General features: G+C 63.7%; 53 protein-coding genes and 3 tRNA genes. 32 read left to right on the plus strand and 24 right to left on the minus strand.

Annotated elements, in window-relative coordinates; translation table 11 throughout:
* Positions 1-88: 88 nt before the first annotated feature.
* The 4 genes from xseA to RMO89_RS17030 all read left to right on the plus strand — a co-directional run bounded on the left by xseA (position 89) and on the right by RMO89_RS17030 (position 5995).
* The gene (gene xseA, locus RMO89_RS17015) at positions 89-1531 is read left to right on the plus strand and encodes an exodeoxyribonuclease VII large subunit (protein ID WP_310534626.1); all 1443 of its coding nucleotides are present in this window, start codon (positions 89-91) and stop codon (positions 1529-1531) included.
* 32 nt (positions 1532-1563) lie between these two features.
* The gene (locus tag RMO89_RS17020) at positions 1564-1761 is read left to right on the plus strand and encodes a DUF2093 domain-containing protein (RefSeq protein ID WP_409035575.1); all 198 of its coding nucleotides are present in this window, start codon (positions 1564-1566) and stop codon (positions 1759-1761) included.
* 1 nt (position 1762) lies between these two features.
* Positions 1763-2665 (plus strand): M23 family metallopeptidase, encoded by a 903-nt coding sequence (locus RMO89_RS17025; protein ID WP_310534628.1) that lies wholly within the window; start codon positions 1763-1765, stop codon positions 2663-2665.
* 384 nt (positions 2666-3049) lie between these two features.
* A complete protein-coding gene (locus tag RMO89_RS17030) occupies positions 3050-5995 on the plus strand; it encodes a TonB-dependent receptor domain-containing protein (protein ID WP_310534629.1) in 2946 nt (981 codons plus the stop codon).
* An 80-nt stretch (positions 5996-6075) separates the two neighbouring features.
* Here the strand turns inward: RMO89_RS17030 and RMO89_RS17035 are convergent, their stop codons facing one another.
* The gene (locus RMO89_RS17035; protein WP_310534630.1) at positions 6076-7494 is read right to left on the minus strand and encodes a sulfotransferase; all 1419 of its coding nucleotides are present in this window, start codon (positions 7492-7494) and stop codon (positions 6076-6078) included.
* A 22-nt stretch (positions 7495-7516) separates the two neighbouring features.
* A complete protein-coding gene (locus RMO89_RS17040) occupies positions 7517-8530 on the minus strand; it encodes a hypothetical protein (protein WP_310534631.1) in 1014 nt (337 codons plus the stop codon).
* Between the two features lie 89 nt (positions 8531-8619).
* Between RMO89_RS17040 and RMO89_RS17045 the strand changes: the two genes are divergently transcribed.
* Entirely contained in the window at positions 8620-9801 is a 1182-nt protein-coding gene (locus tag RMO89_RS17045) for an aspartyl/asparaginyl beta-hydroxylase domain-containing protein (RefSeq protein WP_310534632.1), read from the plus strand.
* A 58-nt stretch (positions 9802-9859) separates the two neighbouring features.
* On the plus strand, positions 9860-10237 hold the full coding sequence (locus RMO89_RS17050; protein ID WP_310534633.1) for a hypothetical protein: 378 nt from the start codon (positions 9860-9862) through the stop codon (positions 10235-10237).
* A 56-nt stretch (positions 10238-10293) separates the two neighbouring features.
* On the opposite strand, the gene RMO89_RS17055 is transcribed toward RMO89_RS17050, so the two are convergent.
* Both RMO89_RS17055 and rpmB read right to left on the minus strand, forming a co-directional pair.
* Positions 10294-10830, minus strand: coding sequence for a hypothetical protein (locus RMO89_RS17055; protein ID WP_310534634.1), 537 nt, complete (start codon positions 10828-10830; stop codon positions 10294-10296).
* Positions 10831-11001: 171 nt separating this feature from the next.
* On the minus strand, positions 11002-11286 hold the full coding sequence (rpmB, locus tag RMO89_RS17060; RefSeq protein WP_310534635.1) for a 50S ribosomal protein L28: 285 nt from the start codon (positions 11284-11286) through the stop codon (positions 11002-11004).
* Between the two features lie 99 nt (positions 11287-11385).
* On the opposite strand from rpmB, the gene RMO89_RS17065 reads away from it, so the two are divergent.
* Positions 11386-11841 carry a nucleoside deaminase gene (locus tag RMO89_RS17065; protein WP_310534636.1) on the plus strand — a complete coding sequence of 152 codons (456 nt, stop codon included), beginning with the start codon at positions 11386-11388 and terminating at the stop codon, positions 11839-11841.
* Here RMO89_RS17065 and RMO89_RS17070 read toward each other — a convergent pair.
* The 6 genes from RMO89_RS17070 to RMO89_RS17095 form a co-directional block, all read right to left on the minus strand.
* Complete coding sequence (locus RMO89_RS17070; protein ID WP_310534637.1) at positions 11838-12551, minus strand: ribonuclease T2 family protein; 714 nt, start codon at positions 12549-12551, stop codon at positions 11838-11840. The genes RMO89_RS17065 and RMO89_RS17070 overlap by 4 nt on opposite strands.
* The gene (locus RMO89_RS17075) at positions 12538-12969 is read right to left on the minus strand and encodes a hypothetical protein (protein ID WP_310534638.1); all 432 of its coding nucleotides are present in this window, start codon (positions 12967-12969) and stop codon (positions 12538-12540) included. The genes RMO89_RS17070 and RMO89_RS17075 overlap by 14 nt, the downstream gene beginning before the upstream one ends.
* A 41-nt stretch (positions 12970-13010) precedes the next feature.
* Positions 13011-13874 carry a carboxylating nicotinate-nucleotide diphosphorylase gene (nadC, locus tag RMO89_RS17080; protein WP_310534639.1) on the minus strand — a complete coding sequence of 288 codons (864 nt, stop codon included), beginning with the start codon at positions 13872-13874 and terminating at the stop codon, positions 13011-13013.
* A gap of 7 nt (positions 13875-13881) precedes the next feature.
* A complete protein-coding gene (locus tag RMO89_RS17085) occupies positions 13882-14691 on the minus strand; it encodes a LytTR family transcriptional regulator DNA-binding domain-containing protein (protein WP_310534640.1) in 810 nt (269 codons plus the stop codon).
* Positions 14692-14741: 50 nt separating this feature from the next.
* The gene (locus RMO89_RS17090) at positions 14742-15932 is read right to left on the minus strand and encodes a histidine kinase (protein WP_310534641.1); all 1191 of its coding nucleotides are present in this window, start codon (positions 15930-15932) and stop codon (positions 14742-14744) included.
* Between the two features lie 181 nt (positions 15933-16113).
* The gene (locus RMO89_RS17095; RefSeq protein WP_310534643.1) at positions 16114-16875 is read right to left on the minus strand and encodes a class II aldolase/adducin family protein; all 762 of its coding nucleotides are present in this window, start codon (positions 16873-16875) and stop codon (positions 16114-16116) included.
* Between the two features lie 111 nt (positions 16876-16986).
* Here RMO89_RS17095 and RMO89_RS17100 point away from each other — a divergent pair.
* From RMO89_RS17100 to RMO89_RS17115, 4 genes are all read left to right on the plus strand, one after another.
* Positions 16987-17060 (plus strand) — tRNA-Gly (locus RMO89_RS17100).
* Positions 17061-17248: 188 nt separating this feature from the next.
* A complete protein-coding gene (locus RMO89_RS17105) occupies positions 17249-18487 on the plus strand; it encodes an integrase arm-type DNA-binding domain-containing protein (protein WP_310534644.1) in 1239 nt (412 codons plus the stop codon).
* Positions 18484-18816 (plus strand): hypothetical protein, encoded by a 333-nt coding sequence (locus RMO89_RS17110; RefSeq protein WP_310534645.1) that lies wholly within the window; start codon positions 18484-18486, stop codon positions 18814-18816. Before RMO89_RS17105 ends, RMO89_RS17110 begins: the two co-directional genes overlap by 4 nt.
* A gap of 891 nt (positions 18817-19707) precedes the next feature.
* Positions 19708-20088, plus strand: coding sequence for a hypothetical protein (locus RMO89_RS17115; RefSeq protein WP_310534646.1), 381 nt, complete (start codon positions 19708-19710; stop codon positions 20086-20088).
* Between the two features lie 347 nt (positions 20089-20435).
* Here the strand turns inward: RMO89_RS17115 and RMO89_RS17120 are convergent, their stop codons facing one another.
* From RMO89_RS17120 to RMO89_RS17135, 4 genes are all read right to left on the minus strand, one after another.
* On the minus strand, positions 20436-21101 hold the full coding sequence (locus RMO89_RS17120) for a glutathione S-transferase (protein ID WP_310534648.1): 666 nt from the start codon (positions 21099-21101) through the stop codon (positions 20436-20438).
* Positions 21091-22068: a rhodanese-related sulfurtransferase gene (locus tag RMO89_RS17125; RefSeq protein WP_409035576.1), complete on the minus strand. Its 978-nt coding sequence runs from the start codon at positions 22066-22068 to the stop codon at positions 21091-21093. The genes RMO89_RS17120 and RMO89_RS17125 overlap by 11 nt, the downstream gene beginning before the upstream one ends.
* Positions 22069-22112: 44 nt before the next feature.
* Positions 22113-22186 (minus strand) — tRNA-Cys (locus RMO89_RS17130).
* A gap of 67 nt (positions 22187-22253) precedes the next feature.
* Positions 22254-23639, minus strand: coding sequence for an RNB domain-containing ribonuclease (locus RMO89_RS17135; RefSeq protein WP_310534649.1), 1386 nt, complete (start codon positions 23637-23639; stop codon positions 22254-22256).
* A gap of 70 nt (positions 23640-23709) precedes the next feature.
* Here RMO89_RS17135 and RMO89_RS17140 point away from each other — a divergent pair, with 70 nt between their 5' ends.
* The 3 genes from RMO89_RS17140 (at position 23710) to RMO89_RS17150 (ending at position 26478) form a co-directional block, all read left to right on the plus strand.
* Complete coding sequence (locus RMO89_RS17140; RefSeq protein ID WP_310534651.1) at positions 23710-24822, plus strand: S-(hydroxymethyl)glutathione dehydrogenase/class III alcohol dehydrogenase; 1113 nt, start codon at positions 23710-23712, stop codon at positions 24820-24822.
* A 12-nt stretch (positions 24823-24834) separates the two neighbouring features.
* Entirely contained in the window at positions 24835-25212 is a 378-nt protein-coding gene (locus tag RMO89_RS17145) for a VOC family protein (RefSeq protein ID WP_310534653.1), read from the plus strand.
* A 75-nt stretch (positions 25213-25287) separates the two neighbouring features.
* Positions 25288-26478, plus strand: a complete 1191-nt coding sequence (locus RMO89_RS17150; RefSeq protein WP_310534654.1) for an aromatic ring-hydroxylating dioxygenase subunit alpha — start codon at positions 25288-25290, stop codon at positions 26476-26478.
* 153 nt (positions 26479-26631) lie between these two features.
* On the opposite strand, the gene RMO89_RS17155 is transcribed toward RMO89_RS17150, so the two are convergent.
* From RMO89_RS17155 to RMO89_RS17165, 3 genes are all read right to left on the minus strand, one after another.
* Entirely contained in the window at positions 26632-27456 is an 825-nt protein-coding gene (locus RMO89_RS17155) for a crotonase/enoyl-CoA hydratase family protein (protein WP_310534655.1), read from the minus strand.
* Complete coding sequence (locus tag RMO89_RS17160; RefSeq protein WP_310534656.1) at positions 27446-28153, minus strand: winged helix-turn-helix domain-containing protein; 708 nt, start codon at positions 28151-28153, stop codon at positions 27446-27448. The genes RMO89_RS17155 and RMO89_RS17160 overlap by 11 nt, the downstream gene beginning before the upstream one ends.
* 155 nt (positions 28154-28308) lie before the next feature.
* Complete coding sequence (locus tag RMO89_RS17165; protein WP_310534657.1) at positions 28309-29508, minus strand: LL-diaminopimelate aminotransferase; 1200 nt, start codon at positions 29506-29508, stop codon at positions 28309-28311.
* 140 nt (positions 29509-29648) lie between these two features.
* Between RMO89_RS17165 and RMO89_RS17170 the strand changes: the two genes are divergently transcribed.
* The 5 genes from RMO89_RS17170 to lptG all read left to right on the plus strand — a co-directional run bounded on the left by RMO89_RS17170 (position 29649) and on the right by lptG (position 35463).
* Positions 29649-31544, plus strand: coding sequence for a class I poly(R)-hydroxyalkanoic acid synthase (locus RMO89_RS17170; RefSeq protein WP_310534658.1), 1896 nt, complete (start codon positions 29649-29651; stop codon positions 31542-31544).
* Between the two features lie 127 nt (positions 31545-31671).
* The gene (locus RMO89_RS17175) at positions 31672-32463 is read left to right on the plus strand and encodes a phasin family protein (protein ID WP_310534660.1); all 792 of its coding nucleotides are present in this window, start codon (positions 31672-31674) and stop codon (positions 32461-32463) included.
* A gap of 160 nt (positions 32464-32623) precedes the next feature.
* Positions 32624-33004 carry an ATP-dependent Clp protease adapter ClpS gene (clpS, locus tag RMO89_RS17180; protein ID WP_310534662.1) on the plus strand — a complete coding sequence of 127 codons (381 nt, stop codon included), beginning with the start codon at positions 32624-32626 and terminating at the stop codon, positions 33002-33004.
* Between the two features lie 130 nt (positions 33005-33134).
* Complete coding sequence (gene lptF / locus RMO89_RS17185; protein WP_310534663.1) at positions 33135-34376, plus strand: LPS export ABC transporter permease LptF; 1242 nt, start codon at positions 33135-33137, stop codon at positions 34374-34376.
* Complete coding sequence (gene lptG, locus RMO89_RS17190) at positions 34366-35463, plus strand: LPS export ABC transporter permease LptG (RefSeq protein WP_310534664.1); 1098 nt, start codon at positions 34366-34368, stop codon at positions 35461-35463. The genes lptF and lptG overlap by 11 nt, the downstream gene beginning before the upstream one ends.
* 6 nt (positions 35464-35469) lie before the next feature.
* Here the strand turns inward: lptG and RMO89_RS17195 are convergent, their stop codons facing one another.
* Complete coding sequence (locus tag RMO89_RS17195) at positions 35470-36522, minus strand: fatty acid desaturase (RefSeq protein ID WP_310534665.1); 1053 nt, start codon at positions 36520-36522, stop codon at positions 35470-35472.
* Between the two features lie 159 nt (positions 36523-36681).
* Between RMO89_RS17195 and RMO89_RS17200 the strand changes: the two genes are divergently transcribed.
* A complete protein-coding gene (locus RMO89_RS17200) occupies positions 36682-37830 on the plus strand; it encodes a GNAT family N-acetyltransferase (protein WP_310534666.1) in 1149 nt (382 codons plus the stop codon).
* Between the two features lie 357 nt (positions 37831-38187).
* On the opposite strand, the gene RMO89_RS17205 is transcribed toward RMO89_RS17200, so the two are convergent.
* Positions 38188-39435: a dicarboxylate/amino acid:cation symporter gene (locus RMO89_RS17205; RefSeq protein WP_310534667.1), complete on the minus strand. Its 1248-nt coding sequence runs from the start codon at positions 39433-39435 to the stop codon at positions 38188-38190.
* 106 nt (positions 39436-39541) lie between these two features.
* Between RMO89_RS17205 and glmM the strand changes: the two genes are divergently transcribed.
* Genes glmM through thiD form a run of 3 tightly spaced genes read left to right on the plus strand, consistent with a single transcriptional unit; the run spans position 39542 to position 41937 of the window.
* A complete protein-coding gene (gene glmM / locus RMO89_RS17210; RefSeq protein ID WP_310534668.1) occupies positions 39542-40882 on the plus strand; it encodes a phosphoglucosamine mutase in 1341 nt (446 codons plus the stop codon).
* Complete coding sequence (locus RMO89_RS17215; RefSeq protein ID WP_310534669.1) at positions 40882-41121, plus strand: DUF1272 domain-containing protein; 240 nt, start codon at positions 40882-40884, stop codon at positions 41119-41121. The genes glmM and RMO89_RS17215 overlap by 1 nt, the downstream gene beginning before the upstream one ends.
* Positions 41122-41136: 15 nt before the next feature.
* A complete protein-coding gene (thiD, locus tag RMO89_RS17220) occupies positions 41137-41937 on the plus strand; it encodes a bifunctional hydroxymethylpyrimidine kinase/phosphomethylpyrimidine kinase (protein ID WP_409035577.1) in 801 nt (266 codons plus the stop codon).
* Here the strand turns inward: thiD and RMO89_RS17225 are convergent.
* The 3 genes from RMO89_RS17225 to RMO89_RS17235 all read right to left on the minus strand — a co-directional run bounded on the left by RMO89_RS17225 (position 41922) and on the right by RMO89_RS17235 (position 44439).
* A complete protein-coding gene (locus RMO89_RS17225) occupies positions 41922-43307 on the minus strand; it encodes a methyltransferase domain-containing protein (RefSeq protein ID WP_310534673.1) in 1386 nt (461 codons plus the stop codon). The two genes, thiD and RMO89_RS17225, sit on opposite strands and share 16 nt — an antisense overlap.
* Positions 43308-43324: 17 nt before the next feature.
* Positions 43325-44194, minus strand: a complete 870-nt coding sequence (locus RMO89_RS17230) for a TIGR00730 family Rossman fold protein (protein ID WP_310534674.1) — start codon at positions 44192-44194, stop codon at positions 43325-43327.
* Positions 44195-44283: 89 nt separating this feature from the next.
* On the minus strand, positions 44284-44439 hold the full coding sequence (locus RMO89_RS17235; protein WP_310534675.1) for a hypothetical protein: 156 nt from the start codon (positions 44437-44439) through the stop codon (positions 44284-44286).
* Between the two features lie 279 nt (positions 44440-44718).
* On the opposite strand from RMO89_RS17235, the gene RMO89_RS17240 reads away from it, so the two are divergent.
* From RMO89_RS17240 to RMO89_RS17260, 5 genes are read left to right on the plus strand one after another with little or no spacing between them, the layout of a single operon-like run.
* Positions 44719-45252, plus strand: coding sequence for a DUF4402 domain-containing protein (locus tag RMO89_RS17240; protein ID WP_310534676.1), 534 nt, complete (start codon positions 44719-44721; stop codon positions 45250-45252).
* A 32-nt stretch (positions 45253-45284) separates the two neighbouring features.
* Positions 45285-45653 carry a hypothetical protein gene (locus RMO89_RS17245; RefSeq protein ID WP_310534677.1) on the plus strand — a complete coding sequence of 123 codons (369 nt, stop codon included), beginning with the start codon at positions 45285-45287 and terminating at the stop codon, positions 45651-45653.
* Positions 45654-45707: 54 nt separating this feature from the next.
* Positions 45708-46622 carry a hypothetical protein gene (locus RMO89_RS17250; protein ID WP_310534678.1) on the plus strand — a complete coding sequence of 305 codons (915 nt, stop codon included), beginning with the start codon at positions 45708-45710 and terminating at the stop codon, positions 46620-46622.
* 6 nt (positions 46623-46628) lie between these two features.
* Complete coding sequence (locus tag RMO89_RS17255) at positions 46629-49316, plus strand: hypothetical protein (RefSeq protein WP_310534680.1); 2688 nt, start codon at positions 46629-46631, stop codon at positions 49314-49316.
* On the plus strand, positions 49313-50311 hold the full coding sequence (locus RMO89_RS17260) for a DUF4402 domain-containing protein (RefSeq protein WP_310534681.1): 999 nt from the start codon (positions 49313-49315) through the stop codon (positions 50309-50311). Before RMO89_RS17255 ends, RMO89_RS17260 begins: the two co-directional genes overlap by 4 nt.
* A gap of 56 nt (positions 50312-50367) precedes the next feature.
* Here RMO89_RS17260 and RMO89_RS17265 read toward each other — a convergent pair.
* Positions 50368-50441: transfer RNA gene (locus RMO89_RS17265), tRNA-Gln, on the minus strand.
* Between the two features lie 141 nt (positions 50442-50582).
* On the opposite strand from RMO89_RS17265, the gene RMO89_RS17270 reads away from it, so the two are divergent.
* Entirely contained in the window at positions 50583-51803 is a 1221-nt protein-coding gene (locus RMO89_RS17270; RefSeq protein ID WP_310534682.1) for a Ppx/GppA phosphatase family protein, read from the plus strand.
* Positions 51803-52465 carry an RlmE family RNA methyltransferase gene (locus tag RMO89_RS17275; protein WP_310534684.1) on the plus strand — a complete coding sequence of 221 codons (663 nt, stop codon included), beginning with the start codon at positions 51803-51805 and terminating at the stop codon, positions 52463-52465. Before RMO89_RS17270 ends, RMO89_RS17275 begins: the two co-directional genes overlap by 1 nt.
* A gap of 29 nt (positions 52466-52494) precedes the next feature.
* Here the strand turns inward: RMO89_RS17275 and RMO89_RS17280 are convergent, their stop codons facing one another.
* A complete protein-coding gene (locus RMO89_RS17280; RefSeq protein WP_310534686.1) occupies positions 52495-53082 on the minus strand; it encodes a cytochrome c family protein in 588 nt (195 codons plus the stop codon).
* 128 nt (positions 53083-53210) lie between these two features.
* Between RMO89_RS17280 and RMO89_RS17285 the strand changes: the two genes are divergently transcribed.
* Positions 53211-55142, plus strand: a complete 1932-nt coding sequence (locus RMO89_RS17285) for an acetyl/propionyl/methylcrotonyl-CoA carboxylase subunit alpha (RefSeq protein WP_310534687.1) — start codon at positions 53211-53213, stop codon at positions 55140-55142.
* Positions 55143-55264: 122 nt separating this feature from the next.
* Positions 55265-56117 (plus strand): carboxyl transferase domain-containing protein (locus RMO89_RS17290; RefSeq protein ID WP_310534688.1); only part of this gene is annotated, 853 nt, incomplete at its 3' end.

A 56117-nucleotide genomic window follows, 5' to 3' on the forward strand; every position in this document is an offset into this window, starting at 1 on the left:
CAGTCGCCACGCCAGCGCATGTTCGCGGCCGCCACTTCCGATCAGCAGGATATTCATGTCGCCGCCCTCGTCTTTCGATACAGATTCCATGGATTCCGGCGGGCTGGTAGCGAAGGAAGGCCGGTCCAGCAACGCCGAGCCTTTGTCGGTCACCGAGATTTCCTCGGCGCTGAAGCGCACGGTGGAGGAACGCTTCGCCTATGTGCGGGTGCGCGGCGAGCTTTCGGGCGTGAAACTGGCGGCTTCGGGGCACCTCTATCTGGCGCTCAAGGATGAAGGCGCCCGGCTCGACGGGGTGATGTGGCGCGGCACCGTGCAGCGGCTCGCCTTCCGGCCCGAGGACGGGATCGAGGTGATCGCCACCGGCAAGCTGACCACCTATCCGGGGCGCTCTAACTACCAGATCGTCATCGAACGTATGGAGATCGCCGGCGAAGGCGCGCTACTCGCGCTGCTGGCGAAGAACAAGGCGCGGTTCGAGGCGGAGGGCCTGTTCGCGCCCGAACGCAAGCGGCGGATCCCATTTTTGCCCGGCGTCATCGGCGTCGTCACCTCGCCCACCGGCGCAGTGATCCGCGACATCCTCCACCGCCTCGCCGACCGGATGCCGAGCCGGGTGATCGTCTGGCCGGTGCTGGTCCAGGGACAGGGCGCGGCGGAACAGGTGGCGGCGGCGGTGCGGGGGTTCGGCGCACTGGGTCCGGACTCCACCGTGCCGCGACCCGACGTGATCATCGTCGCGCGCGGCGGTGGGTCGATCGAGGATCTGTGGTGCTTCAACGAAGAGGTCGTGGTCCGCGCGATTGCCGAATCGCCGATCCCGGTGATCTCGGCTGTCGGGCATGAAACCGATACCACGCTGGCCGATTTTGCTGCCGACTTGCGCGCGCCAACGCCGACGGCAGCGGCCGAACTGGCCGTGCCGGTGCGTGCGGACCTTGCGGGTAGCCTCGCAGAACTGGCGCTGCGGGCTCGCAAGGCCGTTGCAAGGCCGTTGCAGTTGGGCCGGGAACGGCTCGAGGCAAGGGCCCAGCGCCTGCCGCAACCGACCGCATTGTTGGCCCTTCCAGCGCAGCAGCTTGACGAAGCGGGGGAGAAATTGCGCCGCGGATTGGGCGACCGGATCGTCCTCGCGCGGCACAAACTCGCTGAATCTGCAGGCAAATTATCCGCCCCGCTGCTCCTGTCCCGCCGCGACCGCGCCGCCGAACGCCTCGCCGCGCTGCGCCTGTACCCGGCACTGGTCGAACGCGGCATCGCAGCGGCCCGCGATCGGCTGGCCGGGACCGTCCGGGTCATGGCCTCGCTCAATCCTGACAACGTGCTAAAGCGCGGATATGCGCGGGTTACGGGGGCTTCGGGGCGCACGCTGACCACGGCTGAGGCGGCGCGTGGAGAGGTGGCGCTGGGCCTGCATTTTGCCGATGGAGTGGTATCCGTCGCACCGGTTTCCGACAGCGCCCCGCCGCCCCGTCCTGCACCCAAGCCGGCGCAGGCGAGAGCGAATCCCGACCAGCCGAAATTGCTTTGACCGGCTGAAGGCGCTAACGGGAACCCATGCTGATGTCCTCCTCCGAACGCCTCGCCGTGCTGCGCTACGAACCCAATGGCTTCCGCGTCATCGCGCCCGGAACCCACGTGAAATGCGCGGTTTCCGGCGAACTGATCCAGCTAGAGGTGCTCCGCTACTGGAGCGCCGAGCACCAGGAAGCCTATGCCAGTTGTGCCCTTGCCACAAAGCGGCTTGCGGAAAACGGCTGACATGGCGCGGGCGACGGGGCTCGGCTCGCTGGCCGGCCTGACCATGCTCGCAATGGGGAGCTGCAACCTCAACATGGCGCCGGCCGTGGCACAGGTTTCCGCCGTTTCCGAGGCAAAAGCGATGCCTTTGCCGGTACGCCAAACCAGCGACTTTTCCCTCACTGGCCAGCAAGTCCAGGGCGGCTGGCTGCGCGGCTTCGCCCCAGCCGGAACCCTCTCGCTGGCGCTGTCGGGAAGTCCCGTCGAGGTCGAACCCGATGGCAGTTTCTTTGTCGCGTTCGATCGTGATTCCGGGCCTTTGAGCGAGCTTGTCGCCCGCCGGGGGGACTTGCCGACCGTCCGCAAAGCGCTCGCCATCGCGCCGCGCGGCTGGCAGATCGAATACGTCAACGCGCCCTATCGGCCCGGCGGCATGGCCGATGCCGAATTCGCCCGCCGGCGCGCCACAGAGCTCGCGCAGATCGGCGGTGCCCGCGCGCAATCGACAGACGCAGCGGGCTGGCGGCAGCCATTTGCCTGCCCCCTGCGCGGTGCCATCCGCGGGCGCTTTGGTTCGCAACGCATTTATCAGGGCAAGCCGGGATCATACCACGGCGGCCTCGACATTGCCGGGGCCGAGGGCACACCCTTCATGGCGCCCGCCGATGGCGTGGTGGTGCTGGCGGCAGCCACGCCCTTCACGCTTGAGGGGAACTTGCTGATCGTCGACCACGGCTCCGACTTGTCGAGCGCCTTCCTGCACGCCTCACGGCTCGGCGTTCGGTCGGGCGACCATGTACGGCAGGGGCAAGTCATCGGCTGGGTCGGGCGCACCGGACGCGCCACCGGGCCGCATCTCCACTGGGCAATCAAGTGGCGCGACGCGAAACTGGATCCGTTGCTTTTCGTGTCGTCGCAACCCTGAGGTGCACGCGCGCATCGCCTGGACCATAACAAGTTTCAGAAACGAACTGAAAAGTTTAACGTATCGCCTGAACATAAATGCCGCAATTCAGGGTAAAGACGCAAGAAAATTACAATTGCCGCCAATTGCACCGCCAAGGCCCTCGCCTTTCCAGTCACGGTCTTGTTGTAGAATGGCCACAGGTCGGCGGAATCTGCTTTCGCCCGCAACCAAAATCTTTGCTGATACCGCGGGTTTCCGCCAATAAACCCCATCTTTCCCGGTTGGGATAGCTGCGCGTAGCCATTTGGCGACAGGGGGCAGCTTCCCTATCCACTCACCGGGATTGCACCGGAAGCCTGTCGGATGAGCCGCCAGGTGACCGTGAAACAAAGGGACTGGACTGTGAAAAAAACCACTCTTTCTGCTCTGAAGGCGGGCTCGGCACCTGTCGTGCTCGGCCTCGCGCTTCTCAGCACCCAAGCCTTCGCGCAGGATGCTGCCGAAGCTGTACCCGAAGATAGCAACGTAATCGTTGTTACCGGCTCGCTCATTCAGAATCCCAACGTCGTCTCGACGTCGCCGGTTTCGGTGATTGGCGAGGAAGAAATCAGCCTTCGTCAGGTGACGCTCGCAGAAGACGTTCTGCGCCAGATCCCTGGCGCGGTTCCGAACGTCGGCCAGAACGTCAACAACGGCAACGGCGGCGCTTCCTATGTCGACCTTCGTGGTCTGGGCTCGTTCCGCAACATTGTTCTGCTGGACGGCGCGCGCATCGTTCCTTCGGGCACTGCTGGCCGAGTCGATCTCAACAACATCCCGCTCGCGCTGATCCAGCGTGTCGATGCCCTGACGGGCGGCGCTTCGACCACCTATGGTGCTGACGCGGTTTCGGGCGTTGTCAACTTCATCACCCGCAAGAACTTTGCTGGTGCAGAGCTCTCCATGGGCACCCAGATCACCGAAAAGGGTGATGGCTTCGGCTGGCACGCCGATCTCACGCTGGGCGCCAATTTTGAAGACGGCCGCGGCAACGCAGTCCTGTCGGTAGGCTATCAGTCCAGCGACGCGCTTTATCAGGGCGACCGTGACATCTCGATCTTTGGTGTTTCGTCGACCAGCGGTGTCGCTTCGGGTTCTTCGCCGACTTCGACCCCTACGACGTTTGGCTTTGCTGACGAAAACCTTCAGGTTTCCGGCTCGGGTGCCAACCTGGTTGCGCCTTATGCGCCCTTCAACTTCAACCCGTACAACGTCTTCGTGACGCCGTTCAAGCGCTACAACATCTACAGCGCCGCGCGTTATGAGATTTCGGATGCGGTCGAAGTCTACACGCGTGGCATGTTCTCGCGTAACACCGTCGCTTCGATCGTTGCTCCTTCGGGCATCTTCGGCGAAGAACTGACGATCCAGGCAAACAATCCGTTCCTGAACTCAACCATCCGCGACCAGCTTTGCGGCAAGGCCGGCATTCCGCTGGGTGCAACCTGCAACACCAGCACGGCCATCCCGCTGGGTGCCGTCTATCGGCGCTCGGTCGAAGTCGGTCCGCGCATCGACGAATATGTCACCGACATGTTCGACTACCGCGCTGGTGTCCGTGGCAACATCACCGAAAAGGTCCAGTATGACCTTTGGGGATCATATGGCCAGAGCACCAACACCCAGGCTCGCAAGAACTACGTTTCGACTTCGCGCGTTGTTAACGCCCTGAACCTCGCAACGCCGACGACTTGCGTCGCTGGTGGCACTTGCGTTCCGCTGAACCTGTTCGGCCCTCCGGGCAGCATCACGCCGGCAATGGCTTCTTACATCGGCGGCATCACCAGCACGATCGCTCGTGACGCGAGCCTCGGCCAGGTGCACGGCACGGTTTCGTCCGAGTTTGGCAACTTCTTCTCAGACAAGCCCATCAACGTTGCAATCGGCGGCGAATATCGCAAGTACACGTCGGAAACCAAGCCGGATGCCCTGGCACAGGTTCCGGGTGAACTCGGCGGTGCCGGTGGCGCAATCCCGCCGGTCAAGGGTGGCTACGACGTCAAGGAACTGTTTGGCGAAGTTAACATGCCGATCATTTCCGACGCGCCGTTCTTCCATGAGTTGACGCTTGAAGCCGGTATCCGCCAGTCGTGGTATCATATTGATGCTGCTGGTGACCCGAAGTTCTCGGCAACCACCTGGAAGGCCGGTCTGACCTGGTCACCGATCCCCGACATCAAGTTCCGCGGCAACTATTCGCACTCGGTGCGCGCACCGAACATCGCTGAATTGTTCGCACCGGTTTCTACGGGCCTTACGAACCTCGGTGCTGATCCGTGCGCGGGCGCTGCCCCGAACTCGAATCCCAACCTCAAGGCAGTCTGCCTTGCGCAGGGTGCACCGGCTGCGTCGATTGGCGTGATCCAGGACCCGGCTGCAGGCCAGGCCAACTCGTATGGCGGCGGCAACCCGGCCCTTAAGCCGGAAACTGCGAAGAGCTATACCTTCGGTGTCGTTCTTGCGCCGTCGATGTTGTCGAACCTCACCCTCACGGTTGACTACTACAACATCAAGATCACGGGTGCGGTCAGTGCGCCGACGCCGAATGACGTGATTGCCGCTTGCTTCGGCACGCTCACTGCCTCGTCAGCGACGTCTGCCGCATGTACCGGCATTCGCCGCAACCCGACCACCGGCCGTCTCAGCGGTTCTTCCGCGACGACGCCGGGCCTGCCTACCCCGCTGTCCAACCTTGGCCGTCTGGCAACCGACGGCGTCGATTTCACGGCGAACTATCGCACGGATCTCGGCTTCGGCAAGTTGAGCCTGAGCCTGGGCGGCAACTGGACCAACCATTCGACGTTCCAGGCTACGCCAACCAGCTTCGATCGGGAATGCGTGGGTTACTACAGCGCCAACTGCGCCTCGATCCAGCCCAAGTGGCAGTGGTTCCAGCGCACCACGCTGACTGTTGGGGCCATCGATCTGTCGCTCGCATGGCGTCACACGTCGGCTGCTCAGTATGAAGGACAGGCATCGGACTTTGCGGCCCGTGGCTTCACTGCTACTAACCGCAACCTGTTCAAGGGCACCATCAAGAACGCAAATGCATCGATCAGCTCGCCTCTCGCGGGCCGGAGCGTGGACTTCAACCACATCGGGGCTTACGATTACTTCGACCTCGCGACGAAGTACTCGATCGGCGACAACTTCGAACTGACGCTCGCTGTGACGAACCTGTTCAACAAGCAGCCCCCGGTCGTGGGTTCGGCTGCCGGTTCGACCTCGTTCAACAGTGGCAACACCTACCCGTCGAGCTACGACGCGGTTGGCCGTCGCTTTGCGGCAGGCGCCAAGCTCAAGTTCTGATCTGGACTGAAGCAGAAATAAGGAAGGGGCGGCTTAGGCCGCCCCTTTTTTTGTCCACGCAGTAAAATCTATAAAAGCAATTACTCGCTGGGCAGGAACTCCCGGAAAGCCGCCGCCCGGCCAATAGAACCCTTGTGAACCGCGTCTCGCACCTGCCATTGGCTCAGTGTTCGCACCCCTGCCGGACCGTAATCAGCGGAGCATAAGGTGTCGGACCATTCCAGACGACAGAACGCGAGAACCCGGCGCATGACACCCTCGACGTCGGTGACCAGCTCCTCATAAGGAACATCGGCAATTGCGCTGCCGAATGCCTGCCGCCAATGATCCATGATGCGACCATGCATACCTTGCCAGTGGCGGATATCTCTCCAACGGGACGCATAAGAAACGGCGGGCCCGAACAGGTTGCCGAACACTGAAAGCGCGACATCGTCTTGGTTGCGTTCCGTGTGCAGGATGGGGGAGTCGGGAAACAGGCGGCGAATCAAGCCAAGATGCAGGAAGTTGTCGGGACGCTTGTCAATGATGATTTCAGCTCCTGGCACGACCGAGTCGACCTCTGCCCAATAGGCCGCCCGCATGGCATTCAATTGAACTTCGCCTAACGTGGCCACGGCCTCCGGGTAGCCATTCAGGCGAGCAACGAGCGCGGGCAAGCTCTCAAGCTCTCCGGCCGCTGCAACGCGGGGATGACGGGCAAGGACTGATTCGAGAAGGGTCGAACCCGACCGGAACATGCCGCAGATGAATATCGGACTGCGTCGTGAAGGGGCCGATGGAGCTGAGATGGACGGAATTTCTGCATCCAGAATCCGTTGCACGAAGCCCTCCGCAGCACTTTCGACATATCGCAGGCTAGGCGGCAAGGAGCTTCTCGCGGCCTCATTGGCCCTAACAAAGCACTCGAAAGCCTCGCGGTGATTCCCGGCAGCTTCATGAGCCTGACCTAGTGCCATCGCGACTTCGGCAAAATCGTCGCTCTCAGGCGCAAGATTGGGGATTGCCGCTTGCAGCGCCTCGATCGAGCCTTGCGCATTGCCTCCCATGCGCGACAAACTGGCGAGCCGCGCCAATGCCCGGCCACAGCCGGGAGAGACGTCGAGCGCATGCTGGTAAGCTGCCGCCGCCTGCTGCGCCCGCCCGGAATCTTCATGTAGTTGTCCCAGACTCAGCAAGGCTCCAAGCGACGCCGGATCCTTGGCGAGTGCGGCCTCAAGCTCGGTCTGCCCTTGCTCAGGACGCTGAAGATGCTCGATCAGGATATGCGCCCGGTTGATATGCGCGTCCTCGGGGCGGTCCAGGCCATAGGCAATTGCCTGACCGTAGGCTTCCAGCGCCTGCTCGAACAGGCGCACCATACGCATGCTGTAGCCCAGGTTGAACCAGACCACAGGCTGGGTCGGATCTGCAAAAACGAGCCGCTCTCCGATTTGGGCCGCAGCGCCATAGTCTTGCGCCCGAAGCGCTAGGCCAAAGCTCCGGCGCAGTTCGGACACATCAGGTGCGCTCTGCACGGCTTTAGCCGTTCAACAGGGGGTTGGGCGCGGCGAGATTAATGCCTGCCCTTTCCGCCACGACCCGCGCCCATGCTGACGCCATAGTGATCTCCTCGTCATGGGCTGCCCTCACCCGTTCATAATCGGCTCGGCGTGTCTCGGAAGAATAAGCCAAGCCCGATTTTGAATGGCGGGTAAATGCCGGGCCAGCCAAGGCTGCCGCGATATCGAGATCGAGTCCGTAATAAGTCGATACAGCGTCGAGCGCTTGCGCAGGATCGGCCATCATCAAATCCGCATCCAGACTTGCGAGGCGTGTACCGACTTCTCCCCCAAGTTGGGCAAACAGGCGTTGCTGCGCCAACCAGCCTACTGCGGCAATTTGCAAATCACTTTGGCGGAAGAAGTCGTCAGGCATGAATCCCATGCCTTCCAGCACACCCTCGCGCAGATAGCCCAACAGCAGTTCTCGAACCCAGATGCGGCAATGCATCCCCTTGTTTGCCACCGAAACAAGAAAGGTTTCGAGCGGGGCGTGCAGAAAGAGCGCCTTGGAATCCTTTCGCAAACCGAGGAGTAGTCGTGCCATTGGATTGATAATGTTCGAGGGCTTGACGATTACCACCTCGCCGATCGCGAACGGGCGACCCAGCAGGCGGGTGGCAGCGTCGGTCGCGCGGGCAACTGCAAGCAGCTCCGCACCGCGCCGACGAAAACCTACCACGTCGTTCAATACCTGTGGTTCGCTCAACCCCATAGCGATCCCGCTCTGCGACAGAGCCCGGATCAGCATCGTCGATCCGCAGAATGCTGAATGGAACAAGAAATGCACCGGCGCGGCATCGTCCTGTGTCAAACACTCAGCCGCCGGGATTTCGGGGCTCGTTTCGCGGCTGCCAAGGCATTCGTCTGTCAGGAACGCCAATTTCGCGTGATCTTCTCGCGGAACTCGCAGGAAGCGGAACGCATCATCGCTTTCAACGAAGCGGTGCGCCAGCCATTCAGGATCGTCGAGGAAAAAGGAGAAATCGGCCACGCCTCAACCTTAAGCCCACGCGACTGTCGCCGCAACTCACTTGCTCTGGCAACACCACTGCAATAATCAGGTCAAAAGAGGATCAAACCATGAGCAATCCGGCGCTTGCGCAGGAATCGAACGCCGCTGGCATGGCCGCGCTGCGAGCGGGAGATGCCACCAAAGCCGTGGAGGCGTTTAAGCACGCTGCGCAGGCCGACCCCGAAGCCTTGCCTCTGTGGATCAACCTTGCTCATGCGTGCAGGCTTGCTGGTGACGCCAAGGCTGAGCAAGCCGCGCTTGAGCGAGCGCTGGCGGTCGACCGGACGGATTTCACCGCCAACTTGCGAATGGCACAACTCCTGCAGAGGCTAGGCGAAGAGTCGAGGGCGCTCGCGGCCTGGAGTGGCGTTCAGCAACTCGCCGCGCAGATGCCGAATCTGGTGCCGCATGTGGCCAGCGAACTAGATGCTGGCCTAGTTTATAGCGCAGCCTTGCAGGCGCGGCTCTACGAACGAGTCGATCAGGCGTTGGGCAAGTCATCGGCGTCTTGGGATGAAACCGAGAACCGCCGCCTGCGCGCATTCGTCGACACGGCGATGGGCAAACGTCAGGTCTATCACAACAAGTGTGCGGGAACTTTCTATCCCTTCCTGCCCCAGGACGAGTATTTCGACCGCCGCCATTTCCCGTGGCTTGACGAGCTGGAAGCACATCACGGCGCGATCAAGGCGGAACTGGAGGCGCTGCTGGAAGCACCGGACGGGACAATCCGGCCTTATGTGCAAATGGACCCGGGAACACCCGAGAGTACCTGGACCGGGCTTGATGGTTCGCTCGATTGGGCGGCCTGTTTCTTGTGGGAATACGGCAGAAAGAACCTGGCAGTTACGGACCGCTGTCCCCAGACGGCAGCGCTTCTCGAATCGCTTCCGTTGGCGCGTATTCCCGGCAGGGCGCCCAACGCATTCTTTTCGATGCTCGAACCACACAGCCATATCCCGCCGCACACCGGCGTTACCAATACCCGGACGATCATTCACCTCGCACTTGATATTCCGCCGGGTTGCTGGTTCCGTGTCGGCAACGAGACGCGGGAATGGGTGGAAGGAAAGGCGTTCGCATTTGATGATACCATCGATCATGAAGCTCTGAACCCCAGTGATCGCCGCCGCGCAGTGCTGATCATCGATGCCTGGAACCCCCACCTCAGCGAAGGCGAAAGGAAGGCCCTGCTGGATTATTTTGCCGCAGCTGACGCAGCACTCCAGGGGACCTCTCTGCTGGCTTGAACAGCTTGCGGACCAGCCTCTTCACGCATAATCTGCGCCCACAAGCTCCAAGAGGTGCATGACCATGCATATTATCATGAATTTCGTCGTCTTGGGGTTACCCGCGCTGGCATTGTCCGCCGCAGCAGTCGCTGCGCCCGAGGTAGTTAAGCCGCTTGAGGTCGTACCTGGGCCGATCAAGATGAAATCCAATGAGATTCGGTCCCACAATGCGGGCCTGAAACCTACCGATCCCACTTACATCGTGTGCTTGAAAACCGAGTCAACCGGATCGATCGTTTTACGCACCACATGCCGGATGCGCGGCGAGTGGGCGCGGCTGGCCCGCCCCAGCAGCAACGATGCAGTGGGTGCGTTCAACGATGCGCGGACGCGGCAATTCGGCGCTTCAGATCACCCCTCCGCCACGGGGCCGATCGGTGGAAAGGACTTCTGAAGATGTCGGGAACCGCCGCGATCAAGCCTTTAGGTGACTTAAGCGGTGACCGGATGTCAGTCAGCGAGACGCATCACCCTTACCGCAGGCTGATCGTTGACATTGGCCAAAAATCCGCCGAGCGCACCGCGTTTGACCACGATCTTTTGCCCGGGCTTGGGGTAGGTGTAGCGCCCCTCGGTCTGCTTCCAGCGTGAACCATCCGCCAGCAGGAAGACCGTCAAGCCATCGCTGCTTGAGCGGGCCGAGGTCAGGGTCGATTCGATCTGGTTGACCTCGACATCGTCGTTGCCACCGAAGATCTTGATACTTGGCAGGCTGATGCCGAACAGGCCGCGCTTGGTTTCGCGGATCGTCGCGCGGTCGATGACTACAAGGTCCTTCTTTGCGGTCGCATCGGCCATAACGGCAACTGACTTGTCGAAGCAGGCGAGGCGCGCTGCTGCATCGGCAACGCTGCGGCAATCGAGCACGCCCTGGAAAATCGCTGGCGGCGCGGTGGCCAGATCTTTGTCCTTGTCCTTCGCTCCGACGGGAGCGCTCAGCGACGCGAAAACAAGCGAATAAAACGCGACACGGGCGGTTTTGGCCACGGTATTTCCCCCAGCAACAGATGATATGCACGAATGGCTGGCAGAAGCGCGACGCAGCGTCAATCCGCCTGCGCTGGGCCCGCCTGCGCTGGGTTGCTGATAATAGGCCGCGCCCATGCAAAAAGGCGCCCGGAAAACCGGACGCCCGATGCGTTCACAAACCGTGAAGGATCAGGCCGCGGCCTTCTTCTTCAGTTCGCGCTTCACCTTGACCGCGGTGGTCGAAAGCTTTTCGTCCGAGGTCTTCAGCAGCCAGTTGTCAAGGCCGCCAACGTGTTCGACCGAACGCAGGCCCTGCGTCGAAACGCGGAACTTGAAGCTGCGGTCAAGGCCTTCGGACATCAGCGTGACGTTCTGCAGGTTGGGCAGGAACAGGCGCTTGGTCTTGTTGTTGGCGTGGCTGACGTTGTGGCCAGTCATGCGGCCCTTGCCGGTCAGTTCGCAAATGCGGGACATGTGAGTTTCTCGCTTGAATCGTTGTGCCGTTTCCGGATGAAGGCGCGCCCTTACCGATTCACCCTTGTATGGTCAAGTTATCCCGGCCAATTCGGGCAAATGAACCGCTGGCCGCTTCCCGAACCGATGGCGCTTGCGCTGGCAGAGGCCGGGAAAGCCGTGGTTGCGGGCGAAGTGCCGATCGGCGCGGTGATCGTCAAGGACGGATCGGTGATTGCCGCCGCCCACAACGCCCCGCGCGGCCTTTGCGACCCCACCGCCCATGCCGAAATGCTGGTGATTCGCGCCGCGGCGCAGGCGCTGGGGAACGAACGGCTCGATGGCTGCGAGCTGTGGGTCACGCTTGAACCCTGCGCCATGTGTGCCGGTGCCATCGCTCACGCGCGAATCGCCCGGATTTATTACGCCGCGCCGGATGCCAAAGGCGGAGCGGTCGAGCACGGAGCGCGGGTTTTCGATCAGAAGCAGTGCCTGCACCGGCCTGAGGTCTATTCGGGAATGGGCGAGGCGCAGGCGAGTGACCTGCTGCGCGATTTCTTTCGCAACCGGCGCTAATTCCCGCGCCAGATCTTCATGGCCTGCCTGTCCGGCGCACCGGGGCGGGTGCAAGCGGCAGGCTTGCGCCGCGCGTCAAAGCACAGGTGCACTTCGCGCAGCCAGCCTGACTGCGACAGCCGCAATGCAATCGCGTTGCGGGGCCAGCCGGGGTTCGCGGCCCTGAAGGCCTCCTGGAAGCTCCCCACGGTCAATCCTCGCTGTCGGGACATCTGATTGCCGTCTGGCCAGGCGATGCGGCTCCACGCCTCGCGGGCTTGCGAGAAATAGGCGTCGGGGGCCGGTGCCATGCAGCTGCCGTGCTTGGCCCATTCGTGCTCGAGCAATTGCGGCGAGGGGGTCATGCAGAGGTTGCGGCGGATTTCGCCGAGCGATGGCCGCGCGCCCGTGCCGCACCACTGCGGCGGCGCCCCGCTGCGCGACTGTGGCCAAAGGCCGTGCAGGATGAAGCCGAATCGCCCGGCCTTGCCCGAACACTGCATCGAACCCGAAGCGCCGCGAGAGGCGTTGCAGTATTCGGGCGACCAACTTGCCGCGAGGATGAAGCCGCCGATGGGGGTGGTCCGGCTGGGTCCGTCAGGCCGAGCGGGTTCGGGCTGGCTGATCGAATCGGGTACCCGGCACTGATAGGCCTGCGCCATGGCGCTGCCGGGCAGCCCCAGCGCCGCCGCATAGGCCAAGGCGCGCATCACGCCGTCAGGCGTCGGCATCGGTGCCTAGGTCGCTCCCGGCGAACCAGGCCTTGGCGTCCGCGCGGAACAGGAACGTCAGCGCGACGATTCGCAGCGCCTCTACCGCTACGCTGACCAGCACGCCCAGCCCGCCTGAACCCAGCTGGCGCAGCGCGCTCGGCAAGTTGAGGATGGCGAGCGCGGTGAAGGCGACGAGGATCCATTTGGCCAGCGCGCTGCGCTTGTAGGCCACAGCAAACCACAACAGCAGGGAGATCGCTGCGCCCGCCGCGATCGAGGCGTAAATGACCCCGGAACCCAAGCCGATGGCCCGAAATTGCGGCATGGCCTCGATCCGCGCCTGCAGGCGTTCGATCGACATGAACGAATTGACCAGCCCCAAGCCGGTGGCGACCAGGTACAGCCGGTCGAATGTGACAATGGATGCCGGACGCATTGCTAAACCCCTGAATTGCGTTCGATGACGCAATGTTTGCCCTAAAGCGGTGTGAAATCCAAGCCGATGTCGGCGGCCGGGGCGCTCTGGGTGAGTCGGCCGACCGATACGTAATCGATTCCGGTGGCGGCAATCGCGCCGATGGTGTCGAGCCGCACCCCGCCTGATGCCTCGCACGGCACGCGGCCGGCCACGAGTTCGACACAGGCGCTCAGTTCTGGCGGAGTCATATTGTCGAGCAGCAGGTGATTCGCCCCGGCCTCGAGCGCGGGCGTGACCTGTTCGATCGAATCGACCTCGCAAATGATGCGGGCAACTCCAGCTTCCCGGGCGCGGCGTACAGCCTCGCCAACGCCGCCCGCAACAAGCACATGGTTGTCCTTGATCATCGCTGCATCCCACAGGCCCAGCCGGTGATTCTGCGCTCCGCCGGTGCGGGTGGCGTATTTCTCAAGATGGCGCAGGCCCGGAATGGTCTTGCGCGTATCGAGCAGCACGGCGCGCGTTTCACCCATGGCTCGGACATAGTCCCGCGTCATCGTGGCCACACCCGACAAGTGCTGCACGGTGTTGAGTGCGGAGCGCTCTGCGGTGAGCATCGCGCGCGCATTGCCCGACAGGCGCAAGAGATCGGTCCCGGCGGGCACCTCCGCGCCTTCCTCGTGCAGAATCTCGATCACCATGGCGGGATCGAGCGCGCGGAAGAACGCTGCAGCAATGGGAAGCCCGCAGACGACAATGGCATCGCGGCTGTCCATGACGCCCGAAAAGCGCGCATCCGCGGGAATCACGCTTTCGCTGGTGACATCGTGCCCGCCGCCCGGCCAGCCCTCGCCAAGATCCTCGGCAAGGGTGCCGCACACGAAGGCCTCGAGGTCGAACCCCTCTACGGTGAATGCCCCCATCCCTGCCTCAGTGCACAAAGCGCGCGACAACGTCGCGGTAGGAGCGGCTGACCTTCACCTGCGCGCCTGATTCGAGCACGAGGAAGCATTCGCCGTTAGTGTGCGGCTTGACCTGACGGACCTGGTTGAGATTGACGATGGTCGAGCGGTGGACGCGCTGGAAAACGCGCGGATCGAGCCGGCGTTCAAGGTCCTTCATCGTTTCGCGCAGGATCAGGCTGTTGTCGGCCGTGCGGATGCACATGTAATCGCCCGCCGCCTCGATATGTTCGATCGAATCGACATCGACGCGGAAAATCTGCCCGCGATCCTTGATGTTGATGAGCTTTTCAAAGCGGGCCGCGCCGTGGCCGGCATTAGGGTCCTCTTCCTCGGGCATGGCGTCCATCGCGTCGGGCGCGACTTCGGCCAGCACGGATTTGAGCTTCTCCGCCTCTTCGGACGAACGCTTTTCGGCAAGGCGCGTGCGCACGCGGTCAAGCGTGTCGGCCAGCTTGTCTTCGTCCACCGGCTTCATCAGGTAATTGACGGCATTCGCCTCGAACGCGCGCACGGCATATTCGTTGTAGGCGGTGACGAAGACGAACAATGGCGGTTCGATGTCCATCACGCCCTTGACTACTGAGAACCCGTCAAACCCGGGCATCTGGATGTCGAGAAACACCAGATCGGGCTTTTCGGTCTTGATCTTGCGGATCGCTTCACGCCCGTTCGAGCAGGTTTCGATCACTTCGACATCGGCAAACTTTTCGAGCCGGAGCATGAGCCCCTGGATCGCCAGTTTTTCGTCATCGACCAGAATGGTGCGGATGGTCATTGCAGTCCTTTTTCCAAACGCCCCCGAATTTTTAGATGTCCCATGTGGGGTCAACCGGCCGGAACGGCAAGGCGTGGCGTTCCCGCGCTTGGCCCTGAGCCCGCCCCTACACTCGCAAACGGCGCTGGCGCCTCGCGCTCCTCATAAGGTATTTCGATCAGCACGCTGAAGCCGCCCTCGGGCGGATCAACGATCTCGAACCGGTGCGTCGAACCATAGGCCTGGGCCAGCCGGTCGCGCGTGTTGGTGAGGCCAACCCCTGTCGATACCTGTTCGCCGCCGTCGAATGTCACGCCGGCGAGCCTGTTGTCGATACCGCCGCTTTGCAATCCCGGACCGGTATCGGAGACGGTGATGCGAAGCGCTGATCCGACGAGTTGCGCGGTGACGGTAATTTCTGCCCCGGCCTCCTGCGGGCTGACCGCGTACTTGATGGCGTTTTCCACCAGCGGCTGGAGTAGCAGCGAGGGCAACAAGCCCGGTTTTGCCGCGTCCTCGATCTCGAACCGGGTGCGCAGCCGTTCTTCAAAACGCATCCGTTCGATATCGAGGTAGAGCTTCAGCGTCTCCACTTCCTGCGCCACGGTCACGCGCCCAGCCGGCTCGTTGGCCAGCGTATAGCGCAGGAACGAAGATAGCCGCGTGAGCATGGCATTGGCCGGCTCGGTCTGCTTGAGCAGGACCAGAGTGGAGATCGAATTGAGCGTGTTGAACAGGAAATGCGGGTTGAGCTGGTAGCGCAGCATGGCCAGCTGGGCGCTGGTCGCCTGATTTTCCAGCTGGATCATCTGGTCGTTCTGCTCTTCGATCTGCACGTAGAAGTTGATCATGTAATACAGCGCCGACCATGCGCCGAGCAACGTGGCGTTGAGGTAGAAGACGCCGATCAGCAGGCGGGCGAAATTGGTGTTGCCGTCGGTCTGACCAAGGCTGAACACCCAGGCATCGATGAAGGCGTAAAGCATCACTGCCAGCGGTAGTACCAGCGCGGACACGCCCCAGGTCACCAGCGGCCTGCGGTTGATCAGCTGGTGATAGATCACCGAGAGGATCAGCGAGATCGAAAAGCCGGTTACCGCCTCGATCGCGACGAAGACGAGGAACGACCACTCCTGCCCGCCGGCAATCGACGACATGGCGCGCAGCAGCATCGCCCCGCCCCAGCCGATAGCCTGCAGCCGCCAGAAGGCCTGGTTCTTGTTGGCGAAGAACGGCGCAGGGGTGATCGGCAGGACGGCCATGAAATCGGGTCTAGGGAATCCGGAAGCGAAGGGGAAGAGTCAGCATGGACTGGACACACTGGACACAGTCCAGGGGTAACGTGTCACCTTGCCAGAAGTTGCTGAAAAGGAGTGCGGATATGGGCATTTTTCGGTCATCCATTGCGGATGACATGTCGAGCCGATGTAGGACAGGTTCACCCTAGTCCCGCCAGCTCCGGTCCACGCGGTCCACCTTGCGCATCCAGGCCGCAAAGTCGGGCGCGCCGGGGCCGCCGGGCAGCTGAACCTGGCTAAGGTCGCGCTGGTGCACGTGGAGCACCTCATCAGGCACAAGCACCGGCTTGCCCATGGCCAGCGTGGCGCACTGAATCTCGCAGGCGCGCTGCAAGGCCCACATGGTGAAGAACATCTCGGGCACCGTTTTGCCCATGACCACCGGGCCGTGGTTGCGCAGCATCAGGATCTTGTGCTGGCCAAGGTTAGCCAGCAGCCGTTCGCCTTCCTCGCCGCGGACGGTGACACCTTCGAAATCGTGGTAGCCGATCTGGCCGACGAAGGCGCAGGCATAGAAATTCGATGGCAGCAGGCCGTGTTCATAGCTTGATACGGCCATCGTCTCGGTCGTGTGAACGTGGCAGATCGCTTTCACCTGCGGCAAATGGCGGTGGAAATAGGCATGCTGGGTGAAGCCGGCCTTGTTCACCGGATAGGCGCTGCCATCGAGCGTGTTGCCGTCAATGTCGATCTTGACCAGATTCGAAGCGCAAACCTCGGAGTAAAGCAGGCCGAAGGGGTTGATCAGGAAGGCGCCTTCCTCACCCGGGACGGTCAGCGATATGTGGTTGTAGATCGATTCGGACCAGCCAAGCAGGTCGAAGATCCGGTAACAGGCAGCGAGCTGCTGGCGCGCCTCCCATTCCTCGGCGCTGCATTCGATCGGGCGGTGAAGCGGTGTTGCCATGGCCTTTGCATCCTCTCGTCGCGCTGGAGCGCGTTCAAAATCGTTGACCTCGCGCCGCGCCAATGGCAGTGCGCCCGGCACGCGGCCAAGTGCTGCCGGCACGCCGGACAAGCGGGTATAGCATAGTGGTAATGCACTAGCCTTCCAAGCTAGCTAGAGGGGTTCGATTCCCCTTACCCGCTCCACGTTCCGAATTATAGCTGTCCGTATCTGTCTGGACAATCCCCTGAAAATCACGGTATTTAGCGGAAATCAAGCCGCACACGTTCACCCGCGTCCATATCTAGCCGCCTCCTGATGGGGGTATGATTGGGGGCAGGCCAGATTGGCAGGGGGTATGAGGCGCGGCCTTGGGGGTATGCGAGGGCTGGCCATGGCGCTGACAGATATTACGATTCGGCAAGCGAAACCGGCAGCCAAGCCATTCAAGATCGCTGATGGTCTGGGCCTCTATCTACTTGTCACGCCCGCTGGCGGAAAGCTCTGGCGGCTGAAATACCGGGTGGACGGCAAGGAAAAGCTCATGGCCTTTGGGGCCTACCCTGAAGTGAGCTTGGCCGATGCTCGCAAGCGCCGCGATGAGGCCCGCGAACAAATCGCTGCCAGCAAAGATCCATCGCGGGAAAAGCGCCGGGCCAAGGTGCGCCAGCGGGCAGAGGCCATGAATACCTTTGCGATCATTTCTGCCGAATACTGCGCCAAGCGGAAAAAGGACGGGCATGACGGTTGGGCACCCGCGACGGCCAAGCGCAGCGAATACCTGCTGTCCCGGCTCAATGCCGCCCTGGGGAGCCTGCCGATCGGTTCGATCGAGCCGAGCGACATTCTGGCGGCTGTCCGCAAGATCGAAGGCAAGGGAACGCTGGAGAGCGCCCGGCGGACGTTGCAGCTTGCCGGGATGGTATTCCGCTATGCAGTCGCGACTGCGCGGCTGGCGTCCGATCCTACCCGCGATCTGCGCGGGGCGCTGGCAACGCCCAAGGTAACGCATTATGCGGCGATCCTTGAGCCGGTGAAGGTGGGCGAGCTGCTGCGCGCCATAGACGGTTACGAAAGCCTTGGCCTTACGCGGCTGGCGCTCCAGCTCGCCCCCCATGTCTTTGTGCGCCCTGGCGAGCTGCGCCATGCCCGATGGGAAGAAGTCGACCTGGACGGCGCGTTGTGGACCATTCCGGCCGAAAAAACGAAAATGCGAAAGGACCACCGCGTTCCCCTGTCCCGGCAGGTTGTGGAGCTGATGCGGGAAATTCACGCCCTCACTGGCCCGGCTGGCTATGTCTTTCCCTCTGTCCGCACCCGTGCCCGCCCGATGAGTGAGAATACCTTGAACGCGGGCCTGCGGCGGCTGGGCTATGCCAGCGATGAAATGACGGCACACGGGTTTAGGGCCATGGCGGCGACACTGCTGAACGAAAGCGGCAAGTGGCATCCCGACGCAATCGAGCGGGCGCTTGCCCATGGCGAGGCTGACAAGGTGCGCGCCGCCTATACGCGCGGGGCACATTGGCAAGAGCGCGTCTCTATGGCCCAATGGTGGAGCGACCACCTCGATACGCTGCGCCAAGGCGCGGACGTTGTGCCGATCAATCGAGCGAAAGGGACCGGGAAATGAAGCGCACCCCGTCATTACGAGAGCTGCGCCGGGCCTGCCCGGCGAACGTGGTCATTCTGCCGACCGCTCCAGCGCGGCAAGTCCAGCAACATTCAGGGCGAGCTGCGGAACGTCGCGCCCACATGATGGCAAGGCGAGAGCTGATCGCCAGCCAGCCCGTGGCGTTCCCCTTCAAGTTTCCTGGTGAACGGGAAAGGGAGCGACAGGAGCAATCGCTTGAGCTGCGGGCCGATGTGCCTCCGTTCGATCCCAGCAATCCGAGACACCTTCGTGCATGGGAAGCGGTATGTGATTTCAGCAAGCGGCCTTGGCGATCGGACAAGGAATGAGCCAGCCGCGAAGCGGCAATCGCGCGCCGGGTGAGGGGGACGGGGGAGCCACACGCGCGCGGCATTTCATGGGAGACTTGCCGCTGGCCAGCCGACTTGGGCAGAGGCGGCAGGGGGGTGGTCGAAAGTCCAGCCGCAAGACCTGGCGCTTGACCACCGTCCCTCTCATCCGGGGACTTTTTTCCCGGCTCTGCGATTATTCGGAAGGGCGGCAGAGCTGGCAGGCAGGAAGAGGCCCGGCGAGCGGCTGGGGCCTTCGCCCGTCAAATCGGCGCAGCGCCTTGCCTGGACGGTCCTGCCAGCTCGATTCCAGCGCCATCGGGCGGCGGGTTTGCGATCGTGACCACAGGCCGGATTTCCGGCGGATTAATTTCCCTCTTATTGAGCGGCTTTCGGTGAGTTATGAATTGCAAGGGAACATTGGGAACAAGGGAACAGTCTATGTCAGTCAGGCAGAACACTGCGCCATTGGAGCGCGCTGGCCTGTTCCCAAAGCATCGGGCGACATTGGGAACAGGGGAACAGATTTGCCCGATCCCAAGTCGGGAAAATCCGCGCGCGTGTGGCACCCCCCTGCCCCTTCCAGCCGGTGAGCTGGGGTAGTGGCGGACCATTCCCAGCCTGATCCAGAAGGCAGCGAATTCTACCCTTTGTTAGAAAAGCTGCACGGCTTGCCATCTGATGCGGTTGTTCGCGTTGCGGTGGGCTGGGCAATCAAACGCCACGGTTCTACACTATTCGAGCGACCATATTGGAATGGGATGCGAACGACCTTGGCCAGCCTGATGAAGGCCCGGAACCCGATGCCTGGCTAGCCGCGCCGGGCTGGGATAACGATAGCGCAGCGGGTGAAAACCTAGATCCATTCGGCTGGCCTGAGGGTGAGCGGTAATGCCCAAGCCCTTAGCCGTCCGGCAACTGCCCCTTTTCGAGCAGCACATAGAGCCAGCTCGCCAGCGGGGCGGCATTCCGCGTCATGTGCCAACGCTGGAGAGTATGTTGCTTGCAAACGAGATGAAGGCGGCGGGGGCGACGTGGGCCGAAATAACGCAAGCCTTAGGCATTTGCTCCAGCACACTCGCTACACATTACTTCCCCAGCCCTCTGGCCAATCCGCCCATGGGACGGCGGCGACATTCGCCAACATCGGCAACGCGCATCATTGTGCGCCGCGCGATCGATGGCGGAATGACGCAAGCCAAGGTTGCCAAGCTGTTGGGCGTGTCAGTGCCAACGCTGCGCCTCTACTATCGAAACGAATTGCAGCGATAAGCGCGCGGCTGGTCAAACGTGCGGCCTGTTCCCCTGGCGAAAGGCGGGGAACAGGTTTGCGGATTTGTGGGAACGCGATTTAGAGCGACAATACATGGCTTTAGTTGGGCCGTTCCCGAAATCCCAGCGTTCCCGTCACTAAAAGAGCAATCCCACAGTGCAAATTCCCAAAGCGCGGCTTTTGCGGGGCGAATCGGGCGGGCATTCACTGCCTCGCATTGCCCTGAAGATGGCTGGAGGGGCGTTGCCCCAGCCGCTTGAACCGATCCCTATCAATCACATTTGGGGGTATGATTGGGGGTATGCTGCGAAATTGCCTATCAATTTATGGCGGATTATCGCGCTTTTCACGCAGTTTCGCGGTTCCCCTTACCGCTCCAGCCGCTTTCTCCGACCATCACTGGCGCATCGCCCGGCTGCCACGGCGGCAGTCGTTCCATGATCGCGGCAAAGCGCGGGCTGGCGAGGTGGCGGCCGAGCCAAGCTTGCACGCGGGGCAAAGGCTGGGCGGCGAACCATTCGGGCTCCACCGCTGAGAACTGGCGCGCGAAGGGCATGATCGCCGCGTCGGCCAGACCTTCCGATTCGTCGCAGAGATTCGCGCTCGTCGCCAGTCGAGCCTCCAGCGTTGCGAGAAATTCCAACCCTGACGCGCGATGCGCCGCTGCGTCGGAGTCATGCCGTTCGGGGTACTTGTAGCGGTCAAGATCATGCTTGAACCCGCCGTCATTGGCCGCGACGAGCGCAGGGTCGTGACGGTCCAGCCAGCCATCGGGATCGCTGTGCCCCAGTGCCCAGACCATGATGTCGAGGCTCTCATCGATCACCGCGCCAACGGGCAGGACCAGCACGGGGACTGTGCCCTTGGGTGAGGCTTCGAGCATTTCGGCGGGCTTTGCCGGCAGCTTCACTTCGCGCCGCTCATGGCGAACTCCGCTCACCGCCAGTGCCAGCCGGGCCCGCATGGCATAGGGGCAGCGGCGGAAGCTGTATAGGATGGGATCAGTCCCCAACGACCTCTCCGCGTTGCGAAAGCACCGCACCGACGTGAGCTTCCCCGCGCCCGGTGGCGAGTATTTCCTGCTTTTGACGTTCGCGATAGGCCGCGCGCTGCTCGTCGCTACGCTCGGCGTGGCAGGCGGGGCAGCTCACCCCTTCTTCGTAAAGCGGCGATGTCTGGTCGGCCGCAGTCACCGGGCGGCGGCAGGCGTGGCACAGGGCATGAGTGCCCTGGGCAAGGCCATGACCGACCGCGACGCGCTGGTCGAAGACGAAGCACTCGCCCTGCCACAGGCTCTCGGTCTCGGGCACGGTTTCGAGGTATTTGAGGATGCCGCCCTTCAGGTGGAACACCTCGCCCACGCCTTCGGCCTTTAGGAAAGCCGTACTCTTTTCGCAGCGGATACCGCCGGTGCAGAACATGGCCACTTTGGGCGGCGGGCCTTCGCCGAGCAGTTCGCCCCGGTGCTCACGAAACCATTCGGGAAAGTCACGGAAAGTCAGAGTTTCCGGATCGATCGCCCCTGCAAAGGTGCCAATCGCCACTTCGTAATCATTGCGGGTATCGATCAGGATCGTGCCGGGATCGGAAATCAGCGCGTTCCAGTCCTGCGGCTCGACATAGGTGCCCACCACAGCGAGTGGATCGATGCCGGGCTGGCCCATGGTGACGATTTCGCGCTTCAGCCGCACTTTCATGCGGTGGAAGGGCATGGCCGGCGCGGCGGAATACTTGACGTCGAGCCCTTCGCAGCCAGGGAGGGCGCGGATGTGGGCGACGACTTCGGCAATGCCTTCGTCCGGGCCGGCGATCGTGCCGTTGATGCCCTCATGCGCCAGCAGCAACGTGCCGCGCACGCCGTATGTCCGGCACAGCGCCTCAAGCGGCGCCTTGTGTCTGGCGAAATCGTCGAGCGGCGCAAAGCGGTAAAGCGCGGCAACGCGGACAGGCTGGTTGGTCGGAGGGGGCATCATAGTCATGGCTGGCCAATCGCCGCGTGGCGGCCCTGCTCAATTCGTCCGGATGGAGGCCCGAGCCGGAATCGAACCGGCGTGCGCGGATTTGCAGTCCGCTACGTAACCACTCCGCCATCGGGCCTGATTCCGAGACGATCCCTTTCGGGAAGGCGGCCCCTAACAATAGCGCGGCACCTGCGCAACGGGATTCACGCAATCCGCTCGAAGACGATCTCGCGGCGCACCGGGTCGGCGCGAGTCAGGCGGACGGTCACGGCCTCGCCAGGGAGCACGCCGTTCGCCTTGACGCGCGACACGACCGGGTGCTCGCAAAGCTGGATGCGCGCACCGGCCTCGCCCAGATCGGTGACGACGGCAGCAAAACGTTCGCCCTCACGGCCCGAAAGCATCACCGCTTCGGCAAGGTCGACCACCGCGCGGTCAACCTGATTGTCGCGCGCTTCGGCCTTGGCCATGACCTTGGGCAGGAGCGGGAAGGCATCGGCGGCGAAATCCGGCACCGGCTGACCATTGGCGACGGCCATGGCGGCGGCGATGACGTGGCGGTCGGCCAGCCGGCGCAGCGGCGCAGTGATGTGGCAATAGGTTGCCGCCATGGCGGCGTGCCAAGGCTTCTCGCCGGCCATGAAGGGCACATAGCTCGCGCCGCCGCCGCCGCGCCGTGCTGCCATCAGGAAGGCGGCTTCGCGCGGGTCAGAAGGGTTAAGCCGCTTCTCGAATTCGGCGAGCGCCATGTCTGCCGGCCAGTCGAGTCCAAACGCCTTCGCCGTGCCACGCAGGCGGACGATGGCGTGATCGCTCGCGCCGGGCATCACCCGGAACAGCCCGGTTTGCGCCTGCCACAGCGCGTCGGCGACGGCGAGGTTGGTTGCCAGGCTGAGCGTGGCATTGCGCTGCTCGGCCAGCGTCTGCGGTCGCAGTTGCAGGGTGAAGTGGCCAAAAGCGTCGCGCGCGACCTCTTGCTCGGGCGGGTCGACGCGGGCCGCGCCGCGCGCTTCCTCGGCCGCTTTCACGCGGTCCGCAATTTCGGCAAACCCGGCGGGCAGCTCATCATCGCGGACGTTTTCGTAAGCGAGCTTGGCGCGGCTGCGGATCAGCGCCTTTTCAACGCCCTCCAGCCGCGTCCCGCCATCGGGGGCCACGCGCACGGCAAAGACCGTGGCGGCACGATCACCGTCAGGCAGCAGGCTTGCCGCCTTCTCGCTCAGCGCCTTGGGATAAAGCGAGGCCTTGGCACCCGGCAGGTAGCAGGTCGTGCCGCGCTGCCACGCTTCCAGATCGAGCGGATCGCCCGGATCGACGAAAAAGCCCACATCGGCGATGGCATAGTGCAGCAGCCAGTCGCTACCGGCAGGCTCGATCGCAAAGGCCTGATCGAGGTCGGTCGAGATGCCCGGATCGAGCGTGACGTAATGCATGTCGGTGCGATCGCGGTGACCGCTGGGCACGCGCTGGGCCGCCTTTTGCGCCGCCGCTTCCACCTCCGGCGCGAAGTCTGGGGGCACCTGGAACTGCTCGCGGATGGCATTCAGCCCATCGGCAAGTAGGCAATCGGGATCGCGCAGAGTTTTCATCCCTCACCGCTTGCCAAGCGGCGAGCCGCACGGCAAGCGGGACGCGCGAACAGTCCGGAGGAATCGCTTAATGAAAACTCGCGCTGCCGTTGCTTTCGAAGCGAAAAAGCCGCTCGAAATCGTCGAACTGGACCTTGAAGGGCCCAAGGCGGGCGAAGTTCTGGTCGAGATCATGGCGACGGGCATTTGCCATACTGACGCCTACACGCTCGATGGGCTCGACAGCGAAGGCCTGTTCCCCTCGGTCCTCGGCCACGAAGGGGCGGGCATCGTGCGCGAAATCGGCCCGGGCGTGACCAGCGCGAAGCCCGGCGACCATGTGATCCCGCTTTACACGCCCGAATGCGGCAAGTGCAAAACGTGCCTTTCGGGCAAGAGCAACCTGTGCACCGCGATCCGCGCCACGCAGGGCCAGGGGCTGATGCCCGACGGCACGTCCCGGTTCAGCTACAAGGGTCAGACGATCTTCCACTACATGGGCTGCTCGACCTTTTCGAACTTCACCGTGCTGCCTGAGATTGCCGTGGCGAAAATCCGTGAGGACGCGCCGTTCCAGACCAGCTGCTATATCGGCTGCGGCGTGACCACCGGGGTTGGCGCAGTGATCAACACCGCCAAGGTGCAGCCGGGTGACAATGTTGTGATCTTCGGGCTCGGCGGCATCGGCCTCAACGTGATTCAGGGCGCGCGGTTGGCGGGCGCGAACAAGATCATCGGCGTCGACATCAACCCGGACAGGGAGGAATGGGGCCGCAAGTTCGGCATGACCGACTTCCTCAACTCGCGCGGGCTGAGCCGTGAGGACACCGTGGCGAAGATCGTCGCCATGACCGACGGCGGCGCGGACTATACTTTCGATGCCACCGGCAATACCGAAGTCATGCGCACCGCGCTCGAAGCCTGCCACCGCGGCTGGGGCACCTCGATCATCATCGGCGTGGCCGAAGCCGGCAAGGAAATCTCCACCCGCCCGTTCCAGCTCGTCACCGGCCGCAACTGGCGCGGCACGGCGTTCGGCGGGGCCAAGGGCCGCACCGACGTGCCCAAGATCGTCGACATGTACATGACCGGCAAGATCGAGATCGACCCGATGATCACGCATGTCATGGGGCTGGAGGAGATCAACACCGCTTTCGACCTGATGCACGCGGGCAAGTCGATCCGCTCGGTCGTCGTCTTTTAAGGAGAGAGCACAATGTTCACGCATAACACGGTCGGGACCAATGATCCGGCGAAGTCCAAGGCGTTCTACGATGCGTTGTTCACAGCAATCGGCGGCAAGCCTGGCTTCGCTGACGACAAGGGCCGCACGGTCTACATGCACAACGGCGGCGTGTTCATCGTCACCCCGCCAATTGACGGCCAGCCAGCGACGGTCGGCAACGGCTGCACCATCGGCTTCGGCATGGACAGCACGGAAATGGCCGATGCCTGGCACGCAGCTGGCGTGGCGAACGGCGGCACATCGATCGAGGACGCTCCGGGTTGGCGCGAAGGCGGCTTCGGCAAGCTTTACCTCGCCTACCTGCGTGATCCCGATGGGAACAAGCTCTGCGCGATGAAGCGGGGCTGAGGGCATCCGGGCTGGACGATCGGCGCTGTTGAACGCGCCGTCGCTGTGGCAGGCTCCTTCCCAAGGGAGCAGGCCATGGCGAAACGTCCAGCGCTGGAAATGTTCACCCCGGAAGAGGCGGCAAAGCGTCTCGGTTCCGGGCCGATCGATGCCAGCGTCTATCACGACCCCGCCTGGTTCGAGGACGAGCGCGAGGCGGTATTCAAGGCCGAATGGATTCACGTCGGCCACGCCTGCGAAGTGCCGGAACCCGGCTGCTTCATCCGCCGCGAACTGGAATATGCGCGCGCCTCGCTGCTGATCGTGCGTGGGCGCGACGGGGAAATCCGCGCCTTCCACAATGTCTGCACCCACCGCGGCACCCAGCTCACGGACGATATCGAAGGCAAGCGTGCGACCTTTTCGTGCCGCTATCACATGTGGACCTTCGGGTTGGACGGCGCGCTGCTGTCCGCCCCCGATTTTGAACGCTTCGGGCTGGAAAAGAGCGCCTGCGGGCTGAAGCAGGTCGCGCTGGAAAGCTGCGCCGGGCTGCTGTTCGTCAACTTCGCCAAGCCACCGAAGGAAAGCCTGCGCGAGTTCCTTGGTGCGATTGCCGACGAACTGGAGGAGCTACCGCTGTCGCGCACGGTGGAGTTCGACGAATACGTGTTCGAGATTGATGCCAACTGGAAGATCTACGTCGACAATTTCCAGGAAAACTATCACCTGAAATTCATCCACCCGCGCACCGGCGCGCCGGCCATCGGCCCGGACAATCCGCTCGCCTATCCCACGCATTACGGCTTTTCCGGCGCGCACCGGGGGCAGACGCTGTGGCGAAACCCCGAACCGCCGGTGCTGCCGCCGGTGCTGCGCATGGCGATGGAGCGCGGCATCCGGGCGGCGGGGCGCGATGGCTTTCCGCCGCGCAAGACTGACTTCAAGCTGTTCCCGGCGACTTTTGTGCTTGGCCTTGCCAGCCACGTGTTCACCCACACGATCTATCCCGTCAGCGTCAACAAGACGCGCGGCGTGATCCGCTTCTACTGGCCCAATCGCGCGACTGATGCCTCAACGCGTTTCGCGCGCGAATTCAACATGGCCTCGGTCCGCGACGTCCACGCCGAAGATCGCGGCGTGATCGAGGCCGGGCAGGGCGGACTAGGTTCAGGCGCGGTCGAAGTGATCCATTTTCAGGAGCACGAAATGCTCTGCCGCCACCTCAACGAACAGGTGCGTTTGCGGGTGGAGGCGTTGCGGGCTGAGCGGGCCGGGACGTCTTAGCACTCGTCATCCTGAACTCGTTTCAGGATCCATTTCGCCTTAGCGTCCGGCGCTTTGATCAAGGCCCCTAACCGTGCCGTTGCGCTTTCTCACTTGGCTCCGAGCGTGAAGCCTGATGGATCCTGAAACGAGTTCAGGATGACGCAGTGTGGGTCAAGGATCGATAAAATCCGCAGGCCGCTTTGCCATCTGGCTGGCCACTGCCTCGATCTGGTTGCGTGACCCGATCAGCCGCTGCTGTTCGATGGCTTCTGCCAGCAGGATAGCGTCGGTCGCCTCATCATCGCTGCGGGCGAACAGGGCCTTGGCGGCGCGGATCGCGGTGGGGCTCTTGGCGGCAATTTCAGTGGCGAGGGCCATCGCACGGGCCAGAGGATCAGCATCACAATGGGTGGCAAAGCCCATGGCCAATGCTTCCTCGCCGCTGAATTCGCGGTGGGTATAGGTCAGCTCGCGCAGCAGGTCGGGGCGGACCAGTCCGCGCCACAAGGCGAAGTGGCCCATGTCGGGGACGATACCCCAGCGCAGCTCCATTGCGCTCAATTTCGCATCGGGCGCGGCAATGCGGATGTCGGCCCCGGCGGCGATCTGCAAGCCACCGCCAAGGCACGCGCCGTGGATCGCGGCGACGACAGGCACGGGCAGCTTGCGGAACTGCATCGCCATCTGCTGGAAGGCATTGGCATTGCCGTGGGTGCGCGCGGCAAGGTCGCCCGCATCGGCCAGACCTGCGGCCATCGAGGCGAGGTCCAGTCCAGCGCAGAAGGCATGGCCTTCGCCCGACAGGACGAGGCAGCGCAACCCCGGCATGTCATGCAGTGCGGTGCCCGCGGCGAGCAGTGCCTCGATCATCGCCGGGTCGAGCGCGTTGAGCTTGGCCGCGCGGACGAGCTTCAGGTGGCCGACACCGTCCGCGGCAAGGCTGAAGGCGATACGATCATTGCTCGGCCAGTTGGTGTCGGGCTGGTCATGTCTCATGCAGGCTCTTCCGGAAGCTGGGAACCGCGCCTGATTGCAGCGCATCCCCGCCTTCCGCAAGCCTGCGTCGCAGCGGGTCGGGTCCATCACGCGCGGGTGACAGCGCATAACCGCCGTCGGGTGCGGTCGAGACGATTCCACCCAGCCCCGCCGAGGCCAGTTTGGCGCGCAGTCGGCAAACGTGGACGGCAAGGCTGTTGGTCTCGGGCTTGAAGCTCATCTGCCAGACTTCGCTGAGCAGGTCCTGCGGTGCGACGGAATGGCCCGGGGTCTGCGCCAACCGCCACAGCAGCGAAAATTCGCGCGGGTGCAATCCCAGCCGCCGGCCGCCCACCGTGCCTTCGCGCAGCAGCAGATCAAGCTCGAGCGCGCCGTGACGGCGGCGGCGAGGCTCAGCCTCGGCGGCAAGGCGCACGCGCATGGCGCGCATTTCAAGCTCGCCAAGGGAAACCTGGACCGGCAGCACCTCGCCAAAACCCTCACGCAGCCATTCTGCGCGTTCCCTGCTGTCGTCGATGCCGATCAGAATCGCCTGCGCTCGCTGGCGCCTGGCCGTAATCGACCGGGCCTGTGCCGGATCGCTCAGCAACGTGGGAAACGGGGCGGCATCGTCGCTTTCGACCAGCATCCAGCCGCGTTGCCGCAAGTCCCAGTGGGCAGGGAGCGGTTCATGGCAGATCCAGCGGAAGCGCTGCATTTTCAGGCACGCCTTGACCTGCCGTGCGCGACATGGCGTGCCGCCCCGGAACCAGTAGTCTGCCTAACATGATCCTGTGCCAATGGCATCCGGATCCCCCTGAAAACGCAATCAGCGACAGAGAAATCCCTAATCTAATTAACCATGTTCTGCCATCATGCGGCCGAGCTATTTACGCCCATTGTGGACAAATAGCGCTTGATGTTGCGCGCTGCCTGCCGGAGCCGCTGCTCGTTTTCGACCATGGCGATGCGGACGAAGCCTTCGCCATCCTCGCCATATCCAACACCCGGCGCGACAGCGACATCGGCATGGGTGAGCAGCTGCTTGGAAAACTCGAGACTGCCCATTTCCTTGAGCGCGGGGGGGAGCGGGGCCCAGGCGAACATCGAGGCCTTGGGGCTGGGGATTTCCCACCCGGCGCGGCCAAAGCTTTCGACCATCACGTCGCGGCGCTTCTGGTAAAGTTCGCGGTTCTTCTCGACGATGTCCTGCGGGCCGTTGAGCGCCGCGCATGCCGCTGCCTGTATCGGCGTGAATGCTCCGTAATCGAGGTAACTCTTCACCCGCTTGAGCGCGGCGATCAGGCGCGGGTTGCCCACGGCAAAGCCGACTCGCCAGCCGGCCATCGAAAATGTCTTCGACATCGAGGTAAACTCCACCGCCACATCCTTGGCGCCGGGCACCTGCAGGATCGAAACGGTCGGGTTGCCGTCGTAGTACAGCTCGGAATAGGCGAGGTCGGACAGGACCCAGACCTTGTTTTCCTTCGCCCAGGCAACCAGTCGCTCATAGAAGGCGAGGTCGACCGTCTCGGCGGTCGGGTTGCCGGGGTAATTGACGATCAGGATCGACGGGCGCGGCACGGTAAAGGCCATCGCGCGGTCGAGCGCGGCCCAGTACTTCTCGTCCGGCGTGGTCGGCACAGAACGGATCGTCGCGCCGGCAATGATGAAGCCGAAGGTGTGGATCGGATAGCTGGGGTTGGGCGCAAGCACGACATCGCCGGGCGCGGTCATAGCGGTGGCAAGGCTGGCAAGGCCTTCCTTCGAGCCCATCGTCATCACGACTTCGGTTGCCGGATCAAGCTCCACACCAAAGCGCCGGCCATAGTAGTTGGCCTGGGCCTTGCGTACGCCGGGGATGCCTGCAGAAGCGGAATAGCCGTGCGCCCCAGGCTTCTGCGCAACCTCGCAAAGCTTGTCGATCACGTGCTGGGGCGGGGGCAGATCGGGGTTGCCCATGCCAAGGTCAATGATGTCCTTGCCCGCCGCGCGGGCTGCGGCGCGCATGTCATTCACTTCGGCGATGACATAGGGCGGCAGGCGCTTGATGCGGTAGAACTCTTCTTCCATGACCTCGAAATTCCGTTGCTCGCGGCGGATTTGCCGCAAATGTCGCTTTGCTGCATTATCGCCGCCAAGGCAAATGCGGGATTGCGGTTCACGCCGCCGCCGCGTAATTGTGCAGTGCAGCATAACTGGGCGAGGCAATCATGGGCGATAGCAGCAGCGACAAACCGGGCGAGCCGGGCGGTAGTGATCCCTTCGCCGAAATGCTCAAGATGCAGGCCGAGGCGACTCAGGCCATGCTGGGCCAGTTTGCCAGCTTTGCCGGTGGTCCCCCCGTCAAGCCGCTCGCTACCGATCCGGCCGAATTCGCCCAGTGGACCAGTGTGATGCAGCGGATGCAGGACAAGCTGCTCGCGTTCCAGCCCGACCTGTCGCTCGCCAATCCGCCCAGGCAGGTGACTGATCCGGCCACGTGGCTCGAAATGGTCGAGGGCTGGTACAAGAAGATGCCTTTCGCCGATGCGGAAACGCAGGGCCGCCTGTGGGATGACAGCGTCAAGCTGTGGCAGGGCGTGCTCGGCCAGTTTACCGGCGGCAAGCCGAACGACGATGCCGGTCCCGAGCTGCCCCGCACCGACCGCCGGTTCAAGGACCCGCGTTGGCGTGAACAGCCGGTCTTCGCGCTGATCCACCAGGCATACCTGTTGTTTTCAGAACAACTCACCCAGCTGGCCGACAAGGCCGAGGGGCTGGAGCCTGACCGCAAGGAGCAGCTGCGCTTTGCCACCCGCACGCTGACCGAGGCGCTGAGCCCGGCTAACTTCCCGCTGACCAATCCGGTTGTGCTTGAACGCACGCTGGAAACCAAGGGCGAAAACCTTGTTCAGGGGATGGAGCACCTGCTCACCGACCTGAAGAAGGGGCAGCTTACCCATACCGATCCCGATGCCTTTGAACTGGGGCGCAACATCGCGATGACCCCGGGCAAGGTCGTGTTCGAAACGCCGATGTTCCAGCTGATCCAGTATTCGCCGACCACGGAAAGCGTGCTGGAAGTGCCGCTGGTGATCTTCCCGCCGTGGATCAACCGGTTCTACATCCTCGATCTCAACCCGGCGAAAAGCTTCGTGCGCTGGGCGGTCGAGCAGGGGCTGACCGTGTTCATGGTCTCGTGGAAATCGGCTGACGCGTCGATGGCAGACGTGGTTTGGGACGATTACATCCGCTCGCAGATTGAAGCGATCGACCACGTCCGCGAACGGCTTGGCGTCCCCGCCGTTCACACCATCGGCTACTGCGTCGCCGGCACAACGCTTGCCGCCACGCTGGCGGTGCTGTGCCGCCGGGGCGAGGGCGACAAGGTGAAGAGCGCCACCTTCTTCACCGCGCAGGTCGATTTCACCCATGCCGGCGAACTGCGCAATTTCATCGACGACCAGCAGATCAGCGCCGCCAATGCCATGGCCAAGGATGGCTACCTTGACGGGCGAATCATGGCGGCCACGTTCAACATGCTGCGCAGTTCGGATCTGATCTGGAACTACGTGATCGACAACTATCTGCTCGGCAAGGAATACCCGGCCTTCGATCTGCTCCACTGGAACGGCGATACCACCAACCTGCCGGCCAAGTGGCATCACGAGTACCTCTGCGACCTTTACCGCGACAACAAGCTGGTCGTCCCCGATACACTGAGCGCGAACGGCACGCCGATCGACCTGACGCGAATCACCGTGCCCTGCTTCATACAGGCTGGCCGCGAGGATCACATCGCCCCGCCCGAGAGCGTCTGGATGCTCACCCGACACCTGCGCGGCCCGTGGACTTTCATGCTTGCCGGATCGGGCCACATCGCCGGGGTCGTCAACCCGCCGTCCTCGGGCAAGTACCAGTACTGGACCAACCCCGAACCCGGCGACACGCTTGCCGATTTCGTCGCCGGGGCCAAGGAGCATCCCGGATCGTGGTGGGGCCATTGGCTCGGTTGGATCGAGCAACAGGACGCCGCGCGCATTCCCGCAAAGGGCAAGCGCGCGCCTGGCGGCAAGGGGGATCCTGGCATCGAGGACGCACCCGGGCGCTATGTCATGACGCGGTAACAGCCCGCGCCGATGCTCGCGAAACGGGCTTTTGTTGCACTGCACAATAAATATTGACATCCGCCTCCGCGATACTTATTGTGCACTGCAGCAAATGGTTCAAACCGATCCAACGGAAGCAGGCAACATGGCTGAAGCAACCGAAACACAATCGCTCGATGCCGCAGAAAAGGCCTATGCCGAAGCTGCTGCGGAAACACCGGTAGTGTTGCCGGCGCTGATGCCCGCTGACCCTCTCCCCGCTCCGGCGGCGGAACAGGTCGAGGCGCCGGAGCCCGCCGTCAAGGTTGCCACCCCCGCCCCCAAGGCGGTCAAGGCACCCAAGGCTGCGAAGGTAACGAAGCCTGTCCCGGTGGTGAAGACTGCGACCGTGAAGACCAAACCCCTCAAGACCGCGCCGGTCGCCGCCAAGGCCCCGGTGCGCAAATCGCCCGCGAAAAGCGGAACTCCTCCTCTCTCCGTGCTCAAGGATAAGATCATGGCCAAGACCGCCACCACCGATTTCACTGCCGCTGTTTCGACCGCGTTTTCCGACCTCAAGGACAAGGCCAAGTCGGCCTATGAAAAGAGCACTTCGGCTGCTGGCGAGGCGACCGAATTCGCCAAGGGCAACGTTGAAGCCGTCGTCGAATCGGGCAAGATCTTCGCCGAAGGCGCCAAGGCGCTGGGCAGCGAAATCATCGCCGAAAGCAAGACCGCATTCGAAACCATGACCGCTGACGTCAAGGAAATGGCCGCCGTCAAGTCGCCGGCCGACTTCTTCAAGTTCCAGTCGGAAATGCTGCGCCGTTCGTTCGACGCTGCGGTTGCCACCGGTTCGAAGAACACCGAAGCCATGTTCAAGCTGGCCAACGAAAGCTTCGCGCCGATCTCGACTCGCGTGAGCCTGGCAGTTGAAAAGGTTTCGAAGGCCGCCTGATTCAGGCAGGCTTTCAGCTTTCCGGGCCGGCCCTCCTCTCCCAAGCGTAAGCCGGACCGAACCAGCGGGCCGGACAGCCATAGCGCTGTCCGGCCCGTTCGCCGTCTCAACTTTGCGCAGCATCTTGCCCGCCATGCCCCCTTTACGGTATCCTTGCCCGATGATCGTTCCGTCCATCCCCTTGCTCGTCCTTTCGCCTCGTTCCGGGGATGACGACGATTCAGGCCCGGGCGGCGGCGATGGCGGCTCGCAGATCGGCCTGGCTACCAAGACCCGGGCCAAGTCCAAGAAGCCCAGCCAGTTCAAGGTGCTGATGCTGAATGACGATTACACGCCGATGGAATTCGTCGTGATCGTGCTCAAGCGCTTTTTCCACATGGACATGGACCAGGCGACGCGGGTGATGCTCCACGTCCACCAGAAAGGCGTCGGCGTCTGCGGCATCTTCCCTTACGAGATCGCCGAAACCAAGGTGAACCAGGTGATGGATTTCGCCCGGCAGAACCAGCATCCGCTGCAATGCACGCTCGAAAAGGCCTGAACGCCCCCGAAAAGGCCTGAATACCCGGAATAAGGTCGATCCGGCTGCCTCTGGCCGCACGCCGCTTGCCAGCCCCCCCGGCATGACCTAGGCAGGAATCCACGCTGCCAACTGCAACCGGCCGGGACTTTTGTTCAAATCTATCCCCGCAATAGATCGCTACATTTTCCGCCTCGTGCTCATGCCGATGTGCGGGGTGTTCCTTGTCGCGGCATCATTGCTGATCCTCGACAAGATGCTCAAGCTGTTCGATTTTGTCGCGCTGCAGGGTGGACCGGTCTCGGTCGTGTTCAAGATGCTGGCCAACCTGCTGCCTGAATATGCCGGCCTCGCGATTCCGCTGGGGCTGCTGCTCGGCATCCTGCTTGCGTTCCGCAAGCTTGCCACGTCGAGCGAACTGGACGTGATGCGCGCGGTCGGGCTCAGCTACACCCGCCTGCTGCGCGTCCCCTACATGATCGCGATCACGCTGGCGGCGGTGAACTTCCTCAACGTGTCGTACCTGCAACCGATGGCCCGCTACTATTACGAGCAGCTCAACTTCGAACTGAAAACCGGCGCGCTTGGGGCTTCGATCAAGGTTGGCGAATTCACCACGCTGGCCGACAAGCTGGCCCTGCGGATCGAGCAGAGCCGCGAGGATGGTCGCCAGTTGATCGGCATTTTCGCCCGTCTTTCGGATGACAAAGGACAGGTGCTGACCATTTCGGCGCGCGAAGGTCGCTTCCTCGCGCTGCAGAACCAGCCCGATACGATCATCTTCCGCCTGACCGATGGGCAGATCGTGCAGGACAGTCCCGGCATGACGCCGCGCATCCTTACGTTCTCACGCCATGATCTGCCGATCCCCCTGCCCGCGCTCGAACGCTTTCGCGAACGTGGTGGCAAGGAACGCGAATATATCCTGCCCGAACTGCTCCGCATCGGCTGGGCAGCGGATGCCCCGCCGCTTGAACGGGCGCAGGTGCGGGCCAGCTTCTCCTACCGTATGGTCGAAGTCGTCATGATGCTGCTGATGCCGCTGCTTGCGGTGGCATTGGCCATTCCGCCCAAGCGGTCGACGTCTGCGCTGGGCCTGTTCGTCTCGATTGTCATGGTCGTTGCCTATCACAAGATCAACGAATCGGGCGCCGCCGCTGCTGCGCGCGGCGATGTCAGCGCGCTGCTCGCGCTATGGGCACCTTTCGCGCTGTTTTCGGCGCTGATTCTGTGGATGTACTGGCGTATCGCCTATGTTCCGGGCGGCCAGCCGATCGGCGCGCTTGAAAAGTTCGCGCAGGGCTTCGGCAAGAGGATCGTCGCCTTCTTCAAGCGGCATCCGGCGGCACGCAAGTTGACCGGACTTGGCGAAGAGGTTGGTCATGCGGCTTGATCTGTTCCCGTCACGCACGCTGACGCTCTATCTGGCGCGGCTGTTCATTACGCGCATCGTTGCCGTGCTGATCATGCTGGTGCTGGTCCTGCAGATGCTTGACCTGCTCGGCGAAAGCGGCGCAATCCTGGCCAAGCCGGGCAATGGCGAGGCGCAGCTGTGGACCTATGTCACTCTGCGCGTGCCGCAGTTGATGGCGCGGTTCCTGCCCTATTCGGTGCTGCTTGCCACGCTGCTGACCTTCTGGCCGCTGAACCAGAACAGCGAGGTCGTTTCGATGCGCGCGGCAGGGCTTTCGGCGCACCAGGTGCTCGCGCCGCTGCTGCTCAGCGCACTGGTTGTGTCGCTGATCAGCTTTGCCTTCAACGAACGCGTTGTCACCCGTTCTACCGCAACGCTGAAGGCATGGCAGGCGGCGGAATATGGCGTAGTGCCCAGTGCCGGGGGCGGGCGGGCCAATGTCTACCTGCGCGATGGCGAAAATATCCTCATGGCCTCGTCGCTTACCGGGCGCGGCAGCGAAATGGTCATGACCAATGTCACCTGGTACCGCCGTGATCCCACGACCATGGTGCAAGGCCAGATCCGCAGCCCGCGAGCGACCTTTGCCGCGCCGGGCTGGAAGATGGAAAACGCGGTCGAATTCGACGTCAAGGGCGCGAAGGTCAGCCAGCTGGGCACGGTCGTCGTCGCGCCTCAGGTGACCCCCGGGCAGGTGGCCATCAGCAAGGTCGATCCCGATGCCGAGAACATCTTCGAACTGACCGAATCGATCGCCGCGATGAAGGCGGCGGGGCGGCGCACCAGCGAGCTTGAGGGCAAGTGGTGGCACAAGATTTCCGGGCCATTGTCGGCCGTGCTGATGCCGCTGCTGGGGTCAGTCGCCGCCTTTGGCCTTGCGCGATCCGGCCAGTTGCTGATCCGCGGCGTGATCGGGATGGCGCTGGGCTTTCTCTATTTCGTCGTCGATAATGCCGCCATCGCCATCGGCAACTTCGGCGGTTATCCGCCGCTGATCGCGGCCTGGACGCCGTTCTTCCTGTTTGCCCTGGTGGGCGAAACCGTCCTCGTCAGGACCGAAGAGTAGCGCGCCTCAGCGCTTCACCATCGTGCTTGATACCAGCTTGCCGACCAGCGGGAACAGCCCGCGATAGTTCGCCTTGTCATAGGTCGATTCCAGCCCGAGGTGCGCCATCAGCCGGCGGTGCGCTTCGGGATAGGAATGGTATGGGACCGAGGCCAGCAGGTGATGCAGCGCGTGATAGCGCAGACCCACCGGAGCCCACAGTTCGCCCAGCGCGCCGGGCGGCGGCACGTTGACCGAATCGAGGTATTGCCCGGTCACCGTCATAGGATCGCCGTCGTTCGCCCAGAGATGCGCGACCAGCGTGCGGATCTGGTTCAGCACGGCGGTGAGCGAAATCACCGCGATGGCCACGGCCAGCGGCCGCCAGTCCCACGTGGCGGCGCTCCACAGCAGGAACAAGGCCCAGACGCTGGCGCCGAGCTCCTGCCAGAACACCATCGTCCTGAACGACCCTTCGCTGGGCCGGCGGCGGAAATCCGGGTTGATCGACAGCGAGCTCGCCCGTTCCCACACCAACCGGCGCAGCGGCGGAATGATCACGCCGAGCGGCACCAGAACTGCCGAGCGGATCAGCAAGCCAATCGGCAGCAATACCGCGAGCAGCAGGAATACCGGCAGGCTCCACGGCTTCATCAGGGCCAGTGGCAGGTATTCGGGATCCTCGGCAGTGCCGTAACGCGTGCGGGCATGGTGAAGCGTGTGGACGCCTTCGTACATGAAGCTGGGGATCAGCATCGGCACGCCAACCAGAAGGTTCCACGTGAAACGGAAGCCGGGCAGCGCGGTTTCATGGATGTGCGTCAGCTCGTGAATGAACAGCAGCGCGCGGTAGAGCGCCAGCGCCGAAAGCAGGCCGAGCCCGCCGACCATCCACGCCGGTTCTCCCGCCAGCGCGGTGACAATCGCGCCGTAGAGTGCGCCATATCCGATCAACGCCGACAGCAGCATGTCCGGCCAGTAGATTTCGGGCCGGGCCGCCGAAATGTCGCGCGACAGTTCCACCGCGGCGCGCAGCATGGCCTTGTCGTCGGGGATCGCCGAGATCTTGGTAATGGTCATTTCAGGCGCATTCATGCCATAATTCCACGGTTAAAGGCCTGCCGGGCGCGTTGGGACTGTCGCGGTGCGGCTTGACATGTATCGGGACCGAACGCAGGTCCGGCCCCGGTTGTTCTCCAATCCTACGGCAAAGGCAATGACGTGACCTCAGGCGAACTAATGATCACTCCGGTTTCGGGCAAGACCGGGATCGCGGACTTTGTCGATTACGGTTATCGGATAAATGCATCGGACCCGAACTATGTGCCGCAATTGCGCGGCGAAGAGATCGGCAAGTATACTCCGGGCGAGAATCCCTTTTTCGAACATGCCCGTGTCCAGCTGTTTCTGGCGCGGCGCGGCGGTGAGATTGTCGGGCGCATATCGGCGCATATCGATGAACTGGCGCTGACCCAGCCGGTGGAGCAGGGCATGGGCCCTGGCACCGGCCTGTGGGGCGCGCTCGAAACCACAGACCCGCAGGTTGCCACGGCATTGATCCAGCGGGCCGAGGCATGGCTGCGCGAACAGGGCATGACCAAGGTGCTCGCGCCGATGAACCTTTCGGTCTGGGAAGAGCCGGGCCAGCTCGTGCTGGGCCACGATCACCCGCCGATGGTGATGATGGGCCACCAGAACGCGCGCTACCAACCGTGGATCGAAGGCGCAGGCTATGGCCTCGTCAAGCAGCTCCACACCTATGATCTTGACATCAAGCGCGAATTTCCACCGCTGATCCAGCGCATTGTCCAATCGGGCGAAAAGAACGCGCGGATCAAGGTGCGCGGCGTCGATCTCGCCCAGTTCCCCCGCGAAGTGAAGATCATCTGCGACATCCTCAACGATGCCTGGTCGGACAACTGGGGCTTCGTTCCCTTCACCGAGACCGAGATCGCCTATACTGCGAAAAAGCTGAAACCGATCTGCAAGTCCGACCTGATCTACATCGCCGAGTATGATGGCGAGCCGGTCGCCTTCATGATGACCCTGCCTGACCTCAATCAGGTGCAGAAGGAAGTGGTGCGCCCCAACGGCAAGCCCAGTCTGCTCGGCTGGCTGAAGCTGGCGCTGTGGCTGTGGAAGCCGAAGAATGCCGACATGCGGGTGCCGCTCATGGGCGTTGTAAAGCGGTTGCAGTCGTCGCGCATGGCCAGCCAGCTCGCTTTCATGATGATCGAATATATCCGCCGCAACGCCGTGAAACATTACAACGGCAAGCGCGGCGAGATCGGCTGGATCCTGGAAGACAACCAGGGAATGGTCGCGATTGCCGAGACGATCGAGAGCACGATCAACAAGACCTACAACATCTATGAGAAGGCTTTGTAGGCCTCCATAGGGATCACTCGTCACCCTGAACTCGTTTCAGGGTCCATTGTGCCTCATGGCCCGACCGCTGATTGGGTACGCAACTGCGCCGTTGGGTGAAAGAACATAGCTCCGGTTGCGGGGCTTTATGGATGCTGAAACGAGTTCAGCATGACGAAAGCTCTTGACTTGAGAAGGGTGACAGAGGTGACACCCTGTCACCCTGTTTTTTTCCATCAAGTCACTGACAATCCGTCGCTAATCTCGAAAGCGGACGGGTTACACCTGAGCCGCGCGCGCAGGCATCCTTACCGGGACCAACAATGTCAAAGAGCGGCGCGACCCTAGCAAATCGCCGCCTTGTAGGAAAACGCGCGCTCAGTCCCCGCGCTGGCGGTCCACCGTAGCGGTCGTCGCCACGTCGAGCGTGACATTGCCCAGCGTGCGCATGATGTCGGGCAGCATTTCCACCGCCACCAGCAGCGCCAGCGGGGCAATCGGCACGCCCATGGCATTGGCGATCGGGCCGACCGAGATGACGAAGCTCAGCGTCCCGGGCAGCGAGACCGAACTCAGCGAAACGAGGAAGGCAACCAGCACACCCGCGCCCAGCACCAGCGGCGAAAGCGGCGTTCCGGTCAGGTAGGCGGCATAGATCGCCACGCCCATGTTCATCGCCGGGCTGGTGGCGCGAAAGATCGCCACGGCCAGCGGCAGGACGAAATCGGCGGTCGCCTCGCGCACGCCCATCTTGCGCGTCGCGGCGAGCATGGCCGGCAGGCTGGCCAGCGAGGACTGGGTGGACAGCGCCACCGCATAGACCGGGGTCATGGCGCGGAAGAAGGTGCCCACCTTCTGTCCGCCCAGCGTCAGCGCCAGCACCACACCGCCAAGCATGACCACAAAGCCCGCCGCACTGACGATCAGGACATAGTGCGCCAACGCGCCAATGGCGTCGGCGCCGCTGCTGGCGAGCGGCAGGGCGAGGCCGAAAACACCGATGGGGGCCAGTTTCAGCACCCAGCCGACCATGACCATCATCGCCGCGGCCAGCCCTTCGAACACGTGGTTCAACTGCGCGCGCGGCGCGGCGGCGATGCGCGTTGTCGCCACGGCAAAGACCGAAACGAACAGCACGATCGGCAGCATCGCCCCGCTGGCGGCCGAGGCGAAGATGTTTTCGGGCATCATTGCCAGCAGCACCTGGGCAAAGCCGGGAACCTCACCCGCCGTGGCTGCGCCGCCGCTCAGCGCGGCTGCCGCGCGTTCGGGAATGGGAAAGGCAGTGAGCAGCGCCGGCACCAGCAGCGCCGAAAGCGTGCCGCTGATCAGCAGCACGATAAAGAACAGCCCCACGGCGCGGCGCGCCAGCTTGCCGCCGTTTGCCGCTGCCAGCGTCTGCGAGATGCCGGTGAACACCAGTCCGATCACCAGCGGCACTATGGTCAGCTGCAAGGCGCGCAGCCATAAAGTGCCCGCCAGCCCGCCGTACTTGAGCAAGGGTTCCGCCAGCGACGTTCCCTGAAACACCAGCCCGGCAAGGAAGCCAAGCACCAGTCCGGCGAAAGTAAGTCCCGCCGGAACCTTGATTTCAGGAAAGCCCGTTGCCGTTTTGCCCTCGTCCATTATCGCCCCAATTCCGTTGTGCCGGGGTGACATTAGCGCCTGCTTGCGCCATGGCAATTTGTCATGGTTGCTGCGGCGGGAAACGCAGGTTTGGAGAGTGTTGCGCATGGCTAGGCAGTATTTCGGCACAGATGGGATTCGCGGGCGGACCAATGCCGGCGTGATGACTGCTGCCATCGCGATGAAGGTCGGTCAGGCGGCGGGAACGCGGTTCCTGCGCGGTGATCACCGCCACCGCGTGGTGATCGGCAAGGACACCCGGCTCTCGGGCTATATGCTGGAAAACGCGCTGGTCGCCGGGTTCACGAGCGTTGGCATGGACGTGGTGCTCACCGGCCCGCTGCCCACCCCGGCGATTGCCCTCCTCACCCGCGAACTGCGCGCCGATGTCGGCGTGATGATCTCGGCCAGCCACAATCCATATGAGGATAACGGCATCAAGCTGTTCGGCCCCGATGGCTTCAAGCTGTCGGACGAGGACGAACTGGCGATCGAGGCCCTGCTGGGCGAGGAACAGCCGCTGGCCGACGCCGCCAGGATCGGCCGTGCCCGCCGGATCGAGGATGCGCGCGGGCGCTACATCCACGCGGTGAAGGGCTCGGTGCCTGAGAATGTCCGGCTCGACGGGCTCAAGATCGTCGTCGATTGCGCCAATGGTGCAGCCTATCAGGTGGCCCCTTCGGCGATCTGGGAACTCGGCGCCGAAGTGATCGCGGTCGGCGTCAATCCCAACGGCACCAACATCAATGACAAGGTGGGGTCGACACACCTCAACCTCGTCAAGGAAACCGTTGTCGCCAGCGGCGCGGACATCGGCATTGCGCTCGATGGCGATGCCGACCGGCTGATCGTCGTCGATGAAAAGGGCCAGACGGTCGACGGTGACCAGATCATGGCGCTGATCGGAAGCCGGCTTGCGGCGAGCGGGAACCTGCGCGGCGGCGGCGTGGTGGCGACGGTGATGTCGAACCTCGGGCTTGAACGCTTCCTCACCGGACAAGGCCTGACGCTGGAGCGCACCAAGGTGGGCGACCGCCACGTGCTCGAACGGATGAAGACCGGCGGCTTCAACGTCGGCGGTGAACAGTCGGGCCACATGATCATGCTCGACCATGCCACCACAGGCGATGGCACTGTGGCAGCGCTGCAGGTGCTCGCCGCGCTGGTGCAGTCGGGCAAGCGTGCCAGCGAATTGCTGCACCTGTTCGATCCGGTGCCGCAATTGCTCAAGAACGTGCGTTTCTCTGGCGGGAAGCCGCTGGATGATGCCAAGGTCAAGGCTGTGATCGCCGAAGCCGAAGCGCAATTGCAGGGCAAGGGCCGGCTGGTCATCCGCCCGTCAGGCACCGAACCGGTGATCCGGGTCATGGCCGAAGGCGATGATGCGGGTGAGGTTGAACAGGTCGTCGATGCGATCTGCGATGCCGTGAAAGAGGCTGCCGCCTGATGCTTGAAATGCGCCCCGATTGCGAAAAGTGCGGCTGCGACTTGCCGGCTGAAGCCCCCGGCGCGTTCATCTGTTCGTTCGAATGCACTTTCTGCGCCGAATGCGCCGATGCGTTGGACGACCGCTGCCCCAATTGCGGCGGTGAGCTGATGGACCGGCCCTCGCGATCGAAGAAGCTGCAGGAGAAGAACTCGCCTTCGAGCGAGCGGAAGTTCAATTCTTCGTCGTCCCGGACTTGATCCGGGACCGCTGGCATGAACGCTCAACCTTCCGTCGATGAGGTCAGCGGTCCCGGGTCAGGCCCGGGACGACATGTGCCCCGCATCCTCACCATAGCCGGTTCCGATTCCTCGGGCGGCGCGGGCATTCAGGCAGACATCAAGACGATCACCATGCTCGGCGGCTATGCCATGACCGCGATCACCGCGATCACCGCGCAGAACACGCTGGGGGTGAGCGCGGTCGAAGTGCTCTCGCCCGATCTCGTCGTCGCCCAGATCGAAGCCTGCGCCAATGACATCGGCATCAACGCGGTGAAGATCGGCATGCTGGGTTCGCCCGGGATCGCTCACGCCGTCGCCGACCTGCTCGAAAGCGCGAATGTGCCGTTGGTTTTCGATCCGGTGATGATCGCCACGAGCGGCGCGGCGCTGGCCGACGCAGAGACCATCGCGGCCTTCGAACGGCTGATGAAGCTCGCCACGCTGACCACGCCGAACGTGCCTGAACTGGTGGCGCTCGGCGGTGATGCCGGTATGGCGGCGCGCGGCACTGCCTATCTCGCCAAGGGCGGCGATGCGGATGGTCCCGAGGTCGAGGACCGGCTGGTCATTCCCGGCGAGGATCAGCGTATCTGGCGCGGAATGCGGGTGCAGACGCGCCACACTCACGGCACGGGCTGCACTCTGGCCAGCGCCATCGCCACCCTGCTGGGGCAGGGCCTGCCGCTGGTCGAGGCCGTGGAAGGCGCGCGCCGCTTCGTCCGCGCCGCGCTGATCGCCGCGCCCGGCTTTGGCTCAGGGCACGGGCCGCTGGGGCATCAGGCGGTGCGCTGATCGCCGAGTTCAATCTGGCCGGTTACGAGCAGTTCTTCGAGCACGATCAGGGCTTCGCTCGGCGCCGCGATTCCGCTCGTTGCGGCGAGAATTTCATCGACACAGCGCGTCCCGTCGATGGCTGCAACGAGCGCTTCGACCAACCGGCAGGAGTCTGCTTCGGACATCATCGCGCGTCCGGACTTGCCCAGCCGGATCTTGAACGTTGCGCCTTGCGCGCCGATTTCGCGCGTTTCCTCGATTTCGATCTTCGCGTCGCTGCGCAGGTGCGGAACCGCTGCCCTGTGCAGCGCGGATCGGTGCAGGCGGCTGCGCTGTGCGGGACCGGCCTTGCGGGCGCGGAACAGGACGACGCGGTGGACTTCGCCATTCCACGCCGGATCGAAGGCGGACAGGTCAAGATGCGGCAGGACCCGCGCTTCGGCGTGATCCAGTTCGAAGCCGTGCAGGCCGGCGAAGGCGTGCATATCCTCCTCGCTCCAGCGGTCCGCCCCGGCAGAATCGCCGGGCAGGCGGAACGGCAGGCCCACGTTCACCCAGACACCGCCGGGCGCGAGGACGCGGTGGACTTCGCCAGCGATTCCTGCCGGATCGACCGCAATGTCGAGCAGGTACTGCGTGACAACCAACGACTGGCTGCCATCGGCGAAGGGCAGGTTGCCAGCATCGGCAACCGCAAAACCGGCGTTGCCGGGCCCCCGATCGCTTCCGCCGATGCAGATGGCATTGCCGTCGCCGCGCTGTCCGCCATGCTCTGGGCGCAGCTCCGCGTCCCCGCCGTGAAGCAGGTCCTGCGCCCAGAGCATCGCGGGCAGCGAGAGGTCGATTCCCGTCACCACCGCGAAGCTCCCGGCCAGTTCGGTGACCAGCTTTCCGGCGCCTGCCCCGATAACCAGCGCCGCTTGCCGGTCGGCGCTGTGCAGGGCTTCATCGGCGATGATCCGGGTGACCGATGCAGCGGAGCCGCAATCGCCCCAGTCGGCGATGAAATAGGGGATCAGCCGGGCGATCGACCACCCGGTGCGCGCGCGCGCGACAAAATCAGCCGCTGCCGGATCGGCGGTAGCGGTCCCGCGGTAGGCGCGGAAAAACGGTGCCGAAGCCGCTTCGATATTGGCAATGCGGGCCGTAAAAGCCGCCCGAAGCCGTTCGTGGCGCGCTCCGGGGGCATTGGCGCGCATCTGGTCCAGCGCCAGCGCCATGCGCTCGGCCAGCAAGGCCTTGCGCGTGGCGTCGATATGGCGATCCGGATAGGGCAGCAGCACCGGCACACCGCCCTGCGCAGGATAGGCCCGGCTGCAAGCGTGACATGCCAGCGCCTCGCCCGAAGGGTCCAGCGGGCCGCCGCAATGCACGCAGATATAAGGCATCGCGGCGGTGCTCCCGTTCAGCCCAGGTCGTAAAAGTCCCGGATCACGTCCCAGCCTTCCTCGGCGGTTTCCACCCACGAGATCAGCTTGAGGTCCTCGGCATTGATCACGCCTTCCTCGGCCAGCGCCTGGAAGTTGACGACCTTGCTCCAGAATTCCTTGCCATAGAGCAGGATCGGGATCGGCTTCATCTTGCCGGTCTGGATCAGGCACAGCAGTTCGAAGAATTCATCGAACGTGCCATAGCCGCCGGGGAACACCGCGATCGCTTTGGCGCGGAGCAGGAAGTGCATCTTGCGCAGCGCGAAGTAGTGGAACTGGAAGGCCAGCCGCGGAGTGACGTAAAGGTTGGGCGCCTGTTCATGCGGCAGGACGATGTTGAGCCCGATGGTTTCCGAACCTGCCTCACTGGCGCCGCGATTGGCGGCTTCCATGATCGAAGGCCCGCCGCCCGAGCAGACAACGAACTGACGCATGCCCTTTTCGACGATGGCGGCTTCGCTGGCGATGCGCGCCAGGTTGCGGGCGACGTCGTAATACTTTGATTTGGCTGCGAGGCTCTCGGCCACGGCCTTGCGTACTTCGGGGGCATTGGCGACCATTTCCGCCGCCTGTTCGGGGGAAGGAATCCGCGCCGAGCCATAGCAGACCAGCATCGAACCGATGCCGGCCTCTTCCATCAGCATTTCCGTTTTCAGCAGCTCCAGCTGAAAACGCACCGGACGAAGTTCCTCACGCAGGAGGAAATCGTTGTCGGTGAAGGCGAGCTTGTAGCTCGGGCTCTGGGTTTGCGGGGTGGCGGTGAAGTGGGTTTCTGCAAACCCTGCTTCCTGTTCCGCCTTGTAGAAACGGCGTCGGGTGAGCCGCTTGTCATCTGTATCTGTCATTAGCCCCTTTTCGGCCTTCGCGCCGCCGCTGTCAAAGGGCGAGACGGTTCGCCGCCATTCCGTAGCGGCGACCGGCAATGGGAAGGCGGTCAGGCAGCCTTGAGCTGGGGCCAGTCATCAGGGTCGAACGTGTCATCGCCCCCGTCCTCGGAAACGGCTGGCGTGGGCCAGTCCGCAGGAATGCCGGGGATCGCGGCGTACCAGGCGATCCAGTCGAAGCACGAAGCTGAGTTGGTTACGTCCATGTCCACACAGTGCCAGTGCCATGCTGCACAAAAATGACGGCGCACAGGATACAAGTGTAAAAAGCCTGCATGAAAACTGTATGTTTGTGGGCAAAATTAACCATTCCCTCACGGGTTCCCACCTAGGTGCAAACCCGCATGGCTTTGCGCTGAATGGCGAAAGGCTTTGTCTGGCGGGGCGCAGCCGTCACTTTCTTGATGGGGAAGAAAGGCTGCCTCCCTCCGAATGACTGCAATGGATTGCACCCGCAATCCGGCAATTTGGTGGGAACGAAATCCATGAAGAAGACACTAGCGTTCGCGCTGGCGCTGGGCAGCCTTGCTGCTGCCGGCCCGGCCTTCGCCCAAGCGGCGAATACTTCTACCGATACGGCCAGCGCTTCGGTGACGATCATTCGTCCCCTGACCCTGACCAAGACAACCGACCTTGCTTTCGGCCGCGTCGTCCAGCCCCGTTCGGGCACCGGCACGGTGTCGATCGCCAACAACAGCACGACGGTCGTCGGCGGCAGCGGAGCCGTCGTGCTCAGCGGCCTGACCACCAGCCATGCCGTGTTCGGCGTGAGCGGCGAAGGCAATCAGGTGGTCAACATCAGCTCACCGGCGACCTTTGACCTGTCAAACGGCACGGGCACGATCACCGTCACGCTGGCACCTGACTGGAACACCACGACCAACCAGGTGACGCTCTCGGGCGCGCTCGGCGCGGCCGGCAGTGCGACGCTGAACCTCGGCGGCAGCTTCAACCTGCCTTCGACGCAGTCGAGCGGTGCCTATACAGGCACGTTCAACGTCACGGTCGCGTACAATTGATCGACCAAGGCAAGGGCGGAGAAACGGAACCGATGCGCAAGACAGCAATGCTCCTGACCTCCGCCCTTGCCACCCTTTCAGGCGCCACCTTTACGGGGACTCCCGCTTTCGCGCAGACCACTGGCGCCTTCGCGCAGGAAGGCAGTGCTTCCGCACAAGGCAGCGTGGTGATCGAACAGCCGGTTGGCAGCGGCATTGCCTACAATGTCCTGACTTCTGCGCTGTCGAGCGTGTTCCTCTCGGGCCGTTCGGGTGATGCCGTGTCGCTGACCAGCGCGGTTCGCAGCGGTGATGCCGTGGTCTTGTCCGCCGATACCTGGCCGGTGTCGCTGGGCCGCGCCGCCGGCGCGCCGGGTCCGCAAGGGCAGGCGAACCTGCTGTTCCTCGCGCAATTCAACTAAGCGGGCCGGTCCTCCGGCCTGTCGATTCACATGATTTCAACGGGGCTGCAAGACATGAACCAGACAAGCCAGACGAGCCCACGCAAGCTGATGCAGGCCCTGCTGTGTGTTTCCGCCGCCTTGGCTGGCATGTCAGCCGCCAGTCCCGCGATGGCGCAGACCGCCCCTCCGGCGGTTGCACTTCCGGCCAGCGGCGCGGCAGATATCAATGTCACCCCGCGCCGGGTCATCTTCGAAGGCAACAAGCGCGCCGATGCGGTCTACGTGTTCAATCAGGGCACCGCCGAAGTCACGGTCGATGTCGCGCTGGTCGATAATGCCATGCTGCCCAGCGGCGAGATCGTGCCGATGGCGCGCATCGCCGAAAAGGGCCCTGAAGCGGCTGCGTCGGCGGCGCTGGTCAAGTCGGCGAAACCGCTGCTCCTCGCCGCGCCGAGCCGCCTGACACTTCCTCCCGGTCAAGGCCGGACCATCCGTCTTCGCGCCAGCGCTCCGGCTGACACCGCAGCGGCGGAATACCGCACACACCTGACCGTCACGACTGTGCCGCCAGCCGACAGTGGCCTCACTGCCGAGCAGGCCTCTGCCGTCCAGCGCGGCGAACTGGTGCTGCGTATCCAGTCGATCTTCGGCGTCTCGATCCCGCTGATCGTGCGCACCGGCGGGGTTTCCGCCACTGCCGCTTTCGGCCCGATGCGCACCGCTGAGGCCAAGGGCAAGCCGGTGCTGACCGTGCCGATCCGCCGCAGCGGCAGCGCCTCGCTTTACGGCAATATCGAAGTCCGTTCGGGCAAGACCGTGATCGGCAAGGTGCGCGGCCTTGGCGTTTATCCCGAAATCGGCGAACGCCTCGCCGAAGTCCCGCTCGACCGCGCCCTGCGCAAGGGCGAGACGGTGACCGTCACCTATTTTGCCGACGAAGCCAAGCCCGGCACAGCGCTGGCGGCGGGGAGCTTCACCGCTCCCTGATCCTGGATGTTTGGTCGAAACATCCTCCGTGCTTTTGCGCTGCTGCTTGCGACCGCCCTGCCGGTCGTGGGCGCAGCTGAGGCGCAACCAGCTTCCGCCGCGTCGGAGCCTGATCAGCTGTTGCTCTATGAAGTGCAGTTGGGCGGCACCACGCTCACTGAATCGCTGAGCGCCTATGGCGACGCTGCCGACCCGCTGCTCCCGCTGGGCGAATTGTCGCGCCTGCTCGAAATCAATCTGGATGTGCAGCCGGCACGCGGTATCGTCACTGGCCGGCTGGGTGAAAACCAGCGTTCGATCACCATCGACCTCGCCGCTGGCAAGGCGCTGTTGGGCGGACAGGTGATCGCGCTGGTCCCGCCTGATCGCAAGGTCACCCCGACCGAGATTTACCTGCGTGCCTCGCTCGTCGCCAAGCTGCTGCCGCTGCGTATCGCGGCTTCTGAAAGCGAGATGACACTGACCCTGACAGCGACCGAGAAGCTGCCGATCGAAGCGCGCCGCGAACGCGCTTCGCGGCTGGCCGGGCTGGGCGCGATCACGGCCACGCCCGATGACGTGCTGCGGGTGCAGACCCCCTATCGCTGGGCCAGCCTGCCCTCGTTCGATTTCGGCGTAGAGCTTGGCGCGGACAGCAGTCTTGGCCATGCCGTGACCCGGCTTGAAGCGCGCATGTCGGGCGATCTTGCCCGCACCGGCTTTTCCGGCTGGTTTGCCACCGATGAAGCCGGCAAGCCCGCCTCTGCCCGGATCACCGCCACGCGGCGCAGCGCCGAGGGCGATCTGCCGCTGGGCGCGACTTATGCGGCGGCGGGCGACGTTTATGCGCCGGGGCTGGCGCTCGGCCCGCGCAGCCAGGCCGGTGCCGGGTTCGTCGTCTCCTCTGCCCGGATCGAGGACAGCAGCGTTTTCCAGCACATCGACCTGCGCGGCGAATTGCCGCTGGGCTATGATGTCGAGCTTTACATCAACGATGTCCTGCGCAGCGGACGGCAAGGCTCGGCCACGCTGGGCCGCTACGAATTCCGGCAGGTCCCGCTGACCCGGGGGCGCAACGTGGTCCGCGTCGTGCTCTATGGCCCGCGCGGCGAGCGTGACGAGCAGGTCCGCGTGATCAACGTCGGCGGCGGGCAGCTTGCCGCCGGCCAGACGGTGATTGATGCCGGCATCGTCGTGCAGGACCGCGCGCTGATCTCGCTCGATGGGAGTGGCGGCCTGCTGGGCAACAAGGCGCGCGATTCCTTGCGCGCGGTGCTGGGCGTGACGCACGGGGTGTCGGCCGGGCTGACGGTCAATGCCGGGCTCGGGATCTACCAAGACTACACCGGCCGCCGCCATGAAGTGCTCACCGCTGGCCTGCGCACAGCGCTGCTCGGCATGGCGGTGCAGGGTGATCTCGCGCATGATCTGAAAGGCGGAAATGCCCTGTCGCTGGCAGCGGCTGGCGAATTCGCCGGGATCAACTTCGTCGGCCGCCATTCCGAATATTCGGGTGGCTTCAACGACGAGACCAATTCCGCCTGGGATCTCAACCGCCCAATGAAGCGGTTCGATGAACTGACGCTAGATTTCGTGCTGCCGCTTCCGGGGGCAGGCCGCCTGCCGATCTCGGCGCTGGCCAGCCGGGCCCAATATGCCGATGGCGGCACGACTTTCCTCGCCCGCGCGCGTACTACCGCAAGCGTGGCCAGCACCTTGATTGCGCTTGGCACCGACTACCGCCGCCAGACCGGCCCGGGCGGGACCAGCGAGCAGTTGACCGGCAATGTGTCGGCCATGCGCTTCATCGCCTACAAGTGGCAGCTGCGGGCGACGGCGGACTATTCGCTGGCGCCGCGCGCCAAGCTGGAGACCTTTGGCGTGACAGTGGACCGCACGCTGGGTGAGCGCGCCAGCTTCCGGCTGGGCGCTACGCGTTCATTTTCCAGTCGCGATACCGCTTTCGAGGCTGGTATCACCGCGCGCCTGCCCTTTGCCGATGCCACGCTGGGCGGAAGCTGGTCAACCGGCCAGCGCAACTGGCGCGTCGGTGTCCAGTTCAACTTCGGATTGGCGTTCGATCCGGTGCGTGGCGGCTACCGCGTCACCTCGCCGGGGCCTGCCAATGGCGGAAGCGCCTCGTTCCTCGCCTTTCAGGATGACAATGCCAATGGCCGGTTCGATTCGGGTGAAAAGCCGGTTGCCGGGGTGGCGCTGCAAGGCGCGGCGCGGCCCATGGTGACTGACGCTCAGGGCCGCGCCTTCATCACCGGGCTGGGCGACGGCGGCATGGCCAACCTGCGCGCCGACATCACTGACGCCGATGCCGGCTTCGTCTCCGCGCCGCCGCAGAACGTGGTGCTGGCACCGCGTGCGGGCCATGTCGCGACGATCCTCTATCCGCTGGTGCCCACCTCGGAAGTTGTCTTCCGCGTCAATTTCCGCCAGCAGGATGGCACCATGACCGGCCTTTCCGCAGTGATGCTGCGCCTGATCCCTGAAACCGGCGCGCCGATTGCCGGCAAGACCGAATTTGACGGTACCGCCGTGTTCGATGGCGTGAAGCCGGGAACCTACCGCATCGCGCTCGATCCCGAACAGGCCACCCGGCTGGGCATGACGCTCGCTGGCCCTGGCTCGGTGCGGATCGGCAGCGATGGACGCACGGTCCAGCTTTCCGGTGAAGCCCGGTTCGAAGCGAAGGTGGCGAAATGACCTGGCTGCGCCTTGCCTTCATGGCGCTGATCGCCGCATTGGCGTGGAGCGGTGCGGCTCACGCGCAGACTTTCACGGTTACTTCGATTGGCGCTGGCAATTTCGGCAACATCGTCGCCGCGCCCACCGGCCAGTCGATATTCCGCGCCAGCGCTGCAACCGGTACGGTCACCAAGCTTTCGGGCAATGCCGTGCGGTTGTCATCCGCGAGCGTTCGCTCGCTGGTTACAGTGGCCTGCGGTAACCAGGTAGCCTGCATCACGTCGAATGCCCAGCTGACCATCACGGTGACCGGCACCCCAACCGGGCGTGCCGCTGCGCTGCAGAATTTCACTGTCTCCACCTCAGGTGCCACTGCGTCGATCGCTGTTTCACCGGGCACCGGCAGCTCGATTACTTTCCAAGTCGGCCCGGTTGGCCGCAATGCGTCGAAGACCTTCTGGCTAGGCTATGACTTGCCAATCAATGGCAACAACACCGCCGGACTGACCGGCAACGCGACATCCAACATGGTCATCACCGTTTCGCGAGTAGGCGGCGGTACACCCTCATCGACGTCCGGCACCACATCGGCGCAGGTGTTTCGCGGCATCGCCGTCACCCGCAGCGCCAACCTCGCCTTTGGCCGCATTGTCCTGCCGCGCAGCGGCAGCGGCACGGTCAGCCTTGCGCCAACAACTGGCGTGATGACAGTGACCGGCAATGGCACGGCGGCACTCGGCACCCCTGCTCCCGATGCGGCGAGCTTTGCCGTCAGCGGCGAAGGCGGCCAGGCGGTTTCGATATCGGTGCCGACCACCTTTACCATGACCGGCGGAGCCAATGCGATCACCGTCACCACAATTCCGTCGCTCAGCGGCGTGCAGGTGCTGTCCGGTGCGCTCGGCGCGGCGGGAAGTCTGTCGTTCGATGTCGGGGGGAGCTTTCCGCTGACCTCGGGCACGCCCTCGCAAGCCTACAGCGGCACCTTCAGCGTAACCGTGGCCTACAACTGAGCGCACATAGGAGCATCCGCAGGCACGGGGCGTGAGTGCCGATGATGTCCGGAAAATGGATGCCCCGCGAGGACTCGAACCTCGATAAACGGAATCAGAATCCGGTGTCTTACCATTAGACGACGGGGCAACGCAGTGCGCGCGCTTAATGCCGGGTCCCAGCCGGGTCAAGCGCATTTGCAACCATTGCTTGCCCCATGCGCGCCTCACTACTAGGATGGCGCACGATGCCTGCCCTTGGGGCGGGGAAACGATGTTCGAGTAACTGACCATGGCGGAATACCATCCGCCGGCAATGCGCGAGGAGGCTGGGCACAGCGAGGCGGAAGGCAGACGCGGCACACCGGAAGGATTCACCGGCAGCCCCATTCCGCATCAGGGCCCATCCCAAGGCCCGCGCATTTCCGGTGGCTTATCGGAAACAAGCGGCGATTCGCCGGATGCTTTGCCGCGCTCGCAATACGCGGGGCCAAGGGTGGGGCAGCGGCAGGCCTATGCCGCGATCGATCTTGGCACCAACAATTGCCGGCTGCTGATTGCGCGTCCATCGGGCGAGCACTTTACCGTGATCGATGCCTTCAGCCGCGTCGTGCGGCTGGGGGAAGGTCTGGCGCAGTCGGGCCGCTTGTCCGACGAAGCCATGGACCGCGCGGTCGAGGCGCTGCGGGTCTGCGGCGAAAAGCTGCGCAAGCGCAATGTCCACCTCGCCCGCTCGGTCGCCACAGAGGCCTGCCGCCGCGCCAGCAACGGCATGGATTTCATCGAGCGTGTCCGCGAGGAAACCGGCATCCACCTCAACGTCATCACCGCGCAGGAAGAAGCGCGGCTGGCCGTACTCGGCTGCCACATCCTGCTCGAATCGGGCGAAGGCCCGGCGATGATCTTCGACATTGGCGGCGGTTCCACCGAACTGGTGCTGATCGAAAGCGGGCCGACCGTGCCGCGCATCCTCGACTGGCATTCGGTGCCTTACGGCGTCGTTTCGCTGTCGGAGACCTGCGGCGAGGAAGGCGCGGGCGAGGCAGCACGAATCGAGCGCTATCAGGCCATGCGCAAGCTGGTGCGCGACAGTTTTGCCGATTTTGCCCAGCGGATTTCGCCCAAGCGGCTGAGCCGGCCGATCACCGAACTGCGCCTGCTGGGCACCAGCGGCACGGTCACCACGCTGGCCAGCCTGCACCTTGATCTGCCGCAATACGATCGCCGCGCGGTCGATGGCCTGATCGTGCCGTCACAGGACATGCGCGCGATCAGCGAGAAACTGTCGTCGATGTCGCCCGAACAGCGGCGCGAACTGCCCTGCATCGGCCGCGAACGCGCCGACCTGGTGGTGGCGGGCTGCGCGATTCTCGAGACTATCCTTGACCTCTGGCCGGCCGACCGGCTCGGCGTCGCCGATCGCGGTATCCGTGAAGGCATCCTCAGGAGCCTCATGGCATCAGGCGGCCACCCCGGCCATGCCCGCGCCGTGTTGCAGAAACTGGAACGCTGATGAGCCGCTCGGGCAAGAATCCCAACGAGAAGCTGAAGTCCGGTAAGGGGCGTTCGCAAAGCTCGGTGCGGTGGTTGCAGCGCCAGCTCAACGATCCCTACGTCAAGCAGGCCAAATCCGACGGCTATCGCAGCCGCGCGGCTTACAAGCTGGCGGAACTGGACGACCGCTTCGGCCTGATCAAGTCGGCGAAACGCGTGGTCGATCTTGGCGTGACACCCGGCGGCTGGAGCCAGATCGTCCGCCAGCGCAGCCCCAAGGCCGGCGTCGTCGGTATCGACCTGCTGCCCACCGATCCGATCGAGGGCGTGATCCTGTTCGAAATGGACTTCATGGATGACGAGGCCCCCGCCGCGCTTGAAGCGGCGCTCGATGGCCCGCCCGACCTCGTCCTGTCGGACATGGCGGCGAACACCGTGGGCCACAAGGCGACCGACCATTTGCGCACGATGGGTCTGGTGGAAGCCGCCGTCGATTTCGCGATCACCACGCTGGAACCGGGCGGGGCCTTCGTCGCCAAGGTCTTCGCCGGGGGCACGGATGGGGACCTGCTGGCGATTCTCAAGCGCAATTTTACCAGCGTGAAACACGCCAAGCCGCCCGCGAGCCGCAAGGATTCGTCGGAGTGGTACGTAATTGCGCAGGGGTTCAAGGGGACCTGAGATCATCCCCGTCCCGGGGAGGATTGGCCTTACTTCTTATCCGCCGGAGCCGCTGCTGCACCCTCAGCCGGGGCCACAGCCGCCGGTGCGGTAGGAAGCGGCAGGTTCGAGCCTTGCGAATTGAGATAAACCATCAGGTTCGCGCGTTCCTGCCCATCGCTAAGCCCGGCGAAGCTCATCTTGGTGCCTGCCGCGAACTTTTTCGGGCTGGTCAGCCAGTCATTGAGGTTGGCCCAGTCCCAGTTGCCGCCATGGCCCGACAGATCTGAAGAATAGCCGAACCCGGCCGCGTGTTTGCCGACTGGCTTGCCGACTACGCCAAACAAGTTCGGTCCGATGCCATTGGCCCCGCCAGCAGCGATGGTGTGGCACGACGCACACTTCTTGAAAGTCGCTTCACCCTTGGCCGGATCAGCGCTGGCGAGCAGCGTTTCGATTGGCACGGCGGCAGCTTCGCCTTCGCCCGCCTCTACCACGCCGGCGATCGGGTAACCGCCTTCGTGCGGGGCGTGTGGCTTGTCGGCGCTGAAATAGTGGCCCGAGAGGCTCGCCGCGCCGAGCGCGACAATCCCTGAAAACAGCACCCAGCCGGCGATGGTATTGAAGCGGTCTTCCATGGAGTGGCCCCGTTGGGAATAGTGTATTGCGGTTCGCGCGTCGCTCTAGTGTCGCGCCCGTCGCAGCGCAAGCCCCGGCGGATGCAACAGCCATTGCAGCGCGCGCACTTGGCGCTTAGCGGTAGGCCATGTTTTCATCGCTCCTGATCGCCAATCGCGGCGAAATCGCCTGCCGCATCATCCGCACCGCGCGGGCCATGGGGATTCGCACCATCGCAGTCTATTCGGACGCCGATGCCAAGGCATTGCACGTGCGGAGCGCCGATGAGGCGGTGCATATCGGGCCGTCGCCTGCGCGCGAATCGTATCTGGTAGGCGAGAAGATCATCGCCGCCGCCAAGGCCTCGGGCGCGGAAGCGGTGCATCCGGGCTACGGGTTTCTCTCGGAGAATGCAGAATTCGCCCAGGCGGTAATCGATGCCGGGCTGATCTGGGTCGGCCCGAACCCGGCGAGCATCACCGCGATGGGGCTGAAGGACGCGGCCAAGAAACTGATGGCCGCCGCCGGGGTGCCGGTGACGCCGGGCTACATGGGCGAGGATCAGGACCCGGCGCATCTGGCAATCGAGGCAGGCAAGATCGGCTATCCGGTGCTGATCAAGGCGGTCGCGGGCGGCGGCGGCAAGGGGATGCGGCTGGTGGAAAGCGCGGGCGATTTCGCTGATGCGCTGCAATCGTGCCAGCGCGAGGCGGCGTCTTCGTTCGGCAATGCCCACGTGCTGATCGAGAAATACATCCAGCGTCCGCGCCATATCGAGGTGCAGGTATTCGGCGACAGCCATGGCAACGTCGTCCACCTGTTCGAGCGCGACTGCTCGCTCCAGCGCCGCCACCAGAAGGTGATCGAGGAAGCCCCCGCGCCGGGGATGGACGAAGCGACCCGCGAGGAGTTGTGCGCGGCAGCAGTCAAGGCGGCGAAGGCGGTGGACTATGTCGGTGCCGGGACGATCGAATTCATCGCCGATGCCTCGGAAGGCCTGCGCGCGGACCGGATCTGGTTCATGGAAATGAACACCCGGCTGCAGGTCGAACATCCCGTGACCGAGGAGATCACCGGGGTCGACTTGGTCGAGTGGCAGCTCAGGGTGGCGAGCGGGGAAGTGCTGCCGCTGATGCAGGAGGAGCTGAGCATCAACGGCTGGGCGATGGAAGCGCGACTCTATGCGGAGGATCCGGCAAAGGGGTTTTTGCCCTCGACCGGTCGGCTTGGGACGTTCAAAATTCTGGCACCGAATCGCACCGAGACCGGCGTCGAGGAAGGCGATGCCATTTCCCCGTTCTACGATCCGATGGTTGCCAAAATCGTGGTGCACGGGCTCAATCGCTACGAGGCGTGGAAAGGGCTTCGCAAGGCGTGTGGTATGACGCAGGTCTCTGGCGTTACTACCAACGCGGGTTTTCTCGAACGGCTTTTGGGCCAACCCGCATTCATCGATGAAGACATCGACACCGGGTTCATCGCCCGGCACGCAGCCGATCTGGAGGTGCCGGACGAGCTCCACGAGAACTTGCTCGACGACGCCGCAACAATTCTCTTGGGAATGAGCTTGAACCCGACCGCAAGCTGGCATCCACCTTCAATCGAGTATTCCTATTTCGACAACTTCGAAGCCGATCCGTGGCGACAGAACTACGGGTTCAGGCTCAACGCCGAATGGGGTCGCAGCATTCCAATGAACGTCGGGGGTGAAACGATCCGCCAAGAACTGCCCGACGACTATTTTAAGCGACGCGTCGAGGGTAGGCGAAGCAGCGACGGTGCAGTGGTATTTCGGGGCGGAGAAGCGCTTGCGGTTCGGACGCGCTGGGAAGGCTCAGGCCACCACCACGCCCACGACGGCGATATCCTCTCGCCCATGCCGGGGAAGATCATCGCGGTCGAGGTGAGCGAGGGTCAGGCGGTGACCAAGGGGCAGAAGCTGCTCACGCTCGAGGCGATGAAGATGGAGCACAGCCTGGTCGCGCCGTTCGACGGGACCGTGGCCGAGCTCTCCGCCGTGGCCGGCGCGCAGGTGCAGGTCGAGGCGCTGCTGGCGCGGATCGAGGCGCTCTCCGAATAACCCACAATTCGTCATTGCGAGGAGCGCAGCGACGAAGCAATCCAGAGCGTTTGTGCGTGACGCTCTGGATTGCTTCGCTACGCTCGCAATGACGAGGTTTGGGGATTGGGAAGGATTCGCGTGTGACCTGGCAGCCCGAAGTCGACGAACTCGCCCGCCGCCGCGAATTGGCCGAAGCGATGGGCGGCCCCGAAAAGGTCGCCCGCCAGCACGCACGGGGCAAGCTCGACGCCCGCCAGCGGATTGTCGGACTGGTCGATGCGGGATCCTTCCGCGAGATCGGCAAGATCGCCGGCAAGGGGCATTACGACGAGGCAGGCCAGCTCACCGGCCTCTCCCCCTCCAACCTGGTGTTCGGACGCGCCAACATCGAAGGCCGCCCAGTGGTCGCCTCTGCCGACGATTTCACCGTGCGCGGCGGGGCGGCGGATGCGGCGATCCACCGCAAATTCGTCCAGTGCGAGAAGATGGCGCTCTCGCTGCGCATCCCGCTGATCCGGATGATCGACGGCACCGGCGGGGGCGGATCGGTCAAGACGCTTGAGGACATCGGCGCAACTTACGTGCCCGCGACGCCGGGCTGGGACACCATCGTCAGGAACCTCGAGACCGTGCCGGTGGTCGCGCTGGCGCTCGGGCCGACCGCAGGCCTGGGCGCGGCGCGGGTGGTGGCGAGCCACTATTCGGTGATGGTGCGCGGGCTTTCGCAAGTTTTCGCGGCGGGTCCGGCGGTGGTCGAAGCGATCGGCGAGGCCAGCGACAAGGAGAGCCTCGGCGGCAGCGACATCCACACCCGCAACGGCGTGGTCGATGACGAGGTCGCCAGCGAAGCCGATGCTTTTGTGCGCGCGCGCCGCTTCCTGTCCTACCTGCCCTCCAGCGTCGGCGCGCCCGCCCCGCGCACCGCCTGTCAGGACCCGACCGACCGCCGCGAAGAGAAGCTGCTCAGCATCGTCCCGCGCGAGGCCAAGCAGG

Origin of the sequence: Novosphingobium sp. (assembly GCF_031424035.1) — a bacterium.
Lineage (GTDB): Bacteria > Pseudomonadota > Alphaproteobacteria > Sphingomonadales > Sphingomonadaceae > Novosphingobium.

Coding starts and splice junctions, on each gene's coding strand:
- xseA (WP_310534626.1), top strand. CDS start 89: ATGGATTCCGGCGGGCTGGTAGCGAAGGAAGGCCGGTCCAGCAACGCC.
- RMO89_RS17020 (WP_409035575.1), top strand. CDS start 1,564: ATGTCCTCCTCCGAACGCCTCGCCGTGCTGCGCTACGAACCCAATGGC.
- RMO89_RS17025 (WP_310534628.1), top strand. CDS start 1,763: ATGGCGCGGGCGACGGGGCTCGGCTCGCTGGCCGGCCTGACCATGCTC.
- RMO89_RS17045 (WP_310534632.1), top strand. CDS start 8,620: ATGAGCAATCCGGCGCTTGCGCAGGAATCGAACGCCGCTGGCATGGCC.
- RMO89_RS17050 (WP_310534633.1), top strand. CDS start 9,860: ATGACCATGCATATTATCATGAATTTCGTCGTCTTGGGGTTACCCGCG.
- rpmB (WP_310534635.1), bottom strand. CDS start 11,286: ATGTCCCGCATTTGCGAACTGACCGGCAAGGGCCGCATGACTGGCCAC.
- RMO89_RS17065 (WP_310534636.1), top strand. CDS start 11,386: ATGAACCGCTGGCCGCTTCCCGAACCGATGGCGCTTGCGCTGGCAGAG.
- RMO89_RS17070 (WP_310534637.1), bottom strand. CDS start 12,551: ATGCCGACGCCTGACGGCGTGATGCGCGCCTTGGCCTATGCGGCGGCG.
- RMO89_RS17075 (WP_310534638.1), bottom strand. CDS start 12,969: ATGCGTCCGGCATCCATTGTCACATTCGACCGGCTGTACCTGGTCGCC.
- nadC (WP_310534639.1), bottom strand. CDS start 13,874: ATGGGGGCATTCACCGTAGAGGGGTTCGACCTCGAGGCCTTCGTGTGC.
- RMO89_RS17085 (WP_310534640.1), bottom strand. CDS start 14,691: ATGACCATCCGCACCATTCTGGTCGATGACGAAAAACTGGCGATCCAG.
- RMO89_RS17090 (WP_310534641.1), bottom strand. CDS start 15,932: ATGGCCGTCCTGCCGATCACCCCTGCGCCGTTCTTCGCCAACAAGAAC.
- RMO89_RS17095 (WP_310534643.1), bottom strand. CDS start 16,875: ATGGCAACACCGCTTCACCGCCCGATCGAATGCAGCGCCGAGGAATGG.
- RMO89_RS17105 (WP_310534644.1), top strand. CDS start 17,249: ATGGCGCTGACAGATATTACGATTCGGCAAGCGAAACCGGCAGCCAAG.
- RMO89_RS17110 (WP_310534645.1), top strand. CDS start 18,484: ATGAAGCGCACCCCGTCATTACGAGAGCTGCGCCGGGCCTGCCCGGCG.
- RMO89_RS17115 (WP_310534646.1), top strand. CDS start 19,708: ATGCCCAAGCCCTTAGCCGTCCGGCAACTGCCCCTTTTCGAGCAGCAC.
- RMO89_RS17125 (WP_409035576.1), bottom strand. CDS start 22,068: ATGACTATGATGCCCCCTCCGACCAACCAGCCTGTCCGCGTTGCCGCG.
- RMO89_RS17135 (WP_310534649.1), bottom strand. CDS start 23,639: ATGAAAACTCTGCGCGATCCCGATTGCCTACTTGCCGATGGGCTGAAT.
- RMO89_RS17140 (WP_310534651.1), top strand. CDS start 23,710: ATGAAAACTCGCGCTGCCGTTGCTTTCGAAGCGAAAAAGCCGCTCGAA.
- RMO89_RS17145 (WP_310534653.1), top strand. CDS start 24,835: ATGTTCACGCATAACACGGTCGGGACCAATGATCCGGCGAAGTCCAAG.
- RMO89_RS17150 (WP_310534654.1), top strand. CDS start 25,288: ATGGCGAAACGTCCAGCGCTGGAAATGTTCACCCCGGAAGAGGCGGCA.
- RMO89_RS17155 (WP_310534655.1), bottom strand. CDS start 27,456: ATGAGACATGACCAGCCCGACACCAACTGGCCGAGCAATGATCGTATC.
- RMO89_RS17160 (WP_310534656.1), bottom strand. CDS start 28,153: ATGCAGCGCTTCCGCTGGATCTGCCATGAACCGCTCCCTGCCCACTGG.
- RMO89_RS17165 (WP_310534657.1), bottom strand. CDS start 29,508: ATGGAAGAAGAGTTCTACCGCATCAAGCGCCTGCCGCCCTATGTCATC.
- RMO89_RS17170 (WP_310534658.1), top strand. CDS start 29,649: ATGGGCGATAGCAGCAGCGACAAACCGGGCGAGCCGGGCGGTAGTGAT.
- RMO89_RS17175 (WP_310534660.1), top strand. CDS start 31,672: ATGGCTGAAGCAACCGAAACACAATCGCTCGATGCCGCAGAAAAGGCC.
- clpS (WP_310534662.1), top strand. CDS start 32,624: ATGATCGTTCCGTCCATCCCCTTGCTCGTCCTTTCGCCTCGTTCCGGG.
- lptG (WP_310534664.1), top strand. CDS start 34,366: ATGCGGCTTGATCTGTTCCCGTCACGCACGCTGACGCTCTATCTGGCG.
- RMO89_RS17195 (WP_310534665.1), bottom strand. CDS start 36,522: ATGACCATTACCAAGATCTCGGCGATCCCCGACGACAAGGCCATGCTG.
- RMO89_RS17200 (WP_310534666.1), top strand. CDS start 36,682: ATGATCACTCCGGTTTCGGGCAAGACCGGGATCGCGGACTTTGTCGAT.
- RMO89_RS17205 (WP_310534667.1), bottom strand. CDS start 39,435: ATGGACGAGGGCAAAACGGCAACGGGCTTTCCTGAAATCAAGGTTCCG.
- glmM (WP_310534668.1), top strand. CDS start 39,542: ATGGCTAGGCAGTATTTCGGCACAGATGGGATTCGCGGGCGGACCAAT.
- RMO89_RS17215 (WP_310534669.1), top strand. CDS start 40,882: ATGCTTGAAATGCGCCCCGATTGCGAAAAGTGCGGCTGCGACTTGCCG.
- thiD (WP_409035577.1), top strand. CDS start 41,137: ATGAACGCTCAACCTTCCGTCGATGAGGTCAGCGGTCCCGGGTCAGGC.
- RMO89_RS17225 (WP_310534673.1), bottom strand. CDS start 43,307: ATGCCTTATATCTGCGTGCATTGCGGCGGCCCGCTGGACCCTTCGGGC.
- RMO89_RS17230 (WP_310534674.1), bottom strand. CDS start 44,194: ATGACAGATACAGATGACAAGCGGCTCACCCGACGCCGTTTCTACAAG.
- RMO89_RS17235 (WP_310534675.1), bottom strand. CDS start 44,439: ATGGACGTAACCAACTCAGCTTCGTGCTTCGACTGGATCGCCTGGTAC.
- RMO89_RS17240 (WP_310534676.1), top strand. CDS start 44,719: ATGAAGAAGACACTAGCGTTCGCGCTGGCGCTGGGCAGCCTTGCTGCT.
- RMO89_RS17245 (WP_310534677.1), top strand. CDS start 45,285: ATGCGCAAGACAGCAATGCTCCTGACCTCCGCCCTTGCCACCCTTTCA.
- RMO89_RS17250 (WP_310534678.1), top strand. CDS start 45,708: ATGAACCAGACAAGCCAGACGAGCCCACGCAAGCTGATGCAGGCCCTG.
- RMO89_RS17255 (WP_310534680.1), top strand. CDS start 46,629: ATGTTTGGTCGAAACATCCTCCGTGCTTTTGCGCTGCTGCTTGCGACC.
- RMO89_RS17260 (WP_310534681.1), top strand. CDS start 49,313: ATGACCTGGCTGCGCCTTGCCTTCATGGCGCTGATCGCCGCATTGGCG.
- RMO89_RS17270 (WP_310534682.1), top strand. CDS start 50,583: ATGGCGGAATACCATCCGCCGGCAATGCGCGAGGAGGCTGGGCACAGC.
- RMO89_RS17275 (WP_310534684.1), top strand. CDS start 51,803: ATGAGCCGCTCGGGCAAGAATCCCAACGAGAAGCTGAAGTCCGGTAAG.
- RMO89_RS17280 (WP_310534686.1), bottom strand. CDS start 53,082: ATGGAAGACCGCTTCAATACCATCGCCGGCTGGGTGCTGTTTTCAGGG.
- RMO89_RS17285 (WP_310534687.1), top strand. CDS start 53,211: ATGTTTTCATCGCTCCTGATCGCCAATCGCGGCGAAATCGCCTGCCGC.